At 44.0% G+C, this 57,671-nt stretch carries 54 protein-coding genes and 2 pseudogenes (1 of these 56 running past the window's edge); 27 read left to right on the forward strand and 29 right to left on the reverse strand.

Going from position 1 to position 57,671, the window contains the following annotated elements; genetic code table 11:
* Positions 1-72: 72 nt before the first annotated feature.
* From R7E78_RS11510 to malK, 5 genes and pseudogenes are all read right to left on the reverse strand, one after another.
* A pseudogene (locus tag R7E78_RS11510) lies at positions 73-441 on the reverse strand (Wzz/FepE/Etk N-terminal domain-containing protein); the annotation flags it as partial.
* Positions 442-456: 15 nt separating this feature from the next.
* Positions 457-990 (reverse strand): polysaccharide biosynthesis/export family protein, encoded by a 534-nt coding sequence (locus R7E78_RS11515; protein ID WP_005375265.1) that lies wholly within the window; start codon positions 988-990, stop codon positions 457-459.
* A 12-nt stretch (positions 991-1,002) separates the two neighbouring features.
* A complete protein-coding gene (locus R7E78_RS11520) occupies positions 1,003-2,208 on the reverse strand; it encodes an outer membrane beta-barrel protein (RefSeq protein ID WP_053307882.1) in 1,206 nt (401 codons plus the stop codon).
* Between the two features lie 10 nt (positions 2,209-2,218).
* Positions 2,219-3,619 (reverse strand): undecaprenyl-phosphate glucose phosphotransferase, encoded by a 1,401-nt coding sequence (locus tag R7E78_RS11525; protein ID WP_033906767.1) that lies wholly within the window; start codon positions 3,617-3,619, stop codon positions 2,219-2,221.
* A 422-nt stretch (positions 3,620-4,041) separates the two neighbouring features.
* Positions 4,042-5,160, reverse strand: coding sequence for a maltose/maltodextrin ABC transporter ATP-binding protein MalK (gene malK, locus R7E78_RS11530; protein WP_318057883.1), 1,119 nt, complete (start codon positions 5,158-5,160; stop codon positions 4,042-4,044).
* A gap of 672 nt (positions 5,161-5,832) precedes the next feature.
* On the opposite strand from malK, the gene malE reads away from it, so the two are divergent.
* The 3 genes from malE to malG all read left to right on the forward strand — a co-directional run bounded on the left by malE (position 5,833) and on the right by malG (position 9,568).
* Complete coding sequence (gene malE / locus R7E78_RS11535) at positions 5,833-7,011, forward strand: maltose/maltodextrin ABC transporter substrate-binding protein MalE (protein ID WP_005375272.1); 1,179 nt, start codon at positions 5,833-5,835, stop codon at positions 7,009-7,011.
* A 79-nt stretch (positions 7,012-7,090) separates the two neighbouring features.
* Complete coding sequence (malF, locus tag R7E78_RS11540) at positions 7,091-8,665, forward strand: maltose ABC transporter permease MalF (RefSeq protein WP_005375273.1); 1,575 nt, start codon at positions 7,091-7,093, stop codon at positions 8,663-8,665.
* A gap of 12 nt (positions 8,666-8,677) precedes the next feature.
* A complete protein-coding gene (gene malG / locus R7E78_RS11545; protein ID WP_005375275.1) occupies positions 8,678-9,568 on the forward strand; it encodes a maltose ABC transporter permease MalG in 891 nt (296 codons plus the stop codon).
* A gap of 367 nt (positions 9,569-9,935) precedes the next feature.
* Here malG and R7E78_RS11550 read toward each other — a convergent pair whose 3' ends face one another.
* From R7E78_RS11550 to R7E78_RS11560, 3 genes are all read right to left on the reverse strand, one after another.
* Complete coding sequence (locus tag R7E78_RS11550) at positions 9,936-10,181, reverse strand: hypothetical protein (RefSeq protein WP_005375277.1); 246 nt, start codon at positions 10,179-10,181, stop codon at positions 9,936-9,938.
* A gap of 171 nt (positions 10,182-10,352) precedes the next feature.
* Positions 10,353-10,838, reverse strand: a complete 486-nt coding sequence (locus tag R7E78_RS11555) for an acyl-CoA thioesterase (protein ID WP_005375279.1) — start codon at positions 10,836-10,838, stop codon at positions 10,353-10,355.
* 145 nt (positions 10,839-10,983) lie between these two features.
* Entirely contained in the window at positions 10,984-11,889 is a 906-nt protein-coding gene (locus R7E78_RS11560; RefSeq protein ID WP_017821248.1) for a DMT family transporter, read from the reverse strand.
* A 98-nt stretch (positions 11,890-11,987) separates the two neighbouring features.
* Here R7E78_RS11560 and R7E78_RS11565 point away from each other — a divergent pair, with 98 nt between their 5' ends.
* On the forward strand, positions 11,988-12,776 hold the full coding sequence (locus R7E78_RS11565; RefSeq protein ID WP_005385013.1) for an AraC family transcriptional regulator: 789 nt from the start codon (positions 11,988-11,990) through the stop codon (positions 12,774-12,776).
* 203 nt (positions 12,777-12,979) lie between these two features.
* Here R7E78_RS11565 and R7E78_RS11570 read toward each other — a convergent pair whose 3' ends face one another.
* The 7 genes from R7E78_RS11570 to R7E78_RS11600 form a co-directional block, all read right to left on the reverse strand.
* Positions 12,980-14,671 carry an ABC transporter ATP-binding protein gene (locus R7E78_RS11570; RefSeq protein WP_017821247.1) on the reverse strand — a complete coding sequence of 564 codons (1,692 nt, stop codon included), beginning with the start codon at positions 14,669-14,671 and terminating at the stop codon, positions 12,980-12,982.
* Entirely contained in the window at positions 14,668-16,278 is a 1,611-nt protein-coding gene (locus R7E78_RS11575; protein WP_318057884.1) for an ABC transporter ATP-binding protein, read from the reverse strand. The genes R7E78_RS11570 and R7E78_RS11575 overlap by 4 nt, the downstream gene beginning before the upstream one ends.
* A gap of 264 nt (positions 16,279-16,542) precedes the next feature.
* Positions 16,543-18,723, reverse strand: a complete 2,181-nt coding sequence (locus tag R7E78_RS11580) for a TonB-dependent receptor (protein WP_318057885.1) — start codon at positions 18,721-18,723, stop codon at positions 16,543-16,545.
* Between the two features lie 94 nt (positions 18,724-18,817).
* Complete coding sequence (locus R7E78_RS11585; RefSeq protein ID WP_031778891.1) at positions 18,818-19,786, reverse strand: siderophore ABC transporter substrate-binding protein; 969 nt, start codon at positions 19,784-19,786, stop codon at positions 18,818-18,820.
* Positions 19,787-19,839: 53 nt separating this feature from the next.
* Positions 19,840-20,793, reverse strand: coding sequence for an iron chelate uptake ABC transporter family permease subunit (locus R7E78_RS11590; protein ID WP_318057886.1), 954 nt, complete (start codon positions 20,791-20,793; stop codon positions 19,840-19,842).
* Positions 20,790-21,734, reverse strand: coding sequence for an ABC transporter permease (locus R7E78_RS11595; RefSeq protein ID WP_033906772.1), 945 nt, complete (start codon positions 21,732-21,734; stop codon positions 20,790-20,792). The genes R7E78_RS11590 and R7E78_RS11595 overlap by 4 nt, the downstream gene beginning before the upstream one ends.
* A 761-nt stretch (positions 21,735-22,495) precedes the next feature.
* The gene (locus tag R7E78_RS11600) at positions 22,496-23,416 is read right to left on the reverse strand and encodes a M14 family metallocarboxypeptidase (protein ID WP_005375292.1); all 921 of its coding nucleotides are present in this window, start codon (positions 23,414-23,416) and stop codon (positions 22,496-22,498) included.
* A gap of 173 nt (positions 23,417-23,589) precedes the next feature.
* Between R7E78_RS11600 and R7E78_RS11605 the strand changes: the two genes are divergently transcribed.
* Positions 23,590-24,495 (forward strand): DUF808 domain-containing protein, encoded by a 906-nt coding sequence (locus R7E78_RS11605; protein WP_318057887.1) that lies wholly within the window; start codon positions 23,590-23,592, stop codon positions 24,493-24,495.
* A gap of 95 nt (positions 24,496-24,590) precedes the next feature.
* Here R7E78_RS11605 and pyrC read toward each other — a convergent pair whose 3' ends face one another.
* Entirely contained in the window at positions 24,591-25,619 is a 1,029-nt protein-coding gene (gene pyrC / locus R7E78_RS11610) for a dihydroorotase (protein ID WP_318057888.1), read from the reverse strand.
* A gap of 155 nt (positions 25,620-25,774) precedes the next feature.
* Positions 25,775-25,939: a YqaE/Pmp3 family membrane protein gene (locus R7E78_RS11615; protein ID WP_005375297.1), complete on the reverse strand. Its 165-nt coding sequence runs from the start codon at positions 25,937-25,939 to the stop codon at positions 25,775-25,777.
* Between the two features lie 267 nt (positions 25,940-26,206).
* On the opposite strand from R7E78_RS11615, the gene R7E78_RS11620 reads away from it, so the two are divergent.
* Positions 26,207-28,024 carry a hybrid-cluster NAD(P)-dependent oxidoreductase gene (locus R7E78_RS11620; RefSeq protein WP_318057889.1) on the forward strand — a complete coding sequence of 606 codons (1,818 nt, stop codon included), beginning with the start codon at positions 26,207-26,209 and terminating at the stop codon, positions 28,022-28,024.
* A gap of 100 nt (positions 28,025-28,124) precedes the next feature.
* Here the strand turns inward: R7E78_RS11620 and nadE are convergent, their stop codons facing one another.
* Positions 28,125-28,955: an ammonia-dependent NAD(+) synthetase gene (gene nadE / locus R7E78_RS11625; RefSeq protein ID WP_005375299.1), complete on the reverse strand. Its 831-nt coding sequence runs from the start codon at positions 28,953-28,955 to the stop codon at positions 28,125-28,127.
* A 178-nt stretch (positions 28,956-29,133) separates the two neighbouring features.
* Between nadE and R7E78_RS11630 the strand changes: the two genes are divergently transcribed.
* Together R7E78_RS11630 and R7E78_RS11635 are read left to right on the forward strand one after the other, a co-directional pair.
* A complete protein-coding gene (locus tag R7E78_RS11630; RefSeq protein WP_065275432.1) occupies positions 29,134-29,667 on the forward strand; it encodes a nicotinate-nicotinamide nucleotide adenylyltransferase in 534 nt (177 codons plus the stop codon).
* 14 nt (positions 29,668-29,681) lie between these two features.
* Positions 29,682-30,164, forward strand: a complete 483-nt coding sequence (locus R7E78_RS11635) for a hypothetical protein (RefSeq protein WP_017635276.1) — start codon at positions 29,682-29,684, stop codon at positions 30,162-30,164.
* A gap of 127 nt (positions 30,165-30,291) precedes the next feature.
* On the opposite strand, the gene R7E78_RS11640 is transcribed toward R7E78_RS11635, so the two are convergent.
* A complete protein-coding gene (locus R7E78_RS11640) occupies positions 30,292-30,900 on the reverse strand; it encodes a hypothetical protein (protein ID WP_005375302.1) in 609 nt (202 codons plus the stop codon).
* Between the two features lie 191 nt (positions 30,901-31,091).
* Between R7E78_RS11640 and R7E78_RS11645 the strand changes: the two genes are divergently transcribed.
* Positions 31,092-32,201 carry a 1-acyl-sn-glycerol-3-phosphate acyltransferase gene (locus tag R7E78_RS11645; protein ID WP_005385027.1) on the forward strand — a complete coding sequence of 370 codons (1,110 nt, stop codon included), beginning with the start codon at positions 31,092-31,094 and terminating at the stop codon, positions 32,199-32,201.
* Positions 32,202-32,274: 73 nt separating this feature from the next.
* On the opposite strand, the gene R7E78_RS11650 is transcribed toward R7E78_RS11645, so the two are convergent.
* Positions 32,275-32,874: a hypothetical protein gene (locus R7E78_RS11650; RefSeq protein WP_047101745.1), complete on the reverse strand. Its 600-nt coding sequence runs from the start codon at positions 32,872-32,874 to the stop codon at positions 32,275-32,277.
* A 319-nt stretch (positions 32,875-33,193) separates the two neighbouring features.
* On the opposite strand from R7E78_RS11650, the gene R7E78_RS11655 reads away from it, so the two are divergent.
* Positions 33,194-33,466, forward strand: coding sequence for a YnjH family protein (locus tag R7E78_RS11655; protein WP_213872610.1), 273 nt, complete (start codon positions 33,194-33,196; stop codon positions 33,464-33,466).
* 88 nt (positions 33,467-33,554) lie between these two features.
* On the opposite strand, the gene R7E78_RS11660 is transcribed toward R7E78_RS11655, so the two are convergent.
* Entirely contained in the window at positions 33,555-33,854 is a 300-nt protein-coding gene (locus R7E78_RS11660) for a YfcZ/YiiS family protein (protein ID WP_005375307.1), read from the reverse strand.
* A gap of 607 nt (positions 33,855-34,461) precedes the next feature.
* Between R7E78_RS11660 and R7E78_RS11665 the strand changes: the two genes are divergently transcribed.
* Complete coding sequence (locus tag R7E78_RS11665) at positions 34,462-34,923, forward strand: TetR/AcrR family transcriptional regulator (RefSeq protein ID WP_005385033.1); 462 nt, start codon at positions 34,462-34,464, stop codon at positions 34,921-34,923.
* A 112-nt stretch (positions 34,924-35,035) separates the two neighbouring features.
* Here the strand turns inward: R7E78_RS11665 and R7E78_RS11670 are convergent, their stop codons facing one another.
* The 6 genes from R7E78_RS11670 to R7E78_RS11695 are packed head-to-tail and all read right to left on the reverse strand — an operon-like array spanning position 35,036 to position 39,614.
* The gene (locus R7E78_RS11670) at positions 35,036-35,818 is read right to left on the reverse strand and encodes a heme ABC transporter ATP-binding protein (protein ID WP_318057890.1); all 783 of its coding nucleotides are present in this window, start codon (positions 35,816-35,818) and stop codon (positions 35,036-35,038) included.
* Positions 35,818-36,855, reverse strand: a complete 1,038-nt coding sequence (locus R7E78_RS11675; protein WP_053350537.1) for a FecCD family ABC transporter permease — start codon at positions 36,853-36,855, stop codon at positions 35,818-35,820. The genes R7E78_RS11670 and R7E78_RS11675 overlap by 1 nt, the downstream gene beginning before the upstream one ends.
* A gap of 9 nt (positions 36,856-36,864) precedes the next feature.
* Positions 36,865-37,734: a hemin ABC transporter substrate-binding protein gene (locus tag R7E78_RS11680; RefSeq protein ID WP_053303820.1), complete on the reverse strand. Its 870-nt coding sequence runs from the start codon at positions 37,732-37,734 to the stop codon at positions 36,865-36,867.
* Between the two features lie 28 nt (positions 37,735-37,762).
* A complete protein-coding gene (locus tag R7E78_RS11685; RefSeq protein ID WP_005375322.1) occupies positions 37,763-38,176 on the reverse strand; it encodes an ExbD/TolR family protein in 414 nt (137 codons plus the stop codon).
* Complete coding sequence (locus R7E78_RS11690; protein WP_017821236.1) at positions 38,173-38,871, reverse strand: MotA/TolQ/ExbB proton channel family protein; 699 nt, start codon at positions 38,869-38,871, stop codon at positions 38,173-38,175. Before R7E78_RS11690 ends, R7E78_RS11685 begins: the two co-directional genes overlap by 4 nt.
* Positions 38,871-39,614 (reverse strand): energy transducer TonB, encoded by a 744-nt coding sequence (locus R7E78_RS11695; RefSeq protein WP_021707650.1) that lies wholly within the window; start codon positions 39,612-39,614, stop codon positions 38,871-38,873. Before R7E78_RS11695 ends, R7E78_RS11690 begins: the two co-directional genes overlap by 1 nt.
* Positions 39,615-39,774: 160 nt before the next feature.
* Here R7E78_RS11695 and hutW point away from each other — a divergent pair, with 160 nt between their 5' ends.
* From hutW to R7E78_RS11715, 4 genes are all read left to right on the forward strand, one after another.
* Entirely contained in the window at positions 39,775-41,145 is a 1,371-nt protein-coding gene (gene hutW, locus R7E78_RS11700; protein WP_318057891.1) for a heme anaerobic degradation radical SAM methyltransferase ChuW/HutW, read from the forward strand.
* 32 nt (positions 41,146-41,177) lie between these two features.
* Positions 41,178-41,681: a heme utilization cystosolic carrier protein HutX gene (gene hutX / locus R7E78_RS11705; RefSeq protein WP_269334217.1), complete on the forward strand. Its 504-nt coding sequence runs from the start codon at positions 41,178-41,180 to the stop codon at positions 41,679-41,681.
* Positions 41,682-41,737: 56 nt separating this feature from the next.
* A complete protein-coding gene (gene hutZ / locus R7E78_RS11710; protein WP_017635270.1) occupies positions 41,738-42,268 on the forward strand; it encodes a heme utilization protein HutZ in 531 nt (176 codons plus the stop codon).
* Between the two features lie 97 nt (positions 42,269-42,365).
* Positions 42,366-42,902, forward strand: a complete 537-nt coding sequence (locus tag R7E78_RS11715; RefSeq protein ID WP_005375333.1) for an ATP:cob(I)alamin adenosyltransferase — start codon at positions 42,366-42,368, stop codon at positions 42,900-42,902.
* Between the two features lie 80 nt (positions 42,903-42,982).
* Here the strand turns inward: R7E78_RS11715 and R7E78_RS11720 are convergent, their stop codons facing one another.
* Positions 42,983-43,897, reverse strand: a complete 915-nt coding sequence (locus R7E78_RS11720) for a chemotaxis protein (protein WP_318057892.1) — start codon at positions 43,895-43,897, stop codon at positions 42,983-42,985.
* 214 nt (positions 43,898-44,111) lie between these two features.
* Here R7E78_RS11720 and ppiC point away from each other — a divergent pair, with 214 nt between their 5' ends.
* From ppiC to R7E78_RS11750, 6 genes and pseudogenes are all read left to right on the forward strand, one after another.
* On the forward strand, positions 44,112-44,453 hold the full coding sequence (ppiC, locus tag R7E78_RS11725; protein ID WP_081007916.1) for a peptidylprolyl isomerase PpiC: 342 nt from the start codon (positions 44,112-44,114) through the stop codon (positions 44,451-44,453).
* Positions 44,454-44,796: 343 nt separating this feature from the next.
* A complete protein-coding gene (locus R7E78_RS11730) occupies positions 44,797-46,101 on the forward strand; it encodes an MATE family efflux transporter (RefSeq protein ID WP_161441156.1) in 1,305 nt (434 codons plus the stop codon).
* 171 nt (positions 46,102-46,272) lie between these two features.
* Positions 46,273-47,034, forward strand: a complete 762-nt coding sequence (locus tag R7E78_RS11735; protein WP_104976471.1) for an ATP-binding cassette domain-containing protein — start codon at positions 46,273-46,275, stop codon at positions 47,032-47,034.
* A 20-nt stretch (positions 47,035-47,054) separates the two neighbouring features.
* Complete coding sequence (locus tag R7E78_RS11740; protein WP_213869067.1) at positions 47,055-47,903, forward strand: ABC transporter ATP-binding protein; 849 nt, start codon at positions 47,055-47,057, stop codon at positions 47,901-47,903.
* Positions 47,893-49,407 (forward strand): annotated as a pseudogene (locus R7E78_RS11745) (ABC transporter substrate-binding protein). The gene R7E78_RS11740 and the pseudogene R7E78_RS11745 overlap by 11 nt, the downstream one beginning before the upstream one ends.
* A gap of 4 nt (positions 49,408-49,411) precedes the next feature.
* Entirely contained in the window at positions 49,412-51,166 is a 1,755-nt protein-coding gene (locus tag R7E78_RS11750; protein ID WP_411913755.1) for an ABC transporter permease subunit, read from the forward strand.
* 177 nt (positions 51,167-51,343) lie between these two features.
* Here R7E78_RS11750 and R7E78_RS11755 read toward each other — a convergent pair whose 3' ends face one another.
* Complete coding sequence (locus tag R7E78_RS11755; protein WP_005375354.1) at positions 51,344-52,102, reverse strand: DeoR/GlpR family DNA-binding transcription regulator; 759 nt, start codon at positions 52,100-52,102, stop codon at positions 51,344-51,346.
* 274 nt (positions 52,103-52,376) lie between these two features.
* Between R7E78_RS11755 and ltnD the strand changes: the two genes are divergently transcribed.
* From ltnD to R7E78_RS11785, 6 genes are all read left to right on the forward strand, one after another.
* Complete coding sequence (ltnD, locus tag R7E78_RS11760; RefSeq protein ID WP_005375356.1) at positions 52,377-53,285, forward strand: L-threonate dehydrogenase; 909 nt, start codon at positions 52,377-52,379, stop codon at positions 53,283-53,285.
* Between the two features lie 25 nt (positions 53,286-53,310).
* On the forward strand, positions 53,311-54,567 hold the full coding sequence (gene otnK / locus R7E78_RS11765) for a 3-oxo-tetronate kinase (RefSeq protein WP_031777204.1): 1,257 nt from the start codon (positions 53,311-53,313) through the stop codon (positions 54,565-54,567).
* 11 nt (positions 54,568-54,578) lie between these two features.
* Complete coding sequence (locus R7E78_RS11770; RefSeq protein WP_005385078.1) at positions 54,579-55,226, forward strand: aldolase; 648 nt, start codon at positions 54,579-54,581, stop codon at positions 55,224-55,226.
* Complete coding sequence (gene otnI, locus R7E78_RS11775; RefSeq protein ID WP_047101720.1) at positions 55,226-56,002, forward strand: 2-oxo-tetronate isomerase; 777 nt, start codon at positions 55,226-55,228, stop codon at positions 56,000-56,002. Before R7E78_RS11770 ends, otnI begins: the two co-directional genes overlap by 1 nt.
* Before the next feature lie 61 nt (positions 56,003-56,063).
* A complete protein-coding gene (gene denD, locus R7E78_RS11780) occupies positions 56,064-57,023 on the forward strand; it encodes a D-erythronate dehydrogenase (RefSeq protein WP_064369125.1) in 960 nt (319 codons plus the stop codon).
* Positions 57,023-57,671 carry the 5' portion of a GntP family permease gene (locus tag R7E78_RS11785; RefSeq protein WP_005375369.1) on the forward strand. It continues 845 nt past the right edge of the window, so only the first 649 of its 1,494 coding nucleotides appear in the window; its start codon is at positions 57,023-57,025; the stop codon falls past the right edge of the window. The genes denD and R7E78_RS11785 overlap by 1 nt, the downstream gene beginning before the upstream one ends.

The following is a 57,671-nucleotide window of genomic DNA, read 5'->3' on the forward strand; positions in this document are numbered from 1 at the left end:
ATTGGCGCTGGACTAAACAAAGGCCCCCTTTTAGGGGGCTCACACAAAGCCACCTTCTTTAGAAGGTGGTAATTTACTTAACCCCCCTGAGCTTGTGAATTCAGGTAATTGGGTGAGGTTCAGCTCTCTAATGACCTTATCTGCAATATGATTCGATTTTAAAATGGCGATTTGCGTTTGAAAGTACTCTTTTTTTGTCGTGTCGACGCCATATACTTCCTCGATTGAAAGGGCGCTTTTTTGCTCCTCTTGGATGAGTAGCGTAGCTGTAGCTTGGTATATCGATGCTTTGGAGTAGATATACCAAGTACAAGTTAATGAGAACAGAAGCGTGAATGCTGCGATGCTTAGCCAATTCTTTTTAATCGCTTTGAAGTGATGGCCAAAACGAATCAGTTCTACTTTGTTCATCTGGAGATTATTTGGATGAGTCCCGTTCATTTGATTCCCTGTCACTTAAAAGAAGCTCTGGTCAATAAATACAATGTCACCAGGTTCAACGTTGCGGTGCATACTGACTCCTTCCATCGTTTGACCTGTTTTATGCTTGGTGAGGTTAATGCCTTTGCGTGAGGCTCTGTCGGTCAAGCCACCTGCTAGAGCGATGGCCTTCTCTATGGTTAACCCTGGACGGTACTCAAATCCACCAGGTTTCCTGACTTCGCCATTAACGTAAAACAGACGAAAGTTATTGATGGTGACCATCACTTTTGGATTGATGAGATAATCGCCTTTTAAGCCCGTTTCTATTTCGTACTTGAGTTGTTTTGGTGTTTTTTTGATTGCTTTAATTCGGCCAAGGTAGGGGTAATCAAAGTAGCCATCTGACGTTATTAGAATATTTTTAATCGTAAGATCTTCTTCACCATAGACCTGCACGGAAATGGTATCGCCAGTATCGAGTAAGTAATCTTCCTCGTTTGAGTCAGCGTTGACCAAAGTGCTAAATAGCAACAACGCTACACTCATGAATTTGATGAATGCCTTCATTAATAATCCTTTTTACAGAGAAAACTGTGCGCTTAAAGTCCAAATATTTTGTTCGAAGCTATAATCCGATCGGCTAGAGTTTTTATCTTGGTATTGCCAATCGGCTTGCAGCTGTATCCAACGTTTGATCTGATAATCGATACCAAAAGATAGAGTGTACCGATCGTCGTTTCTGGAGATTCCCGTGTAATCATCTTGTTGATAAACAGCACCTAAGCGAGTTGCAAGGTAACTATTCCAATCGTGCTTCAGGTTCAGTCGGTAACGAGTTTGTAGGTTGTAATCGCCATCTTGATCGGGGTTAACCGCCGCTTGAGTGGTTTTCACGCTGACTAGAGTTTGTTCTTGAGGCAACCATTCAAAGCCGATATCCCAACTAAAGCCTTTAAATGTCTCTCGTTGAGCGCTGTCAAAATCTTTGATTTGATAACCGAGTCGAGCGATGCCTTTGGTTTTTCCTGTGACTTCCCATTCGGCACCGGTGTAATAGAAACTGGTGTTGTTATCTTTCGATGGCTGCGCAGAATTTCGGTGCTGATAATCGGTTACGATTTGGTTTGTTCCGACTAACCAATAGGTTCTTGGCGTCGCTCTTAAATAGAACTCCAAATGTGCATTGGGAGCTCGAAAATCGTTGTATTTAGTTTTAGCGTTTGGGCGCCCAGGCAAGCCTTCACGATAGTTTTGATAGGTTTTATCACTATAGCCTAAACCGAATTCGAGTCTGCCTTTGGCACCGTTAGATCCAAAGACATAATTGGTTTTTACATCGTTACGGTTGAACTCTATTGGTGAGTCGATTGCGCTACCATTACCTTCGGTAATATCTTCTCCTCGAACTTCATGCTGGGCGCGAAAACGGTAATCAACCACTAAACGATGACGATGATTAAATTCGAAAAAGTTGGAAAACTGAAAAGTGTGGTCGTCGAAGTCGTTGCGATCGTCAGATGAAAAGCCAGCTTTTAACTTATATAAAATATCTGCGCGATAGCGATTCCGTTCTATACGTGCTAATAAGCTTGGTTCTATACCCCAAATATTGACCGATTCTACATTGCCGGATTTTTCCGCTTTATTGATGTTGTCATCTCCCTCGTAGAAAGTTTTTACGAGGGGAATCAACTCTATACCAGACTCGGTTTGGTAAGCCATCGGTTCTGCGAGCAAGTCAGTAGAAAACAGACTCAATGCTATTGCCATTGTCAGTTTCTTCATAATCTCAACCTTAGTAAGCGTTAGCACCAGTGAAGCCTTTGAAAACGGTCATAAAGATGATTTTGATGTCCATCCAAACCGACCAGTGGTGGATGTAATCCAAATCAAATTCGACTCTCTTTTCCATTTTTTCTAAGGTGTCGGTTTCGCCGCGATAACCATTAATCTGCGCCCAGCCAGTAATGCCTGGTTTTACTTTGTGACGTAGCATGTATCGGTCAACAATCTGGCGATACTCTTCATTGTGCGCCACGGCATGAGGGCGTGGACCAACAATAGACATGGTCCCTTGCAGTACATTGATAAATTGAGGCAGTTCGTCCAAAGAGGTGCGACGTAGAAATCCGCCAAAAGGCGTAATACGAGGATCGTTCTTTGTCGCCTGTTTCACGTTGGAACCTTGATCCATGGTTGTCATTGAACGGAACTTCCAGACTTCAATCTTGCGTCCATCAAGACCGTAACGATGTTGTTTAAAGATGACAGGGCCTTTAGAAGTTGCCTTAATGCCAATCGCAATGACGAATAGAATAGGGGCGATTAAGACCAAAATAATGCTCGAAAACAAGATGTCTTCAAACCGTTTTACCCAAGAAGAAATTCCAGCAAAAGGTGTATCAAAGACACTTAGTGTTTGAACTTGGCCGATCTGCGCCCAACGAGAATGTAAAAGGTTATAAGTGAAGAAGTCGGGAATCAGATACGTATTTGCGGTGGTATCTGAGAATTGGTTAAGAAGTGACGCAATGCGCTCTTTTGCGTGCATTGGCATCGCGATATAGACGTAATCTACTTCCCCTTTTTTAGCTCGCTCAAGGGCGTGGTCAACAGCTCCTTTAATAGGATAATCAGAATTTGGCAGTCTGTCGGAAGATCGTTCGTCGTAAAAGCCATCAAAAAGCACGCCGTGTTCTGTGTGGTTTTGAATTTCGTTAGCTAGGGTAATGCCGTGAGGAGTTTGGCCGATGATGATCGCAGTGCGAGTGTTGAATCCTTTTTTTCTCAAATAGGCTAATCCGGTACGGAATGTTACTCGCCATGCTAAAAGCAGAGCGGGCGTAATCGCAAACCACAGCGCTAAAATTGTGTTATCAAATAAGGTATGGACTTCAGAAAAATACAGCACAATAAAGATAAGTGCAGAAGTCACCGCCCAAGCAACACAGACAATAAACATCTGCTCTTTAAACGAACTGGTTCGCCAAGAGCGATAAAGATTGCCGCTTTCTGCCATAAATAGAAAGGAGATGCCTCCAACGAAAGCCAATATGACGTAATCTTTCCCCATCGCAGTATTCATGTCTTTGAACACTAAAAGCAGCATAAAAGAGACGATGACAGCAAGATCTGAGATGCGATATAAAAAAGCGAACTCCATCTCATGAGAGCGGATAAGTCCTTTTTGTTTCATGACTCAGTTTCCCTTCTGACACGCTACCGCCCTTGGGTGTCTTCCCCAATTGCCGTGTCGTGAACGTTATTAGTAGTTAGTGCACAGAGCATTCTGTGGAATGCTGCTGAGTTTTTTGTCACGTGTAATTTCGTTGATAAGTGTAAAAATTTGCTTTGTTGAGGTAAGTGGAAATAAGAATGATATTTAGCCCTTTGGCTAAGTTTGGCGGGTTAGGAAAAAGCTGGTACTTACTTATGAGGAATGAGGAAAAGTATTAAAAATGAAGTATCAGTACAAAGACAATGGTTTATGTGAGGGTAGAAGAAACGGGTGATTTGATTCGTTCACGATTAATGATTTAGTATCGAATTGCTGATATTTATTAAGATAAAAAAATCCCTCTCACTTGAGAGGGATTTTTTTGAGTAAGGACGAATGAACTATTCGACTTCTACGCCGTTTTCTTTGTATAGGCGGCGGCATGCGCGACCATCACTGTGGAACAGGTGACAACGATGAGCTGGAATACCGATCTCGATTTTATCGCCAGTGTCGACTGCAAGCGTGTCCGGCTGACGGAAAATAACGTCGGCGTCCGCGCCTTCTAGATTTAGGTATACTTGAGTTTCGTTACCTAGCTTCTCAACAATCATCACTTCACCGTGAATACTTGCATCAGCTTCAGAAGCGGATAATAGGTGCTCAGGGCGAATGCCTAAAGACATTCGGTCGCCGCGGTTAACGGTTGTACCATCCACCGGAATCCAGAAAGATACGCCGTTAGATAGTTGAACTTTGACGCGCTCTGCTTCTACTTCATCAATGAATACGCTCATGAAGTTCATTTTCGGAGAACCGATAAAGCCAGCTACAAAGCGGTTTTGTGGGTAATGGTAAAGCTCAAGCGGCTTACCAACTTGCGATACATAACCTCCGTCTAGTACAACGATTTTATCTGCCATTGTCATCGCTTCTACCTGATCGTGCGTTACGTAGATCATGGTACAACCAAGTTGGCGCTGAAGTTTCGTGATTTGTGCACGCATGTTTACACGCAGTGCCGCATCCAAGTTTGATAGTGGCTCGTCTAGAAGGAATACATTTGGCTGCGATACCAATGTTCGGCCAATCGCCACACGTTGACGCTGTCCACCAGAAAGTGCTTTTGGTTGGCGCTCAAGCAAGTGGCCTAGTTGTAGGATTTCTGCTGCTTGTTCAACACGCTTGTCGATTTCTGCTTTGTCTGCTTTTGCTAGTTTCAAGCCAAATGACATGTTGTCATATAAGTTAAGGTGCGGGTAAAGAGCGTAAGACTGGAATACCATACCAACACCACGTTTGGATGGTTCGACGTCATTCATGCGCTGGTCACCAATATACAAATCACCTGAAGTAATGTCTTCAAGACCGGCAATACAACGTAAAAGGGTAGATTTACCACAACCTGATGGACCTACGAAAACAACAAATTCACCTTCGTTGATTGTTAGGTTTACGTTCTTAGAAATCAGTACGTCGCCATACGCTTTACAAACATTTTTTAACGTGACACTCGCCATGTAGCTCGTCCTCGATCAATTTTTTATTATTCACCGCTCATCATTATATGAATTATCTAGCGAGCAGTAACAGTAGGAATCGGTAAGTTCTTGCGGTTGGTAAGAAAAGTAGGGTAGCACTTCAATAAAATGTCCTGAATAGAAGTGCTACCCATCATAGCCAAGTACGAGTTTCTCTCCCCCACATTATTCGTATTGTCTCCCCCGTGAAATAATTACCACAAACAACACTAATAATGACATTCCACTCGTCTGGCAATGCAAAACCAGCAAATCTTTTTCCTAATACGTAGGCACTGCTGGGAAAGGGTTCTTACCATCCACTCTTGGATGACTGCAGTTTCTAAGATTGTGCGTAGTGCGACATCCTCCTAATAGAAATAATTGTAGGGGGAGTAGAAAGGGAGGAGTAAAAAAGGAGGAGGAAGAAAGCAGTTGGTCGGAAATCACATTATTGCACCACCTAAAGTTGAAACCGATCACAGGAACTATCCATTTTGTGATTTGAGTCTCTTACCCTTGGCGATTTAGATCACGAAAATACGTCATAATTGTAAGGGCGTAGGGATTAGGAGGATGAGACATATTGGATTATTTCAGATGATATATGTCGAAATACGGCTGAACCTCAATGGACTAGCCCTACATCAAAAATATAAAAAGGATACGAACATGAAAAAGTTAAGCGCTGTAGCACTAGGTACTCTTGTTGCTTTGGGTTCTTTTGGTGCTAATGCTGCCATCGAAGAAGGACAACTTACTATCTGGATCAACGGTGATAAAGGCTACAACGGCCTTGCTGAAGTTGGTAAGAAATTTGAAGAAGACACAGGCATTAAAGTGACTGTGGCTCACCCAGATGGCCTTCAAGACAAATTCCCTCAAACTGCAGCGACTGGCGACGGTCCTGATATCGTATTCTGGGCTCACGACCGTTTCGGTGGTTACGCAGAAGCTGGCCTGCTAGCAGAAATTAAACCTTCTAAGAATATTCAAGAAGGTATCGTTGATTTCGCTTGGGATGCAGTACGTTACGACGGCAAATTGATCGGCTATCCAGTTGCGGTTGAGTCTCTATCTCTAATCTACAACAAAGACCTAGTTCCAAACCCACCAAAGTCTTGGGAAGAGGTTGCAGCATTAGATGCAAAACTTAAAAAAGACGGCAAGTCTGCAATCATGTGGAACCTAAAAGAACCGTACTTCACTTGGCCACTAATGGCGGCTGATGGCGGCTACGCGTTCAAATACACTTCTGAAGGTTACGATGTTAAAGACGCTGGTATCGCGAAAGAAGGCGTTAAAGACGCAATGAGCTTCGTAAAAGGCTTAGTTGATAAAGGCGTAATCTCTGCGGATATGGATTACTCAGTGTCTGAGTCTGCGTTCAACCAAGGCAAAACAGCGATGACGATCAACGGTCCATGGTCTTGGGGCAACATTGAGAAGTCAGGCGTTAACTACGGCGTGACTACGCTACCTAAGTTCCAAGGTCAATCTTCTAAGCCATTCGTTGGTGTTCTAACAGCTGGTATCAGCACTGCGTCTCCAAACAAAGACCTAGCGGTTGAGTTCATTGAGAACTACCTACTAACAAACGATGGCCTACGTATGGTTAACAACGATAAGCCTCTAGGTGCGGTAGCGCTTAACTCGTTCCAACGTGAACTAGATTCAGATACTCGTATCGCTGCGACTATGGATAACGCGATGAACGGCGAAATCATGCCAAATATCCCTCAAATGAACGCATTCTGGGGTGCGGCTAAGAACGCAATCATCAACGTAGTTGACGGTCGTCAAACTGTCGATGCAGCTCTTGCAGATGCAGAAAAACAAATGACTAAATAATTAAGTAAGACCTTTTTAAGGAGGAGGCAACTCCTCCTTACTTTTCTATATTTATTCTATATTCGCTAGCAGGTTCCCTATGCAGTCAGTTCAAGGTACAAATGCTATGACAGCACCAGAAGCCAGCCTTCCGAGCAGCAAAAAAGTGTTCATGAAATGGTCACTTTTAGGCACAGTCGGCATCATCAATGGCTACGCAACAATCCTTATGTATTCTCGCGGTGAGATTGCGTTTGCACTACTTACGCTCATTCTTACCGCTTTAGCGTTGTTCATCTTTGGTAGTAAAAAGACGTACGCACACCGTTACATCTACCCTGGTATAGCAGGGATGATCCTTTTCATTCTTTTCCCTTTGGCGTACACCATAGGTTTGGCGTTTACCAACTATAGCGCGAAGAACCAACTCTCTTTTGATCGCGCTCAGAACGTACTTTTGGACCGAACTTACCAAAGTGGTGATAGCTACCCGTTCACTTTGTATAAAACGGAGCAAGGCCATCAACTTGTGGTTGAAAAAGATGGTGAGCTACTTGCAAGCCCGACTTTTCAGCTTGATAACCTTTCAGCATCGGAGTTTGATCTTTCACCAATTGAAGAAGTAACGGGTGAAAAAGAATCAATCAAGGCGATTGTTAAGAACCGCAGTGCGTTGAGCAGTGTCGATTTACATTTGCCAAGTGGTGATGATATCCGCATGAGTGGGCTGCGCAAATTTGCTGCAGTTGTACCTTTGTACACATTACAAGAAGATGGTGAAACGCTTTACAACAACCGGACTGAAGAAACGCTACGTCCAAATATGGAAGTAGGTTACTACCAGCCTGTCGATGAAAACGGTCAATTTGTTGGTAGCACAGTGTCACCAGGTTTCGTGGTGAACATTGGTACCCACAACTTTGAGCGTGTTTGGAAAGATGATGGTATCAAAGAGCCGTTTATCAGTATCTTTATCTGGACCATTGTTTTCTCTGCGCTAACCGTATTATTTACGCTTGTTATTGGTCTTGTCCTTGCCAGTGTGGTTCAGTGGGAAGCACTTAAAGGTCGCTCAGTTTACCGTTTGTTGCTAATCCTGCCTTATGCAGTTCCGGCGTTTATTTCTATCTTGATCTTTAAAGGTTTGTTTAACCAAAGCTTTGGTGAGATCAACATGTTGTTGGAAGGCTTATTCGGCATTAGCCCGGCTTGGTTTTCTGATCCGTTCATGGCGAAAACCATGATCTTAATTGTTAACACTTGGCTTGGTTTCCCTTACATGATGATTTTGTGTATGGGCTTACTAAAAGCGATTCCAGACGATTTATATGAAGCATCAGCAATTGATGGTGCGAACTTTGTCACGAACTTCACACGTATCACACTACCAATGATGTTGAAGCCGTTAACACCATTGTTGATCGCGAGTTTTGCATTTAACTTCAACAACTTCGTACTTATCCAGTTGTTGACTGGCGGTGGTCCAAACATGATTGGTACATCAGAGCCTGCGGGTTACACCGACCTGCTAGTAAGTTACACCTACCGAATCGCATTCGAAGGTGCTGGTGGTCAAGACTTCGGTCTAGCAAGTGCAGTAGCAACGCTTATCTTCCTATTGGTTGGCGCATTGGCACTTATCAACCTACGCGTAACTAAAGTAGCTCAGGACTAAGGAGAAATTACAATGGCAATGGTACAAGGTAAGTCATTAAAGTATCGTGTTTGGGCTACTCATATTGCAATGTGGGCATTCTTGGCACTGATTATTTTCCCTTTACTGATGATCATCGCGATTTCATTCCGTGAAGGTAACTTTGCAACGGGTAGCCTGATCCCAGACAACCCAACACTTGATCACTGGAAATTGGCATTAGGTTTCTCGGTGACTAATCCAGACGGTACAGTTACACCGCCACCATTCCCAGTAATGACATGGTTGTGGAACTCGGTAAAAGTGGGTGGTATTTCTGCAATCCTAATCGTGGCGCTATCAACCACATCGGCTTACGCGTTTGCTCGTATGAAGTTCAAAGGTAAGAACACCATTCTTAAAGCGATGATGATCTTCCAGATGTTCCCTGCGGTGTTGGCACTGGTTGCTCTGTACGCGTTGTTCGACAAACTGGGTCAGTACATTCCTTTCCTTGGTCTGAACACGCATGGCGGTCTGATCTTCGCTTACTTAGGCGGTATCGCACTGCACGTTTGGACCATTAAAGGCTACTTCGAAAGTATTGACTCGTCTCTAGAAGAAGCAGCGGCTCTTGATGGTGCTACACCATGGCAAGCATTCCGTTTGGTATTGCTGCCACTGTCTGTGCCAATCCTAGCGGTAGTCTTCATCTTGTCGTTCATCATGGTAATTGGTGAAGTTCCTGTAGCGTCACTACTGCTTTCTGATGTAGACTCGTACACACTTGCAGTGGGTATGCAGCAATACCTATATCCACAAAACTACTTGTGGGGTGACTTTGCCGCAGCTGCTGTACTTTCAGCAGTGCCAATCACTGCCGTATTCTTACTTGCGCAGCGCTGGTTGGTTGGTGGTCTAACCGCTGGTGGTGTGAAAGGATAATCTCTTGTGGTCTGAGATTGATAAGAATAACTAGAAAAGGGCGACCACATGGTCGCCCTTATACTTAGCACGGATATTACAATTTTGGTTTGGCCGCCGATCAGTAATATCTTGGCTTTTATTGGCGTTACGCATAGCTGGCTGTTAGCTTAGTTCCTTACGATTCAATCACTAACAGTTTTTGTAACCATAACCTGAGTTTAGACTCAGGTTTTTTTATGCCTGTTAAAGGCAATTGTGCAATAAGTAGATAGAGATTAGCGGCTTTGCAATGGATTACACAGGGCTTGAATAATGCCCTGCGTAGCACTTCACATAAATAACTAGAGCTTAGTAAAAAGCTAAATTGAGGTAGGGAAGGAAGAGATTAAAACTCTCGGCTGGAAGGTGCGCATCCAACGTATTGAAGCAGCGTGTACAAACTTTCTTGCTGCAGTGCGACGCGACGAAATAGATTAGCAAAGGTAACGTCACCGCCAAAGCAAGTTTGAATGTAATGATTAATTTCTGTTTCGTTATACCCCTCGACGTACATGGTTCTCACCCACTGGTACTCGACCGCTTTTAAATTGGTCAACGTCTCTTCACTTAAGGTCGTTTCTTTTAGTCTCAAGATCCAAACTCTATCCAACTCTAAAATAATGGATGGATTTAAGCAAAGCTAGGTGAAGGATTTATGACAGAGAAGGGCGAGCGTGAAACAAATGGCAAAACCATGATGTTGCTCCACACTCTGGGTCTAGGTAACGTTGAGGTACTTAATAGCGTTCTTAACGGATGCCAGTTACTTGAGATATTTAACGTGTGCTTCCATTTCTTCCCCAATCTCTTTACGCATGTTCATAAGACGGATAGCGGATTGCTCTAAGGCTTTGTCTTCATCTGACTCTGGAATCCATTTCGGTACATCGGTTGGTTTTCCGTTTTCATCTACAGCAACCATGATAACGATACAGTGAGTGGTGAGTCTGTTTTTCATTTGCTTTGGATCACTAGCTTGCACGTCAATCGCAATGTGCATTGAGCTTCGTCCGGTATAAATGACTTTCGCGCTAACTTCGACTAAGTTGCCGACATGAATCGGCGCAACAAACCGAATGCCGCCAGCATATGCGGTAATGCAATATTTACCACTCCACGCTGCAGAACAGGCGTACGCTGCCAAGTCGATCCATTTCATTACGGCGCCGCCGTGCACTTTTCCGCCAAAATTTACGTCGCTGGGTTCTGCTAAAAAGCGAAGGGTAATGTCTCTTTGACCACTGCTCATCTGTCTTTCCTTGATGGGTTATTGTTTTCCCAATTTAGCAGCAAGATGAATTTTCGGGAATAGCGAATGAAACAAAACATTAACTTTTATTCGAACGCTGGAAGTGACAAGCCACAGCGTAGTTCTATGGCTTGAGGTGTAGATGTTAATTGGCGGTAGAGGCAATCTCAGAATTGGACAATGGTTTTCTCTGTCTTACTTTTATTTGCGACAGGATAACGCCAGAGATGACTAACAACCCACCAATAATGTGGTAAGCGTAAATTTTCTCACCAATTAGTGTTGAAGCAAGTATGACGGAAACCACAGGCATTAGGTTCATGAACATAGCACTTGAATCAGCACCAATTGAATCAATCGCTTTGACCCACATCAGCGGCGCGAAAATGGAAGCAGCAATACCAGCATAAGCGATTAATGGTAGCGCGTCTTGGCTTGGTAACAGTTGCTCACTAGAGAGCCAAAGTGGTGTGAGCATCAAAACAGAAAAGAAGCCCTGCATGTAAACCAGAGTCAAACTACTGAATGGCATTTTCCAGCGTTTTAGCAGAACACAATAAGCCGCGTATACCATGGCAGCAACGAGCATTAAGCTGTCACCTTGCGTTAAGTCTTGATGTAAAAAGTAAGTGATATCACCGTGACCAAGCATAAATGCCAAGCCGCCGAGCGAAATGACACCACCGACGATACTTAACATTGATATAGATTTACCGAGCAATGGGACACTTAAAAACACACTGATCAAAGGAACTAAAGAGGTGATCAGGGCCATATTAGAGGCCGTTGTTGTTAAACCGGCATAGTATCCAAGTGACTGGTTGAGAACCATACCAAGTAACGCAAGAAACGCCAACTTAGCTAAGTAAGGTCGAATAATGTGTCGTTGTTTGATGATTGCAGGCAGGCAAAATGGCGTTAGGAGTACCATTGCGACAAACCAACGGTAGAAACTCATCGCACTTGGTTCAATGGCGCTCGCAGCCATCTTGTTCACAATTGAGTTACCACCCCAAATCATAACGGTGAAAAACGGAAGTAAATAAATCATGAGAACCCTATAGCACAATTATTGATGGCGCTAGTCTGGCAGGTCTTTATAATAAAAAGTATCTCTTAAAAGACATCGTAAGCGATAGGAAGACAATTTTGAAAAAGAGCGCCAGAAATCTTCACCCCTCCTTATCAATCGATCGTGCGCCATCAGATGTATTTATGAATTTCGAAGCGTTTCTCTCTAATACAGAAACACGAATTCATAGCCACCCTTGGGGGCAAGTGCAACTGATCAGCGGTGGGATTCTGGAGATGGATGCAGAAGACACAAGATTTCTAGCACCTCCACATCTTGCTATTTGGGTTCCCGCCGGAATTCGTCACACTAGCTACAACCGTAAGCCAATCGAATATTGTTCTTTGAATATTGCCCCTGAATTGACAGCGCATTTTCCTACCAAAACGAGCTTGATCAAAGTGACTCCAATCGTGTCATCTATTATTGAGGACTTTCGTCAGCGAGACATTAACGTGGCGCAAACTGATGAAGACAAGCGCTTGGTACAAGTGTTATTGGACCAGCTTGCAAAGCAAGAAGTCGAACATCACTTTTTACCGACTACCGACAATAAGTATCTTGAACCGATTTTAAAAGCAGTAGAAGAATCGCCGACGGATGAGATCAGTTTGGCGGAGTGGGCGGCAAAAGTGCATACCACAGAACGCACGTTAGCGAGACATTGCCAGAGTGAGTTGGGCATGAGCTTTACTGAGTGGCGCTTACGTGTGCGATATTTACATTCTATGGAGTTGCTGCGTAAAGGGCAGACCGTAAAAGAAGTCGCTCTGACGTTAGGTTATAACCAAGCCAGCCCTTTTATCGCGATGTTCAAGAAATACTCCGGCATGACACCGGAGCAATACAAGAATCGATTGTTGTAAAAGTGTAGAGTCTATTTTAAAAAAATTGACAATGCGCTGTATGATGACCGACTCGAAAAGCTGATGGTATTGGAAAGACCTACGTCTATCTTGTGTCAGATTGAGTCAGAATTATAACCTTGAGAATTCGCTTTATTATCATTGCTTTACAACATGCCTGTAAGATTCTTTAGATGATACAATGTGCTAAAGTGACAAAAAACTCAATTGACACCGCTTAGATTTAAGTATTGATTGTTATTAGTTTCTTCAGCCGCCAATTTGTCCCTACTTTTCAAGGAAGTAGAGTTGTACTGTGCAACTATAACTCTTCTACCCTCAATCGTGAGTTCCAATGTGGGTGACCATATATTCTGATCGCGATGCGTCACAATAATCACGGTCGAGTTCAATGTTTGAATATGTTGAGCAATACTTTTTTCGGTTGCTTCGTCTAATGCTGCCGTCGCTTCGTCGAAAATGAGGATTGGCGCCTTTTTAATGAGAGCTCGCGCAATTGCAACTCTCTGTCTTTCACCTCCTGACAACCCTGAGCCTCTTTGTCCTACTGTTTGATGTATTCCTTTAGGAGATGAGTCAATAAGTTTGTCCAATTGTGCGTGTCTTGCAAAGCTCTCAACTTCATAATCACTTGCATTGGGATTACCTAACCGAATGTTATCCGCCAATGTGCCAGTAAAAATGACCGGTTCCTGAGCAACATAGGCTATATGCTGGGTGAGCACGTCATAAGGGATATTCTTTAGATCTATCCCTCCGAGCGAAATAAGACCTTGGTCAGGATCATCAAACCTTAGAAACAGGCCCAGTAAAGTGCTTTTCCCACTGCCACTGACTCCATTGATGACGACGGTATCACCTTGTTTGATCTCCGTGCTAGCATCTTCAAAGAGATCTAAATGGCCCACAAGGTTCAGTTCGAACTTATGGTTTTTGGGGGAGGTTGCAAATTGAGGATTAGGCTCAGGCAGAACAGGGACATTCGTTAACTGAGCGTAATTTTTAATTGAGGATTTTACGTCGTTAATCGCAAAGCCTGCCAACGCGAGTTCACCCAAAGGTGCAGCTGCACGGGTAATCAATATCAATAAAGCCAAGGCTAATAAGGGTTGAGTAATCGGCTCTAAGACGAGATAGATGGCGATACCTGCAAGGGGTAAAATCGTTGCCAATCCTGATACTAAGGTTGCGATAGAAGCGTTACGATTAATAGTTGAATGAGCTTCTTCTTGTGCGTGCCAACTCTGTTCAATACGCTCGATTGAGCGCTCAGGCCCCGCTGTTGAGCGAAGTAACTCAAGGTGATCTATGAGCTCAAGTGTTGATTTAGTCGCTTGAAGCTCTGCGTCATGTCGGTCGCTATCTGAGCGACTTAGGTATCTTTGCGCCTTGTACTGAACGAGCAGTGCAACTAGTAACAATACGGCACTGAGTAGTGCAATTTCACCTCCTCCAACGACCCCAATACCGATAATTAAAAATATGGGTAACATTGGAGCGTGCAAAAATGTTTGTAGCTGATGAGCAGGAATGGCCATAAAGCCAGGTATTCCTCGTTCTGCTAGTTGAGTGAGCTGAGTTCTATGCTGATCATTAAACCAAGCTAACTTTGCTTTACTGAGCGAATGACCTACTGATGAATAAAGATCCCCAGCCAGTTTCGCACCAGAGAGAAATCCAGAACGAGTTACAATAACGGTAACTATCACAGTTAGAACAGCAGCTATTATGACGTTCAATGGTGAAGCTTGTTCGACAATAGATATTGCAAGAAATGTGTAAGCCGTTGCCTCAAATAATGCAACTAGTCCCCAACCTATAGCGACTCGATATAGACGGTGCTTTGCACTTTGTGGAATTGTCGAATTGGAATAGAGGGTATTGTGAGCCGTCATACTTCTTCATCCTGTCGTTGAGCCTTTCTGTTGAGCATCAATGTAGTGTCTGCAAGTTTCGCGAGTTCTGAGTCGTGAGTAATTATGATCAATATCTTGTCTTGTGTTTTCGCAAACTTCGCGAGATTTCTGATCACAGTGAAGGCCGTATTTTTATCGAGAGCACTGGTTGGTTCATCCAGTAATAGAACGTTGGCTTGAGTTAGAAATGTGTTAGCTATTGCGACACGTTGTTGCTCGCCTCCTGAAAGCACGCTTGCATCAGAATTGAGGTCAATCTTTAATTGAGCTTGTTGCAAAGCTTGGTTCAGCTCGTCGTCACTTGAACTTGGCGTTGATAGTTTCAAATTCTGCCTAATGGTAGTTTTGAGTACACCGATATCTTGGGGTACATAGCGTATGGCGGAGTATCGGGATATCTCAGAGAGTTTAGACAGTTGATTGCCTCCTAAGGTAACGAAGCCTGAAAGAGGTGTTTCTTGACCTGCTAATAGACGTAGTAACGTACTTTTGCCTGCTCCGCTAGGCCCCATGATGGCTGTAAATGAACCCCGTGGGAAGTAGTGGGAGAAGTTATCAATAATATTAACGGTTCCATTAGCCACTACGATATTTGATGCTTGTAGTGATAGCGGTTTTTCTCCCGCGCTCAAACTGCCACTTTCTATTTGTGGTTGCTGTAAAAAGTCGCTGATGTTCTTTGCAGCATTCTTTCCTGCGTTAACGTAGTCCAATCCATGGCCAAGCTTCAGTGCGGGTGATACGACGGCCAAACCAAAAAAGAATAGCGACGCCATTGCCACGGGACTTAATTCATAGCCAATGGTATAGGCCATTGCGAAAGTCGAAACCGCTTGAAGTAATGCGGTAGCAATTGCTGCTGGAAGGGCAACGCTACCAACCCATTTCACTATGCCGTGAGTAAAGCGTCTTGTGGCATCATTATAGCTGTCGAGTGCTCCTGCTTGCGTGCCGTAAATTCGATTTACTCGGATACCTCTTGTGTAGTCGTTTACTGCGGTAACGATATCACCCATTATTGTCATGCGCTCTTTGCCATGTTTAGCGGCGAACCTAGGTAAAAAGAGTAGGTAGTACAATGATGCAATTAGACCAGGGAGCAGAGTAAGCATCGCTACCGGACCTGTGAGATTCAACATGATAAAAATAGAAGTTGCGGGTACGACAATGAATGTCACGAGTTCTGAAGGCAAATGCGCAACCATGTGGTGAAGCGTGCTGATGTCTTCGGAAACTATGCGACGCAGTTGATTATCACCATATTGAGAGATGGTCTTGCTTGGCAAGCGCGTCAAGTGCTGGCCAACTTGGCGACGTAATCGAGTGGAAAACTGCGACTCGGCATCATGAACTAACCACGAGCCCACTGATGAGGCAAGTGCGCTAGCCGCCCAAAGTCCTATGGCACCGTAAATCCATTGGTTTGCAAATTTATCGATAAGGTTTATCAAGCATAGCAGTGCACCAACTTTTGCCACAGCGGCAAGTGCTTCACAAAACGTTCCCAAAGCAAGCTTCTTAATCGATGGCTTTAAGGCTGGCATGAAGCTAGGCGTAACGTAATGTTGGCTGATTTTACTTATCATATTGTCACCTTATCTAGCCTATCAAGCGAAAATAAGGAGAACGTGGTAGAGCATATTGAGCTCTTATCGTTTTTCATATAAAGCCTATGGAAGTGGACGTTGATGGATTATGTTTTGAATTAACTTTGGCCGTAGGTGTTGCGAGCTCTTTGTCTGCTTGAATGTTGAAGATGAGTACTTCCTTTGATTTGTTGTGAATTTTCATGAACAGCCAAATGGGAGTAAGTCCCCCTTAGAAGGCAGGCTAAAGGGGAGGTGGAGGGATTAGAAATCCGCAGTAGCTGACAGCATCACTGTACGTGGTGCGCCAAGAGCTAGGTCCGCATAGTGGGTGGTTGTCCAGTAATCTTCATCCAGTACATTGTTTACGCTAAGGCGCCAAACCACGCTTGTTTCAGCAATATTTGAGTTGTAGCGTGCGCCAAGATCAAGAATAGTCTGTGCAGGTAATACCTGAGTGTTTTGTGCATCAATGTACTGTTCAGACATATAGTTCGCTTGGCCGATAAGCGTGAGATCACGCATCGCAGGGAGGTTCCATTCTAATGCGAGTTTAGCTTGTAAATCGGGTAGCTTAGTTGCTTGTTTCCCCTCCTCTGTCACATCTGTTGCTTTTGTAATCTCTGCATCTGTATAGGCGATACCACCGATGAGCGTATAGTCCTTTGATAGTGTGCCGTAGAACCCCCATTCAATACCGCGATTGCGCTGTTCACCACCGAAAGAAAAAATGTTGGTATCCGGATCTTGGTACCCATTTGGCTTTTTAATCTCAAATAAACTGAACGTATGAGCAAAGCCGTCCAGGTCAAGCTTCACGCCTGCTTCAGTCTGTTTGGTTTTTTGGGGTTCAAAAGCCTCTCCTGCGTTTGCAGCGCTAGAGCCTGCTGTTTTCCCATTCGTTAAGCCTTCGGTGTAGTTACCATAAAGCGAAACTGAGCTCGAAACTTTGTATAATGCTGCAAGTGCGGGAGTGTAAGTACTTTCCTTAAACTTGGTGGTAGGAAGCGACATTCCGTTCATTATTATTCCAGATTCATAATCAATGCTCTGGTAACGCAAGCCGAGCGTGATTTGATATTTCCCATCAACAAAAGATAACGTATCGGCAATGCCATAGCTGACCTGAGTTGAATCGACAGGTAAACCATAGTAGTTGTCGTAAACTGAATTTTCTGGTCCCCAAACAGGATCATAAATATTCGAGTTCCAAGGGGCTGGATTATTATTACCTGTTGGAGAATCATTTTTATCTTCTCTAAAGTAAGTACTATTCAGTACAAGGTGGTGTTCTACTGGGCCAATGTCAAAGTTGCTACGAACACCTATCTCACCTGAAGTTCGTTTGTTCTCAAGCTTAACTGATCCGAGAGATACCTCTAGGTTACCCTCGTTATCGATGATTTTGATTCGTTGCGGTACATTTGAATGAAAATCTGTACGGCTACCACCCAATGCGCTGTATACAGTTACAGAGTCACTAACGTTTAGCTCCCCGCGAATCATCATCCCTTTATCTTCGCTATTATTGTAGGCCCAACTTGGCGTCAATAATGTGTCAGATGGAGGAGGTGATGGGATTTTGAGACCAGAAGCGATGCTTAACCCACGGTTTGCACCTTCAACTAGCTCTGTACTGTAGTAAAAATCTGCTTCAAGGAAAGCAATGTCATTACGCCAATCAAGGCTTAATGATGCAAGTTGAGTTTTGTTGCTTTGGTTGTTTATCGCGGTGTCTCCATCTTTAAATGCACCGTTGAAACGAATACCAAATTCTTCATTTGTACCAAAGCGACGTCCAATATCGATATGTCCTCCGAATTGAGTGTCCGATAAGTAGCTGCCGGTGAAAGATGTGATTGGTGTTTCTTGTGCTCTTTTTGTCACTAAGTTGATGGTGCCACCAACAGATCCATTCGGTGGCATACCGTTGAGCAAAGAAGCAGGACCTTTAAGTACATCAATACGTTGATACATTTCAGGAGAGGTTCGGTAATAAGGAGCGATACCATACAATCCATTAAACATAACGTCGCTAATGTCTGAGTTGAAACCTCTTACTTTGAAACTTTCTTTGTTTAAGCCGGTTTCACCGCTGGTGAAAACAGAGGGATCAGAAGCTGAGATTACATCTGAGATATCGCGTGCTTGTTGGTCTTGAATGTGTTTTTCTGTGTATCCAATCGTATTGAAAGGCGTTTCCATGAAGTTTTTGTCGCCAAGCATTCCCATATTACTCGCGTGAGAAACTTTGCCAGCGGCATAAACTCTGTTTGCTTCACCATAAACTGTCATTGATTCATCTACGACTTCTTCAGCTTGAGCGATACTAATTGGTACGACAAAAGTACTAAATTGAAGTGAAATAAAGAGGGCGATATGACACGGGCTTGGTTTGTTTTTCTGTGAAGAGTCCATCGCTATCTGATGATAGTCATGAGTCATTATAGATTCCTTTTCTTTGTTTGGGCTAGCTCACATCCGTTCTGACGTCGGTTGAGTGTTGAATTACTTAAGATCCAACTCATTGTTATTAGATTTAGCTTTGGTAACCTTTTAGGATGTCATCAATTATGATTTTCAGAGATGTGATGCTTGCTGAAGTGATGTACCAAGCATCGGCATCAACAAAAACGACGTTGTCGTTTTTCCATGCTTTGGTTTGACGGAGTAGCGGGTTTGCTAAGTGTTCCGCATCAATGACAGGCTTTCCTTCCATTACTGCTGTTCGATCAATGATGTAAAGAATGTCTGGATCAGCTTGGCTAATGAACTCGCTAGAAATTGGCTGACCATGCAAACCTGTCTCCACTTTTTCACTCGCTGCTTTTACCCCCAGAACATCGAAAACGAAGCCATAACGAGACTCAACGCCAAATGAGCTGAAAGCACCATTGTTATGCATGACAACCAAAGCTTTTTCTGAACGCTCTTTCGTAACAGCGCGCACTTCTGCGACTTTTGCATCGATTTCGGCAACTTTCTGTTGGGCTAGCTCTTGCTTTTCAAAGATCTCACCAAGCTCTACAAGGTGTTTCTTAATGGTATCGACGTGATGGTCACGACTATTACGGTAGCTGATGTCAAAATGTAAAGTCGGAGCGAGTTGAGAGAGTTCTTCATACTGATTAGCATGTAGCGGAGTCATCAATACGAGATCTGGTTTTAGGGCATAGATCTTTTCCATATTAGGCTGAACTATCGCACCAAGATCCGCTATCTCAGGTGTGTCTTTGTATTTCGCTAGAAAGTGAGGAACAAAGTCTTTCACCATTCCTGAGATTGGAACATTTAGCTGATCTAAAAAGTCCACTTCGTTCATATCTAATGCTGCCACTCGTTGAGGGCGATGAGAAATAGTAGTTGCTCCGAGATTGTGTTCAATCACGATGAGCTTTTCTAATGGCTGAGTATCTTCAATTTTAGTTATTTCCGGCTCGCAACCTGATAAGGTTCCTAGAGCGCAGCAAGCAAGCACGATACTCAAACGTAGGGGGCTCTTAAACATGGGGTATTTCCTTTTTGTCAGTGAGTTGCCTTTAAACAGGCGAGTAACAGTTTTCATATTTGGCTTCTTGCTCTTATCGTGATGGCTAGGAAATATCCCCCACAAAGGACATTCACCAAAATAGAGACGGTGGTTTTAAAGTTAAATAAGTGCTCTACCAGAAGTTGACCAGACAAGAACATGACAATTGCAATAGCACAAGCAACGAGCAATATGTGTCTGTAGTTCGGTGCGCTAGTAATGGAATAAGCAATATTGGCAATAAAAATTCCCATAAAAGCCGTTGGGCCAATCAAGCTCGTCGAAATTGCTACCAAAATGGCGATTACAGCAAAGAACTTTGGTACATATTGCTTATCATTTAGTCCTAATGACATCGCTTGGTCTCGACCTAGACCTATCACATCTAGCTCGCGTGACCATCTGTTAGCAAAGAGTGCCAAAACGCTTAACGCAATACTGGAAAAAAGTAACGTAGAAGGTTTCGCTCGCTCAAACGAGGTATAGCTGAATCCTTGAAGGATAGAGAATTCTCCAGGGCTTATTCTGAGCTGGATAAATTGAGCAAGAGTTGTCAGCACCATTGTCAAAACAAAGCCAATCAGCAGAACTTGGTGCATGTCATGTTTAAATCTATTGAGTACCCAAGATTGAATCGCTAAGGAATACAACAGAATGAGTATTGCAGAGACAGCGAAATTACCGACAACACCTAATGTAGCAATGCCAGAAGTGCCCCCTAGTAATAAGAGTAGGGTTTGCCAAACCAGATAAACCGACTCATATCCCATAATGGATGGCGTAAGAATACGATTACCAGCTAAAGCTTGGAAAATAACAGCAGAGATGGCCACGCAGCTGCCCCCAATAACTATGGCACCAAGTTTAATCAGCCTCTTAGGGATGACGTAATCAAAATCCCACCCAGAGCTTGTAAAGATAAAGGCGATAGATAGTATGCAAACGAGTATAATGCTCACTCGCATGTTTGAGTAATGTGATCTCATACTCGTGCTCCTTTCAAAAGAAACACAAGAAACATGACTCCCCCGATAGCACTGGCTGTTAATCCAATTGGGACTTCAAAAGGAAAGGCAACAACTCTGCCTATGACATCGCAAAAAATAAGTAACGAAGCGCCGCCTAGTGCAACGATTGGTAGGGTGTTTTTAAGGTGATCGCCATATTTTAGTGCGACTAGGTTAGGTATGACTAAACCGATAAAATGAATGGCACCTACGGTCACCACTGTTATAGCAACTGTCACGGAAACTAGCATTAGACCCAAGGCGGCAGTGAACGCAATATTAATTCCTAAGTTGGACGCAACATCTTCGCCCATTCCCATCACAGTAAACTTATGTGCATATAAGTAAGTCAGTAGGGTGATGGGTAAAATCAAGAAAATTATTTCATAGTGTTCTTGGACCACTTTGGAGAAATCTCCCATTAACCAACCGGACATACTCTGTAAGATGTTGTTTTGATAAGCATAAAACTCCGCTATAGCACTTAGTACACTACCAAACATAAGCCCAATCACAGGTATTAACGCAGAGTTGCTGAATTTAATTTTTCGTACGATGGCAATGTAGATAAGGCCAGCGGCGAAGCAAAATAGTACGGCGAAGAGCATACGTTCAAGCTTGTCTGAGGATGGAAGCATGACGATAGATACCAAAATACCGAGCTTTGCCGCATCGATACCGCCTGTGGTGCCCGGCTCAACAAAACGATTTCTAACAATATGTTGAAGAATAACACCACATATTGCGAGACCAGATCCGGTAAGAATTAGTGCGATTAGCCTTGGTAATCTGCTAGCAGTAATCGGTAGCCAAGCTTTGTCATCCATGGTCAGCAATAACGACCAATCTAGTTGGTTTGCGCCCACGAAAATTGAAGTTAAGCACAGTATAAAAAACAGGCTTACTACGTGAATACTCATACAGAATCTGCCCCAAAATAAAGTGAGTTTCTCTTAACTTATGACTTGGGGATGGAATACGAATAATGAATATCTATTCGCATATAGGTTCTAAATTCCAACAAAACATAACCAAGTTATTTTTTATAAACATTAAGGTCACAATCCAGCCCTCAAAGTATCACTAGGCCATACCTAAAAATTCAACGTGCTGATTTGGCTTTAAAACTGGATTAACTAGCAAAAGAAAAGTGCCGCTTTCAATGCAAAGAGAAAGAGGTTCTCGATTTAAAATTAAAATACAAATGATAATTATTTTCATTATATCTTTGTTTTTTCGGTTAAGCAATGAAGTTCATATGTGTTTCTCTAAAAAGATCAATCGCGTATAAAAAACAAGGCAATGGCTAATGCATGTGCTTTTGGGTAAGTGATTAAAAAATAAAGCCAAAGAGCATTAAGCTTTCTTATTGTTTAAGGATGTTTTTCGCTTCAGAAGCTCGTTGGTTGAGGTTTGATTTAAATGGTATGACGATAGTTTGTTCAGGAAGAGGAGTTAGTAGTGACGATGATGTCTAGATGTCGTTTGTATTTTAGGATTTATTAGATACCGCATTAAAATAGCGTCATAAAGTCGTGATGCTTCGCATCTTCAGTGTTAGCGATGTTAATGCGGTAATTTCTAATAAACTAGCGGATTAATGTCTCAACTTGCTTTTGGAGCAAAGTAAAGCTGATTCACAATTCAAAGACATCGTCAGTTGCTTTATTGTTAACCTGTGTTATTCGAGCTTACTTAGTACGTAATTCAAACCACCAACCACGGCTGCAACTTGCGCATCGTTGCATTCTTCGTCGGTCACCGTTGGGCTGTCTGGGTACACTTCCGTTGTCGTGCCGTAAACGCAATTTGTTACGCCGCCACACAGGCCCAGTTTTACCATTGGGTAGTTGATAACGCCAAACTGTACGACGGGTGAACCAATGATTTCGCCGTTTTCATCTGCTGGTGCAATGTGAGTCACTTTTGCAACTGACTCAATGACCGCTTTTTGGAAGTCAGGCTGAGGGTTTTCACTATCTCCCACCGTGTAAAAGCCATCTGGGATCATACCTTCAATGTACTCAATACCATCACGAGCAGCTAAGGCTGGACGGAACTCAGTTTCGTCAGAATCTGTCGTTTCATGTAGATCAATGTGCATTAACACATCGCCTAAAGTTGCAACTAGCTTTATGAGGTTAGCGGACTCTTCGGCAGGGCTATCCTTATAGAAAGAGCGGTTTGGATCAATCGCGTTTGGATTCCAGCGGTTGATCACCTCGTAACCCCAAGGGCTTACGCAGGGTGCAACGACAATATTGAAATGCTCTGCATAGCGCTCTGCTTCTGTTTCTACAAACTTTAATGCGCCATGTACACCGCTGGTTTCGTAACCGTGCACGCCGCCTGTGACCAACACAACAGGTTTAGTTGAATCCCAATTGCGTGTTTTGATACAAAACAGAGGGAAGCGTGCCTCGTTGTATGAGAGCGCCCCATATTGTTCAACATCAAAACGCTCGCGTAGGGCATCGATTTTACTGACGACTTCATCTTGGTAGCTACGTTTTACTTCTTGCGTTGCTAACCAAGCTTTACGTTCTTCTTCGTTCCAAGGTTGGCCAGGAGTACCGATCGGGTAAATGTATCCACTTTTCATCTATACTTTTTCTTTTTGACTGCTGAAAGGTATCACAAGACTAGACCTGTCTTATCTTTACGGCAATATAAAACACCATTTGGGGTGGTATTCTTTGCAAAATCATCACTTTGATGAGTGATTCATTGGTGTTACATTTTGTTACTTACTCAATTTCATATAAGAGACCAAAAATGGCTGGAGCAAGTTTACTCACACTGCTGGACGATATTGCCACGGTGCTTGATGATGTCGCCTTAATGTCAAAAATGGCGGCAAAGAAAACCGCAGGTGTGTTGGGAGATGATCTAGCGTTAAACGCTCAACAAGTGTCTGGTGTTGCATCTGAGCGAGAGATTCCAGTGGTTTGGGCGGTTGCAAAAGGCTCATTCAAAAATAAATTGATTTTAGTTCCTTCAGCTTTACTTATTAGCGCGATTATTCCATGGCTTATCATGCCATTATTGCTAATTGGCGGCTTATTTCTCTGCTTTGAAGGGGCAGAGAAAGTACTTGAGAAAGTGTTTCCTCACTCGCATCCGCACGAAGAAAAAGAGGAGCTAGTTAATACTGGCGAGTCGATAGAAGAGTATGAAAAGCGTAAAGTTTGTGGTGCGATTCGGACAGACTTTATCCTTTCAGCAGAAATCATCGTGATTGCGTTAGGTACTGTGACAGGAGCCAGTCTTGTTACGCAAATTTTAGTTGTCAGTTTAATTGCAGTGATTATGACGGTTGGAGTTTATGGACTAGTCGCTGGGATTGTGAAGCTAGATGATTTAGGCCTTTACCTTGAAGGTCGCTCAAACGGTAAAGGTTGGGTGGCGAAAGTCGGAGGGGCCTTGGTCGCTTTTGCACCAAAGTTGATGAAGTTGTTAACCATTGTAGGAACTGCTGCGATGTTTTTGGTGGGCGGGGGAATTGTGGTGCACAACGTGCCAGCCATTCATCACTTTGTAGAGCCGATTATTATGAACTTTAGTGGTCATTCGGTTGCTACAGCCATTTTGCCTATTTTATTGAACGGTATTATCGGCTTTGTGGCGGGGTTGGTTGTGGTTGCGGTATGGACGATGGTTGAAAAGCTTCGTGGTCAATAATCACATCTAAAACATGAGACGATAATAACAAGGGTCATGACTTCTTTTTACAAAAAGCATGACCCTGTTTTATAGGTGAAATGTCAGTAAAGTACTTACTTCACTTTCCACTCGATCTGTTCATTTGCTCGAATAGGCACAACGATATCATTGCCAAATGGCATCGTTTCTGGCACATCCCAAGCGGATTTTTCTAACGTTACCGTATCTGTGTTACGTGCAATGCAGTAAAAATCAGGACCGTTGAAGCTTGCGAAAGCTTCCAAGTTTTCCAACTTGCCTTCTTTTTCGAAGACTTCTGCATAAAGCTCTAGCGCAGCGTGTGCAGTGTAAGAACCAGCACAACCGCAAGCCGATTCTTTTGCCCCTTTCGCATGTGGCGCTGAGTCTGTACCTAGGAAAAACTTCTTGCTACCACTAGTTGCTGCTTCGATCAGCGCTTGCTGGTGGGTTCCGCGCTTAAGAATTGGCAAACAGTAGAAATGAGGTTTAATACCACCCACAAGCATGTGGTTACGGTTGAAAAGAAGGTGGTGGGCAGTGATGGTAGCCGCTACGTTGTCTGAGGCATTGTTAACGAAGTTTGCTGCGTCGGCGGTGGTGATATGTTCTAGTACGATTTTAAGATTAGGGAAATCATTGACGATAGGAGCGAGGACAGTATCAAGGAATTCTTTCTCTCGGTCGAAGATATCAACATCGTGATGTGTTACTTCCCCATGAACCAAAAGTAACATTCCTACTTCTTCCATCGCTTCGAGAACGTGGTAAATGTTCTTCGCATTGGTCACACCGGAATCTGAGTTTGTGGTAGCGCCTGCAGGATAGAGCTTGGCAGCAACAATGTGTCCGGTTGCTTTAGCCTTACGTATTTCGTCTGGTGTCGTGTTATCTGTAAGGTAAAGCGCCATTAAAGGCTCAAACTGTTCGCCATGTTGCTCTTTGAGAATTCGGTCACGGTAGGCTAGGGTGAGCTCAGTTGTAGTAACAGGTGGGACGGTATTTGGCATAATCAGCGCACGGCCATTGTAGCGGCTGATGTCGCGAACGGTGTCTTTAAGAACTTCCCCATCGCGTAAGTGAACGTGCCAGTCGTCAGGACGAGTGATAGTCAGTGTTGTCATTAATTGCTCCCACCATTGAAAAGTTGTCTGATTGGAGCCTAAGCGCCGTATTTGCTTTTGAGCAAACGCTTGCGCTTAGGCGACAGGATGATAGAGGAATTGCCCTCATATTTCATCCCATTTTTCAATTTTATAAAGAGTGAGAGTGTAAGTGGTTACTTCATTGTTAACCAAAGCGCGTGGATCGTACCTGGTAGAAAGAAGAAACACGTCAATATTAGATTAATCAAAAAGTCTTTATTTAGACCTTTCTCCATAAACACCGCGACAGGCGGAAGAAAGATACATAACAAAATCAGAACCAGTTTTCTTGTATCCATAATTAAGCTCCAAATCGATAAATGAGAGTAGTGATAACTTGGATGAATTATGTGTGTCGTATCACACTTTATCAAACGGTATTTGGTCAGAACGGTGTTAAAAAACGCGAATATTGAGTGTAGTAAATACTTGTCACTAAAACCAAATTTATAAGAATATGGTTTCGAGAAAGTTGCGATGGATGAAGAGGCAGTAGACTCTGCAACTTAATGTGATTTGAGTATACAATACCGCAACAAATAAAAAACACCCGTAGGAAGAAGGCCATGTCGCAACCCGTTTTATCCCAAATTAATGTTTTTCCGGTTAAGTCAGTTGGCGGATTATCGCTGTCGTCCGTATGGGTTGAGAAGCAAGGATTGAGCTTCGATCGTCGCTTTATGATTGCGAAAGCTGATGGCTCGATGATCACTGCGCGAAAGTATCCGCAAATGGTAACCATTAAGTCTGCCTTATTGTCCGATGGAGTGGTGTTTAGTAGTTTGGGTATGGAGCCACTTAAAATCCGTTACCAAGATTTCAAAATGCAGGAGACACCTGCAACGGTTTGGAAAGATACATTTACTGCCTATACCACGACAGATGATGCAGATGACTGGTTTAGTCGTGTGTTGGGGCTGCGCGTTGAGTTGTTATTTAGTGGTGAGCAATCGAATCGTGTCCGTGAAAAGCTAGGTCAAAACGTCAGTTTTGCTGATGGTTATCCGGTTTTAGTGATCAGTCAAGCTTCACTTGATGAGCTGAACCGAAGAAGTTCAGAGCTACACTCAATGGATCAGTTTCGTACTAACTTAGTTGTCTCTGATACTAAGCCATTTGAAGAAGATTCATGGAAGCGCATACGAATCGGTGAGGTAGAGTTTGAGTCTCTCAAACCTTGCGAGCGCTGTATCCTGACTACGGTGAATACCCAAAGAGGCACATTCCGTGAGAGCAAAGAGCCGCTCAAAACTTTGCAACAGTTCCGTGCAAACGATGTCGGTGGTGTGTTCTTTGGCCAGAATCTTGTCGCGCGAAATGAAGGCATTATTCGTCAAGGCGATAAAGTTGAAGTATTGGAGTACAAAGAGCCGGAGTTTTACGCAGATAACTCGCCAGTGCGCATGAAGCTTACATGTGTTGAGCGTGAAGAAATTGCCCAAGACTTTGTGACCTTATGGTTAGAGCCAAACAAAGGTTCGTTGCCTAATTACTTGCCAGGACAACACCTGCCAATAGAGGTGAATATTGATGGTAAGAAAGTGGGTCGACGCTATACCTTGTCATCCAGTCCTTCTCGCCCGGGTCGTTATGCTATTTCTGTAAAGCGTATCGCGGGTGGAAGAGTCTCTAACTCACTCTTAGACAACTTACAAGTCGGTGATGTTTTAGAGGCAGAACAACCTGACGGTCAGTTCCACCTTAAAACGCATGAAGCGCAGCCTCTGTTGTTACTCTCTGCGGGTAGTGGAGTAACACCAATGTTATCAATGGTGCGTTACTTAGCGGATCACAATCAGTTGGATAACGTGGTTTTCTACCATCAATGTCGCACCGAGAATGATATTCCTTGTCGCTCAGAGTTGGAGCAGTTAAAGCGTGAGCACCCAGCGCTAGAAGTAAAAGTCTGTTTAACGCAACCTGCTGTTGATTGGTTTGGTTTGAAAGGGCGTTTAAGTTTGTCACACATTAAGCAAATCAAAGATGTTGAACAGCGCCAAGTGTTTGTGTGTGGTCCTGATGGTTTTATGGAGAAAGCGAAAAATCTCCTGCTAAGAAAAGGGCTGCCAGAAGAAAACTACCATCAAGAAGCGTTTGGCGTATCTTCAGTCACTTCAAGACCAGAGAAGAGCATAGCGATCGATTTCAATGGGACGAAAGTTGTAGGGAATAATCAGAAAACGTTGTTAGATCAGCTTGAAGACGCAGGGAAGGTTGTTAGCAATAGCTGTCGTGCTGGCTTATGCGGCGCGTGTAAGGTTCAGCTTACGTCGGGTCAAGTACATCATCCGGACGTGCCTGCGTTGACAGATGAGGAACGTGCAATGGGAACCGTATTGGCGTGTTGTGCTGTGCCAGAGACGGACGTAACAGTAACCAACTAGGCGAGAGCAATTTTGTCCTTCGACAAAAACTGTTCCTAGACAAAAAAACGCTGCTATTTTTAGCAGCGTTTTGAGTTTTAAAGAGAGCTGAAAATATCGCTTAGTCGTAAATCGTCGGGATTGGCTGGCGTTTGTGCTGCGTTGCTTTGTAAATCGCTACCAGACGGTCACTCACTTGCTGTGGAACAGGTTTGCCCTCTAAGAAGTCGTCGATTTGCTCGTAAGTTAGGCTTAGGGCATCTTCGTCTGCTTTCTGTGGAGCAAGCTCTTCTAAGTCTGCCGTTGGCACTTTCTTCACTAGTTGCTCAGGTGCACCCAATGTAGCAGCCACTTCACGAACTTGGCGCTTACTTAATCCGAACAATGGTGCCATGTCACAAGCGCCATCACCAAATTTAGTGTAGAAACCAGTGATGTTTTCTGCTGAGTGATCAGTACCAAGAACAAGGCCGCCTACGTAGCCCGCGATCTCGTATTGAGCAACCATGCGAGCACGCGCTTTTACATTGCCTTTTACGAAGTCGACTTTTGCTGCATCAGTTGGTAGAAGGTCTGTGCCTTCTAATGCAACGTGAGAAGCCGAATGAAGCCCGTCAACACCTGCTTTGATGTTCACCGATACAGAATGGGTTGGCTGGATAAAAGACAGAGCGAGCTGAGCCTCATCTTCATCTTTTTGCTCCCCGTAAGGCAGGCGAACTGCGATAAATTGGTAGCTATTGTTGCCCGCTTCTTCGTTTAGTTGGTCTACAGCCAACTGAGCTAAACGACCACATGTCGTTGAGTCAACGCCACCGCTGATGCCAAGAACAAGAGACTTACAGCCCGCTTCTTGCAATTTACGCTTAATAAAAGCGACACGGCGTTCAATTTCAAAATGCGGATCAATTGAAGGGAGTACGCGCATTTCGTCACGGATGGATTGTTCCATTTAGGGTTCCTTTTCCTGCAAATATTTCAGACTCTAAAGCGCATTTGCTCAAATGGTGATAAACCATACAGTTGAGGCTCATTAAACGCGACTTTAGGGTCAAAAGCTGTAAAGATTAGTAGTATCATACCGAAATCATCAGATTAGAAAACTCTCTTCAACCAGGTAATCACCGGATATGAAAAAAATCGCCATTTTTGGTAGTGCATTTAACCCACCTAGTTTAGGGCATAAAAGTGTTATTGAGTCTTTGAGCCACTTTGATCTTGTGCTACTTGAGCCAAGCATTGCACACGCTTGGGGCAAGAACATGCTTGATTACCCAACTCGGTGCAAAATGGTTGATGTGTTCATCAAGGATATGGGGCTTTCTAATGTTCAGCGTTCTGATGCAGAGCAAGCTTTATACCAACCTGGACAAAGTGTGACGACCTATGCGTTGTTAGAAAAAATTCAAGAAATCTACCCAACTGCCGATATAACTTTTGTCATTGGTCCTGATAATTTCTTCAAATTTGCTAAATTTAGTAGAGCTGAAGAGATTACGGAACGTTGGACTGTTATGGCATGTCCTGAAAAAGTAAAAGTCAGAAGCACGGATATTCGCAAAGCATTGGCCGAGGGTGAAGAGATCGGCGCCTATACAACACCTTCCGTACGTGATTTATTACTTAGTAAAGGCTTATACAGAGAAACATTGTCTGGGAACTGAGAGGTCAGATTTTCATGGTCAGAGTCGTTTTATTTAGTGCATGTGCGTTGCTTGTGGTGACACAAGCTCATTCCGCGTGTAACTATTTTTCTGATCGTTCCGTGGTGTTTGAAGATAACACGCTTCCAATCTGTGAAGAAATTTTAGATTCCATCGGCGTGTTAAGTACTGAAGCATTGATTTGGTATGCAGCGGAAGCGAAGCTTGAAGGACCAACAGAAAACTATTGGGAGGAGTGGGCGATTAAGCCGGAAGACACCCCACTTCTAACTCAAAACTTAGAAAAGAATTACTTTGGTCTTGGTTTTTGGATGCCGGAAGAACTTCGAGACGAAGAGAGTAAAATGGATACAGAAGAGTGGCTTCGTAGTCACGGGTTGATGTTCAGCGTTGGTTTTGGGGATAAATCCGACGGACAGCCAAGAATGCGGTTTGATTATCGTTGGCACGAATATTATGACGCTGACTGGATGATGCAGATAGAAGTACCTTTCTAGACATCTCAAGCAAATGAAAAAAGGGCGTACATTATCAATGTACGCCCTTTTTGCTTTTACTTGAATCTCTACTTTCTGTATCCGTAACTCTACGTAATGCTGAAAACGTAGCTTGTTAAAGAGCGAGTTATAGCGCTTCTCCAAAGACTAAAAAGCAAAGCTGTTCATATTCTTCGGTGTTACCAGCAAAAAGAGAGTCAACAATTTGCTCTTCCTTCTTCCCCGACAGTTTCATTTTTCTTGCTTCACGTAGTGTTAGTACCAAGCAAAGCTCTTTAGAAATATTCATGTCACAGCCAGGAGTCCATTGATTGATGGTTCTCGTTAACGTTGAGTGCGCTAGTTTAGGAGACAGCGTCAATACTTCATGTCTTACTACTGTCAGTAGATCGGTTTGCAGATCCGAGCGTTCGGCAGTTGTTGCTAGCTTCTCGACGAGCGCTTTTAGTAGCGGTGAAGGCTTCACAAAGCCCGCTTGTTGTGAGAAGTCGTCATTTAAACGCACAGAAAAATCACAACGATATACACGAGAATTAGGTAAAAAGGTGAGGGAGCTCAAACATCCTTGAGGAATCCAAAAATATTGGCCTGGTTCAATGGCATACTCCTGCTTACCCAATTTAATGACGGCTAACCCTTCGATGACAGATAGTAGACTGTGCTTCAGTGCTTTTTTACGCGCAGCTACATCAAGAAAGGGGTATTTAGCGTCGTGAAATTCAATTGCGTAGTTCATTATGAGTACCAGTGTTTTTTGGCGCTAAGGGTAACGTTAAACCCATACGATTCCAACCAGCTGAGATAATTTTTTAGCATGATAAATGGTGGCTTAACTGGTATGACCATGTTAAAAGTATGGGTTGAAATGCTGCTTGTCAGCAAAACTATGCGTAAAATGTGCCAGCTTTTTTTGATATGTAATGAACAATGACAGCCAATACCGATCCTTATATTGAAATTCGTCCTTACAACGACGAAGAAATTCCAGCAGCGCTGGATCGTCTAATCCAAGATGATGAATTTATCACTGCTATCCTAGAACATCGCTTTGCTAATAAAGCAGCGTGGTTCAAAACGCTAATGAGCCCGATCCTGCGAATCTACCTGAAAGCTAAGTGGAGCAAGCTTGATTCTGTCGAAGCAATTCAGATTGAAGTGAAGAAGTACCTGAAAGATACATTGAATAAGACAACGGATGGCGTCACTTTTTCTGGTTTGGATAAGCTGGATAAAAACACGTCATACCTATTCGTTTCTAACCACCGTGATATTGCGATGGACCCTGCGCTCGTAAATTATGGCTTGTACCAAAGTGGGCACCGTACAGTTCGTATAGCGATTGGCGATAACCTGCTGAAGAAGCCATGTGCGACAGAATTGATGCGACTCAATAAGAGCTTCATCGTTAAGCGCTCTGCTAAAGCGCCTAGAGAAATGATGAAAGCATTGGGACAATTGTCAAGCTATATCAAACATTCGCTTGATACTGGCAATTCAATTTGGATTGCCCAAAAGGAAGGTCGTGCTAAAGATGGAAACGACTTTACTGATCCTGCGATTTTAAAAATGTTCCATGTTGAAGGTCGTAAACAAAAGATCAGCTTTGGTGAGTACACGCGTTCTCTGAAAATCGTTCCAGTCTCGATTGCCTATGAAAATGATCCATGTGACATTGCCAAAGCAAAAGAGCTGTACGAAAAAGCAGAAAATGGCCGCTATGAAAAAGGCGAATTTGAAGATATCGAAAGTATCATTCAAGGTATCGTTGGCTATAAAGGCCGTGTACATGTTGCGTTTGGTGATGTGATTGAGCAAGAGTTTGAAACGCCGGAATCTCTTGCTGGTGAAATCGACCGCCAAATTCACAACAACTACAAGTTGTACCCAATCAACTTGTTAGCTGCTGGGCATGAAGATTCGAGCATCATTACGGAAGCGGTTAAGCGTCATCTCGCGGATAAGTTGGATCAGCTACCTGAAGGCGCAAGACCTTATTTGGTGGCGAGCTATGCTAATCCTGTGAATAACCAAGAGTAATCTTCGTCACTGAACTCGTTGATTCAGAATGCCTTAAAGCCTCGGTCTGCCGGGGCTTTTGTTTATCTGCTCTTTAAGGTGCGACGGCACCACCAAGGGTTAAATTGCTGGGCCATTTTGTGATCCTGTTACCACCTAAATAGATATTCCCTTTCACCGTCATTGTGTCTGGAAATACTTTCAGCGCTGATCCTCCAATATAGAGATTACCATCAACCACCAATCCTTCAGGAAGATCAGAAATGGGAGTGCGAATAACACTTAGATCACCTTTTACTCGAAGTTTAGCTGGAAGCGATTTTAACGGTGTATCCGTCAGATTTAGGTAACCGCCTAGTTTGATACCTTTAGGCCAGTTTTCGATCTTACTACCTAGTAGGTTTGCATAGCCTTTTATCTTTGTTCCTGAGCGAATAAATTTGAGTGCGCTGTTAGTTGCTTCCAGACTGCCTTCAACATCAAGCCCTTTAGGCAAGGCTTTGATAGGGGTTTGTGAGATGTTTAAGTTGCCCTTTACCACTAGGCCAGAGGGTAGTTGGGTGTAAGGCTTGTTTCTAAGATCAAGATTGCCGTAATTATCGATGTGACCAAACTTAGAATAGTAATCTAGCTCATATGCCAAAGGAGACGAGCAGAGCAGGATTGAAGTAAGGCATAGGGAAACAAAACGCATAGTCAAAGATTTAGTTAAATACCGAGATCAACAGGTACTTATCTTATACTTAAATAAACCTATTATGCATTTTTTGCTTACAGTTTTTGATTCATAACTTAAATATTCAAATTAGAGATGCACGCTAAAAGTGTGCGCTTCTTTACTGCGCTAAGTAACTTCAAGCTTACTAAAATGAGATAAATTAAATGATTGAATGTGAAGCAGACCCAAGTGTAGAGGTGAGAAAAATATCAGTAGATATTTGAATAATATGAGATTCTTCCAAGAACTTCACAAGGGTCCTTGTTAGTATTATTGAGGTTTGAGGGAGATTGTCATGAAGTTAAAAAGTGTATCTATTTTTACCGCTAGTGTTTTTGCAGTACTGCTGTCGGGTTCCGTTTTTGCTAAATCATACAGTACACCAGAAAACAAAGCGCTAATAGTTGCTGACGGTAAGGTAGGTCAGCGTATCTGTTACTACGATGATAAAGCCTACACCACAGGGGCCGTGATTAATGTTGAAGGCGTATTACTGATGTGTACCGCTGAGAACGATTTTGAAACTAATGGCTCGTTAAAGTGGGTCGTGTTCAAAAAAGATAAATAAACGCGCCGAAGTTGTCTGTTTCATTTAGAGCGGTTTAAGATTAAGAGATTGGAAAAATAAAAAGCGAGCATCATGCTCGCTTTTTTCATTAACGCGCGAGTGAGCGAGTTTTTAATTCAAAGATAAGTTTTTCAGCACTTACTTCAAATTTGAATCGAGCCGTCGCTTGGTTCGATTCTTCGGTTATTTCTGAAACATTGTATTCAACATCAGCACATACTGATTTAGCGAGCTCGATGTATTTTTGTAGTTCAGACTCTAGCTCTGTTTTTGTCTGTGCGAAAACCGTTACGTCGGCAACTTCGTCACCTTCTTTGATGATAAAGCCAATCTCGCCAGCACAGCCGCAGGCCTCACATACTTGGTTTTTTTCTAATTCGACACTCATAACGAATCCTCTTGTAAATACTAAGGGTATTCTATCAGGTATTTGATCTGTATCTACAAAAATGACGACTTTTGCGTAAAAAAGGAACAGAATAGGCACTTGTTAAGTAAGGGTTAAAGATTGGACTACTAAATCATCAAGAACGTTAATGTGATATATATCAACATTTAAAATCAATTAACGAACATAGTGACGAGATTTTGCTCAGTCCAGTTGAACTAATGGTTAATTTATAAGACTATTTCTTGATTGATTATTTTTAATAATTATCATTCTTGGTCTTTGAATAGTTTCGATGAATAATTGGCGCAAGGTTTTGATGAGACTAACTTTTCGCCTTATTTTGAGTAGCATGTATTGACAAAAACATAACTGAAAATTACACATTACGTAGTGTAAAGACGTTATGGTTTGGAACTCGACATGATATTAAATAGTCGCAATACATATACCCAAAGCGCTTTCAAGTGCAGCGCTTAGCAACCTGATTTCTAGGTTTTCGCTAATCGAACCGCATCGGCGAGCCGGGTATAATGCTAAGAATGATTTCATTCTGGCCTCATTTAATAGTGAGTTAGATGGATTTACAAAGAGAAGAGCTTAAAATATGCCAAAGCGTAGTAAAGAAGATACCGAAATCACTATCCAAAAGATCATGGATGCCGTTATTGATCAGCTACTCAGGTTAGGTTACGACAAAATGTCGTACACGACGCTAAGCCAGCAGACAGGTATATCGCGTACCGGTATTAGCCATCACTTCCCTAAGAAAACGGACTTCACCGCCGCACTGGATGGCCGTATCTTTAAAATGTTTATTGAACACTTAGAGTTTGATAAAGGATTAAATGCATTTTCACAAAGTTGGATTAAAGCGCTGGAAGATGCTGAGTTCCTCGCGATTTTACGACTGCTATTCCATCACATTGTCACCGCTGAAAATGCGCAAGAATTTGCTGCTAATGGTATTGACCGCTTATACAAAATGGTTGAAAGCCAGTTTGGTGCGGGTGGTGACAAAGAGCTTGAGTGGTTGATTGGTCGTTCATTGATCCAAATGAGCAAGTAATAGCTTTTAAAGCAACAAATTCTGCCAATATAAAAGCAAAGGCCCGCAACTCTCATATTGCGGGCCTTTGTCGTATCAAAGTGTTTTCGAGACGGCTTAGAGGAGATACGCTTTATGCTGCGGCATGCACTTGAGGGAAGTCTAGCGTCGGATGTTTTGTCACAATAGAGCGATAGCCATAAACTTGCTCAATGAGCTCTGACGTTAGTGCATTCCATGGCGTGTCATCACAAACTAGTTTCCCGTTATGCAAGAGTACAAGGCGGTCTGCGTACTGAGAGGCTTGATTCAAGTCATGTAACACCACAACCACCGCAGCGTTCTGTGCTTTTGCCGTTTCACGAGCAATTTTTAACGTGTTGTGTTGATGGGCGAGATCCAACGCTGAGGTAGGTTCATCAAGCATTAAGATTCGTTTTTCGCCAGATTGATGTAGTTGTGTCATCACTCGTGCTAGATGCAGTCGTTGCTTTTCTCCACCAGATAAAGACGGGTACAGGCTTTCTGCTAAATGCAATACGTCGGTTTGTTCCATGTAATGTAAAGCCAGTTTAGTGGTTTCTTTATTGGACAGTGATAGCGGTATTGCCCCCAGCTCTACTACTTCTCTGGCTAGAAATGGGAAGGTTAAGGTGCTGTGCTGCGGGAGCATTGCAATATGTTTGGCGCTTTTTTCAGGCTCCCAATCATGCTTTTGTTTACCGAAGTAGGTGATGTGATGATTCGAAGAGATCTCACCGCATAGAAGCTTGAGTAAAGTACTTTTACCTGCGCCATTGGGGCCGAGTAGGGCGGTCACTTCACCAGCTCGGATATCAATGTTGATGTCATCGAGCACCACACGGTTGCCATACGTCATCGAAATGTTTTTCCCCGATAAAACGATCTGGTTCATTACAAAATCTTCCCTTTTTGCTGGAACAATAAGTAGATGAAAAAGGGCGCGCCAATCAATGCGGTCACGATTCCAACTGGTAATTCAGCTGGTGCCACGGCAACACGAGCAAACATATCTGCGGCAGTAAGAAGCAGTGCTCCCATTAAGGCAGATATTGGTAATAGCGTTCGATGGTCAGGCCCAGCGAGCATGCGCCCTAAGTGAGGAATCACGAGCCCAATAAAGCCAATTGCACCACTGATGCTCACCGTAATACCAACACCCAGTGCAGAAAGTAAAATAAGCTGACGTTTGAGTTTTTGAACCGGAACTCCTAAGTGTCTTGCTTCTGATTCCCCTAACAACAGAGCATTCAGCGCCATCGACTTCTTCTGAAACCAGAGCAATAGGATGACGAGTGTTATAGCAGATAGAGCAATCCCTGACCAATTTGCACCAGCTAATGAGCCCATCGACCAAAGCGTCAAATCTCGCAGCATCTGATCATCTGCGATAAAGTTCATGTAGCCAATCGCAGCCCCCGAGAGCGCGCTGATGGCAACGCCGGCTAACAACATAATTGTAACTGAGGTACCAAACTTACTTGTGCCGAGTTTATAAACGAGAATAGTCGTTAGTGCACCGCCAAGGAAAGCAAAAAGAGGCAGAGCCGCTAAGTTCATTAGTTGCGGATAGTTTTGGCTAAATTCAGCAAATACAACAATAGCGAATGCACCACCAAGAGCAGCGCCAGCAGACACACCAATGATACCAGGCTCGGCTAATGGGTTACGGAACAAGCCCTGCATAACCACACCACAAATTGCTAAAATGGCGCCGATGAACATACACAAAATGGTGCGAGGCAATCGGATTTCGTTAATGACCAACTGAATGTGAGGAGCGAGATCAGAACTGCCTCCCGTTAGGCTACGCAAACTGTCAGCAAAGCTAATGTTCATTGGTCCAACGGTAATAGAGGCGATAGCAATAAATGCTAAAAATCCACTAAGCACTGATAACGTCGTTGAAAGGGGGATGCGTCTTAACAACATGTCATGTCTCTATGGGTAAAGCAGTGCATTCAAGCGTTTAGCTTCTGCAAGGCTTTTAAGGCCCAAACCACCTACCAGAGCATGGCCATCAATCGTTATGATGTCTTTGTTCTTTCCAGCGGGTGTTGCAGCAAGAAGCGGCATTGCTTTTAAAATTGCATCGGCACCACCCAACGTTTCATAGCTGCGACCACTAACAAGAATCACGTCAGGCTGCATCTCTACCATCGCTTCTGTGGATAGAGGCTTGTAAGACGAGAGTTGTGTAGCGGCTGGGTTTTGTCCGCCGGCGAGTTGAATAATTGCATCGGGTGTCGTTTGTGAGCCCGCAACATTTGCAGGTCGCCCTTCATGGATCAGCAGAAAGAGCACTTTCTTTTTCTTCGCTTGATCAGGTTGGTTTGCATTGAGTGCTTGTACTTGCGCCTGGACATCTTGCTTTAAGCTTTCAGCTTGAGCTTTGCGATCCATAAGGTTCGCAATTTGATCAATACGTTGATAAAGGCCCTCGACATTTGCATCAGTATTAACGATTTCTACATCTACGCCAGCCGATTTCAATTGGTTCAATGTTGTTTTCGGCCCCATCTCATCAGAACCAATGACTTTTGTCGGACGTAAGGCGAGCAACCCCTCCGCTGAAAGACGACGATGGTAGCCCACTTTAGGCAGTTCCATTTCTTTTGGTAATTGACTGGTGACGTCGATAGCAACCAAGCTATCTTTAGCGTCGAGTTCAAGCAAGAGTTCAGTGACGGCGCTGCCTGCGCTAACAACGCGCTCTGAGGATGGCGTTTCATTGGCAAAAAGTTGACTACTCGCAAGTAGGGAAATAGCTGCCGTGACAACAGCATGAATAGTGATGCGTGTGTTCTTCATTTTGAAAGGATCTCTATCTTACTTATTTTTATGATGGCTCTTCAGTGAGTAACTGAGTTGCTTGAATTCCGTTTTCTTGTAAAAAGCCGAGAAGTTGTACTAGCGACTGAATATTCGCGGTTTTTTCTGCTCCAATTACAATCGGTTTATCGCTTGACTTACTCTCTTCTAACAGCGCGAGGGTAAAGTTGTCCCAATCGATATATGTCTTGCCGTTAATAGCCCAGTAAGGCTCGTCTTTAAGAATATTTACCGTGATGGATTGCTTATCGACATCTGCAACAGCCTGAGATTCTGTGCTCGGTAAATTGACGTCTAATGAATCGAGTTTGACCGCTGCGGTTAACATCAGGAAAACCATGACGATAAAAATAATGTCTAACAGCGGTGTTAAATCGGGGGTTAAACCGTTACGACTATTTTCTTGTGGTGTTTTAATCATTGACTTGCGGCCTCAATCTTCCCAGAAGAGCGCAGTGTTACTTTTGAGTGGTCTGGCGAGACATGCTGTAACGATATACCTTCAAGCCATAAGTTGACGTAGTTTAAAGTGTGCTCAAGCTTGGCGATTACACGATCCGCCCACAAACCAATGATCTGCGCTCCTGAAATAGCAGGAAGTGCGATAATGAGACCCGCGGCAGTGGTGCGCATAGCAAGACCTAGGCCGTCAGCCAAATCATTCGGAGTGATATTCCCCGTTGAAACCGCGATGCCTTTGAACATGTCAATTAGGCCAAGTACCGTACCAAGCAAGCCAATTAAAGGACTGATGACACCAATCAGCGTCAGCAAACGAAGGCCGGAATGCAGCTGATGGCGTTTTTCTTGCAGCCAAATACCCGCGGCATCTTCTCTTAAAGATTTCGAGAAAGAATGATGAGCAAGCAACATCGCAACACCACGGTACAGAAGCGGCCTCTTATTCGACAACTCTTCAGCAAGTGCTTCAAGCTCGCTCCCATTTGTTGGGTCTAATCCTGTGAGCTTTTGGCGAATGGCTCGCTTTCCTACACCAAGGCTAATTAACACATGGAATAATCGCTCGGCGATGATCATCACGGTTAGAGCTGAGCAAATGATCAAAGGCCATGTCATCAGCCCAAATTGAGTTTGTAATTCTTGTAGTTGTTCCATTATCCATCCAACTTAAAACGAACAGGTACTTGTACTCGGTGAGCGACTTTTAGCCCACCTGAAATATGTGGTGTAAATTGCCACTGTTTGATCGCACGAAGTGCTGAGGCATCTAGCGACTCTGTGCCGGAAGACTCAATCAAAACCTGTTTAATCTGGTTACCATTCTCATCTAGCCATATCTCATACAAGGCTACACCTTCAATACCGCGTCTTTGTGCAGACCTTGGGTAACGGGGTTGTGTTGGTTGACTCACAAACGTTGGTTTGTCGACCAAGACAGGCTGAGATGTTGCCCCTTTGGATTGGCTCGCAGGTGCGGATTGTTGAGCTACCGTCTCTTTCTTCACCGGTTCCGTTTTTTTCTTTGGTTTCGCTTCGGGCTGAACCTTTTGCTTTGTTACGGTTTTGGTGGGCTCGACCGTTTTAGGTTTAGATTGTTTAACCGGTTCTGGTTTTTTCTCTACTACCTTCTTCTTAACAGCGTCTTTCTTGACGACCTGTTTTTTTACAATCTTCTTTTCTGGTTCAGGTTGGTCTTGAGGCTGCTCTTTTGGTGGCGCTACATTTTCTGGTGTAGATTTTTCGACAGCGGGAGGAGCAGACACAAGATTTAGACTTACCGAACTTGCTGGGTTTCCAGCCGGCATCGCGAACACCTTTGTCTCTTGAGAAACAAAAAGAAGTGCGGCATGGATGGCAAGGGAAGCACCTCCTGCAATGACATATCTTTGTACGTTCACGGAATATCTCGGGAAACTATGAAAACTTGGGCAGATTATTACTTACAATGGAAATAAGATCAATTATCAATTGCATTATCATTACGCTCAAATTATGATTCTTGCAGAATTTTTAAGATCAGCTTCCATCCCTTACATGATGGGAGTTAAGCGAGTATATATGAGCGTCGATATCGATAAGTTTGATGAATCAGTGTTGGGCAGTGATAGTCCTGATCCATTGCGATTTGCTTTTGTTAAGAAGCATTCTGCACATGCCGGGGGAGCGAGCGTACCTGTGCCCTCGTCTCAACAACAGGCGATTTTTTCGAGTATTACGGCTAACTCAATTAAAGCGACCAATAAGCGCTGTCTTTATATTCATGTTCCGTTTTGTCGCGTTCGTTGCACTTTTTGTAACTTCTTTCAAAATGCTGCAAGTCGCACACTGGTTGATGAGTACTTTGAAGCATTAATGCAGGAGCTTAGAGAGAAAGCGGCATTACCTTGGACACAAAATGGTATTTTTCACGCCGTATATATCGGGGGCGGAACGCCAACGGATTTATCTCCAATACAGGTTCGTGTGTTAGGCCAGGCTATCCGAGACCACTTTCCTTTGGCCGCAGACTGCGAAATCACCTTAGAAGGTCGCATCAATCGTTTTTCTGATGAGTTGTATCAAGGCGCTTTAGACGGTGGGTTTAATCGTTTCTCTTTTGGTGTGCAAAGTTTTAATACACAAGTGCGCCGCAGCGCAAAACGTTTAGATGATAGAGAAGATGTCCTCAAACGGGTGAGCGAGATCGCCAAAGAAGACAAAATTCCGGTCATTATTGATTTACTCTATGGCTTACCTTATCAAACCAAAGAAGTGTTAGAGCAAGATTTAAATGATTTCCTCTCGACTGGCGCACACGGACTGGACTTGTATCAGTTAGTGGTTGGTGGGTCAGCTCCCATGCTCAACCTCGTAGAAAAGGGAAAAATCCCGCCACCTGCGACCACACCAGAAAAAGCGGGAATGTATGAGCTCGGTGTGAACTTTATGGCCAAACACCATATGAAGCAACTGAGTGTGAACCATTGGGCAATCGATAACCGCGAGCGTAGTTTATACAATAGTTTAGCCAAGACTTATGCAGAGGTATTGCCAATTGGCTGTGGTGCTGGAGGTAATATCGGTGGCTACGGGATGATGCAACACCGCACACTAGAGACCTATATTAAAGCGGTCAAAGAAGGTCAAAGCACCATCGCGATGATGATGAAGCAAAGCCCTCTAGAACCACTTTTTTCTGCACTCAAATCTGCGTTTGACCGTGGCATTGTTCAAGCAAATCAACTTCCATCATTTATGGGAGAGGACGCGTTCGGGTTTTTATTGCCTCTATTTAAAGTGTGGCAAGCGAAAGGCTTAGTACAACTACATGAACGTAGCGCAGTCCTTACTCTTGCAGGCAGCTTCTGGGCTGTGTCATTGGCTCAAAGTTGTATTCAGGTACTCACGTCAGAGATGAACGAAACCGTACCGAAAGCATCCAATAATTAATGAAAACAAATTGAACAAAAACGGAAGACACAATGGAATCAATCAAGCAACAAGTTGAAGTATTACTAGAGCAAGAACCACAATTATTGCCAGCTGCGATGGCAGAGCGTCTTGGCATTTCCGAGTTTGAGGTTGTTGCGGCTCTACCTCAGGAAATGGTGGCTATTGCACCAGGAGAGCAAGCGCAAAGCATCCTAGAAAGTTTGGTTGGTTTTGGCCCGGTGACGACCATCGTCCACTCTTTTGGTTCTATCTTTGAAGTTAAAGCGCCGTTTCCAAAAGGAAAAGTGGCGCGTGGCTATTACAATTTAATGGGTAGAGAAGGTGAACTGCACGGCCACCTTAAATTAGATAACGTTAAAAATGTCGCATTAGTCAGTAAACCGTTTATGGGTAGAGAGAGTCACTATTTTGGTTTTTTCTCAGAGTGCGGAAGCAATATTTTCAAGGTTTATTTAGGCCGTAACGAAAAGCGCGAGTTGATTGTAGAGCAAGTAACCGCATTTCGCGCCCTACAAGCCGAATTAAAAAAGTAATCACAAACATAATCGAGGCTTAACTCGAATACTAATTAGTAAAGTCAGGTATCAATATGGATCAACAAGTTAAACAAGAGCGTTTGCAAGGTCGTTTAGGGCCAGAGATCAAAGAGTTTCGTCAGGAGCGCCGTACACTTCAGCTTGCAACTGTCGATGCAGAAGGTCGCCCGAATGTAAGCTACGCGCCTTATGTCCAAAACCAGGAAGGTTATTTCGTTCTCATTTCTAAAATCGCTCGTCATGCCCGTAACCTTTTAGAAAATCCAAATGTTTCATTGATGATGATCGAAGATGAAGAGTCTTCAAAGCAGCTGTTTGCTCGTAAGCGCTTAACTTTTGATGCGGTAGCAAATGTAGTTGAGCGAGACACAGAGATGTGGCAACAAGTTGTTGAACAAATGAAAGAGCGTTTTGGTGAGATTATTGATGGTCTAAGCCAGCTAGAGGATTTCGTTTTGTTTAACTTAAAGCCAGAATCGGGGCTATTTGTTAAAGGTTTTGGTCAGGCGTATCAAGTGTCTGGTGATGATTTAGTAGATTTTGTTCACCTTCAAGAAGGTCACAAGAAAGTCGAAAGTGCCTGATTGTAAACCGATCATATGAATGTCGATCATTTGGCATAATGAACGTTTAAAGGGAGTTAGGTTATACTGACTCCCTTTTTTATATTGGAACAAAAGCATGAAACCTGTAAGCAAGGAATTGAGCGAGATTTGCTATCCGTTTATTTACGAGGACAGTCCGGTTTGTGACTTTGAAATTACAGCAGATGAACTTTGTAGTCGTATTGGCCTTGTTCTCGCTATGGAGTTGGACGAGTTTAGCCGCGATATACTGACAAGAATGCAGCCTAATGTTTATCATCTAAATGGTTCGGTTCGCGGAAAATTAGCGATTACAGAGACGGAAGTCGAAGAGTTAAAGGCCGATTATGCTTTGCTCAAGCAACGTATTGATGGCGGCTTCAAAGGCTTTGTTCTACCCGGAGGGCACCCGGCAGCCAGTCAATTGCATTTGTGCCGTTGCCAAGCTAAAAAAACGGTACGAGCATTAGTTGCCGTTGAACATACAGGTAAGAAGCAGCCCGCACCTATTTTGTTTCGTTACGCGAACTTATTAGCGAATGTACTTTACAGCCTAGCTTCTTATATTAATCATGCTCACCAAGTCAAAGAGACGGAATTCGTTTCTCGTAGTTACGCGATGCCAAAGAAGTGAGCTGAGAAATTAGCGGATGTGAGCATCAGGGATAGGACCAGTACTGCATTATATTCTCAAATCAACTCGTCCAATAAGAGTTAAGAAGTCATAGCTTTGGCTTCTAGCTCTTTTGCTCCGCGAAGCATCGCTTCGATTAGTTCTCCTGCATTGAATTTCTCAAGTGCCTCATGCGCGCCAACTTGGTGAGCTCTGTCTACACAGATTTCGCTCGATAACGATGTATGTAAAATGCGGTATGAATGGTTCAGAGAGGAATTATTCTGAACTTCAAATGCTAATTCATAACCGTCTAATCCGGGCATTTCAATATCGCTGACCAGAATATCAATTGGGCGATGAGCCGCAGCGTCACTTTTCATCAGTTCCAATGCATCTAAACCATTTTTACAGATTTGATACCCAATATTGATGCTATCGAGTGCGTCACACAGCTGTTTACGAGCGATGGAAGAGTCATCCACCAATAGAATACTGAGTGCTTTTAGGCGTTCTCGCTCAATATCTGTCAGCATTGGGATCTTTGAATTCTCGTACTGCGGATAAATTTTGGAAAGTAGCAGCTCCACATCCAGCATTTGAACAGTTTTGTCCTCGTAGCGAGTAATTCCAGTCACGAAAATATTTTTTCCAGCGCTCGGAGGTGGCGTTTCAATAGCTTTCCAATCGCACTCAATGATCTTCTCTATACTACGAACCATAAACGCAACCACGGTTCGCAAGCAATCTGTCACGATCAAGTAGCAGCTTTTATATTCTTCTTCACTAATAGGACGAAAGCCAACAGCCGCTGACATATCGATCACTGGTACTGTTAAGTTACGTATCGTAACGGTTCCAATGACGTGATGATGCGAGTAAGGGATCTTTGTCGTTGGCATGTACGTGACGATTTCACGGACTTTTAGCGTACCGATAGCGAAACTCTGTTGCAGGGTGAGCTTAAACATCAACATGCCCTGAGATTGATTCGCTTTGCTAACGACTTTTGCCATGAAAATAACCTTATAAATACCACCGAATTGTGTCTAATCTAATCTTATCAGACGAAGGCTTCAACCATCGGAGAGACAAATGTGAGCTTTTTAGACAATCTTTTAGAGAATAGTGATTAACTGAGCAAAACTTGTTTGTATTTTAAACTCATTATGTAGACGATTTTATATTCCTCGTGTATTTGGGCCTTTACCGCTGAGCTATTATTAAGAAATGTTTGGTCTGTTAAAAAGGATTGGGTACACTTGCGCGACCAGAATAGTGAGAGATAGAACAATGGCAAATACAGCAGCCGCATTACATATTCTTGTGAAGCACAAAGAGCAAGCGGAAGACATAATCAAGCAACTGAAAAAAGGCGCAAAGTTTCAGACATTAGCGAAGAAGTATTCAACTTGCCCGTCAGGCAAACGCGGTGGTGACCTTGGTGAATTCCGCCGTGGTCAAATGGTACCTCAATTCGACAAAGTGTGCTTTTCTGGCGAAGTGTTAACGCCGCATCTAGTTAAAACCAAGTTCGGTTGGCATGTTGTAAAGGTGCTTTACAGAACATAAGGCTTGGTATCGACCTAAACATTGTCAGATGAAACCCACAAGCATTAAATATCATCTGTACGGTCTCTTTTCACCAATCACTACCGTTATGACATGGCAGATACATTCTGATCTGCCATGCTCAACCAAACGCTAATCTTTCCAAACTAGAAACTCATTTATATGCAGTTAACTTGGCTTTTCTCATAAGTCGTTATCCTATTTCAAGCTTTGGTATGAGAATACGTTGGCTGGTTGTATCAATTATCAATGCTATTCCTTGCTGGCGAACTTTGGTTCATGTTCGGGCGCCATTCGCATATGATAGCGACCTTATAAAAATTAACCCCGTTCATAATTTAAGATGTCCCTGACTCATAAAGACTATTTTAAAATCGCATTTCCTTTCATTGTTTCTACTGTTACCCAACCATTGTTGGGGGCGGTGGACACCGCGGTGATCGGTAAACTCGGTGTGGCTGAGATGATTGGTGGTGTGGCGATCGGCACCGTCATCATGAACACCTTGTATTGGTTGTTTGGCTTTTTCCGCGTAAGTACTACGGGGCAAAGTGCAATCGCATTAGGTAAAAATAGCCCAGAAGATCAAGCGAGCAGCTTATTTCGTCCTTTCGTACTTTCGCTTTGCCTTGGCTTGATTTTCATTGCGTTGCAGTCCGTGATTTGGATGGGGGCAGAGCTGATTATCTCCCCTGATGCAGTCGTGGCCGAAAACGCGAAGATTTACTTCGATATCATGATCTTTGGTGCACCGTTTGTACTGCTGAACTACACCGTGATTGGTTGGCTGATGGGGCAGGCGAAAGCCAAAGAAACCTTGTTCACGCAAGTGTTTGGTAACGTGCTGAACATCGTGCTGGATATCGTCTTTGTGTTGTACTTCGATATGGGCATTGCTGGTGTTGCGGTGGCGACACTTATCGCGCAAATCTCGACGTTTGTTATTGGTGCGGTGCTGGTGTTGAAAACCTGTCGCTTCCCGCTGTTTGATCACATTCAGACCGCAAAAATGACGCGTAAAGATCTCAAAGTCATTGCGTCTTCCAATATGGATCTGCTGCTTCGTACTGTGTGTCTATTGGTGTTCTTCAACATGATGGCGCGTGTAGGCTCTCAGCTTGGTTCTGATGTGCTTGCTGCGAACGCAATCATGATGCAAGTGACCTTTATCGTCAGCTACATGTTCGACGGTGTAGCGAACGCGTCGAGCGTCTTTGCAGGTAAAGCGGTAGGGCAGAAGAATCCGACATTGCTTGATAACGTGATTAAGCTAAACACGCAATGGACCGCGGCGTTCGTTGTTGTCTTGACCTTGCTGTTAGTGCTGTTCAAACACCAAGTGGTGATGTTGTTTACCACCTTGCCAAACCTTGTTGAACTGTATCTAGACATGAGCCCTTGGTTATTGGCATTCCCGTTGGTTGCTGGTTTTGGTCTTACGTTTTACGGCATCTTTACCGGTACAGGGACGACGCGACCAGTGCGTAACTCTACCTTTCTAACCATGGTGTTGTTCTTAGTGACTCAATTGATTGCGGTGCAATATTGGGGCAACCACGGTTTATGGCTGGCATTCACTTTGTTCTACGTTGGGCGCTTTGTCTTCTTGTTTCGATACCTCGGTCAAGTTAAACAAAAGTGTCTTTAATTCACACTGTCACAAACGACCTAATTTAGATGTTCTTATAACAAGGGTGGAGCCATCTGCCCTTGTTGATAAATCTGAAAAAGGTGATGAAATAACCTTTCCGACTGGTTTCCTTGCTTTAACCCGCATGATATTATTTGTGATGTTATATTATTACATTTAGTTTATGCCGTGATTTCTCAACCAATACTCTCCGTTAATAATCTCAGCCTTACAGACTCAGAGCGTACACTCTTCAAAGACATTTCTTTTGAGCTGTCTCAAGGTGAAGTTCTTGCCATTATGGGACCTTCCGGCATTGGTAAATCCATGTTGTCGAAAGCCGTCGCAGGTTTTTTGCCGTCTGATATTTGGGTAGACGGAAGTATCCAGCTTAACAGCAGTGAAGTCGCACAAACTGTCATGCTGCAACGTAGTCAATTGCAGCGTCCCGCGGTCATTTTCCAAGATGCACTTAAAGCGCTGAATCCATTGGCGTCTGTCGAACAACAACTGTGTTTGGCATTGACGGGCAAAAAAACGCGCTTGTCTTCAGCAAACCGAGACACCGTGACGACCTTGTTGTCTCAACTCGGATTTGCAGATCCAAAAGCAGCATTGGCGCAGCATCCAAGCCAGCTATCTGGTGGTCAGCGCCAGCGTATTTGTATTGCGATTGCTTTGCTTGGTAGTGCCAACTTAATCATCGCAGATGAGCCCACCAGTGCACTCGATCCAATCACCGAAGCGGAGATCCTTGAGTTGTTCCGCAGCAGTGTTCAGCAACGCAACATCAGTGGTCTGTTGATCACGCACGATCTGTCTGCGGCTTTGGCATGTGACAAAGTCTTGGTGATTGCGGACAACACCATGGTGGCTTATGGCGCACCGTGGCAAGCCATTCAGCAAAGTTCGCATCCTTTCTGCCAACAACTTGCGCAACTGCTGCCTTAACCTCATCTCTGGAGCCTATTTTGACTAAGCACAACTTGAGCGGGCACACGCAGCCTAAATCGGCGGAAGTTCGCTTTGAGCAAGCCAGTGTTCACTATTACTCCAAACCAAGTTGGTTAGGGGGCAAACCGTTCAAAGCGCTCGAACAATTGGATCTTGCCATCGACACACAAAACATTGCGATTGTTGGTCCTTCTGGTGCGGGTAAATCGACCTTGATTGAGCTTCTGTTCGGTCTTCGTAAGCCCACATCTGGTGAAGTGTATGTGTGTGGCTATCCGCTATCGCGTAGCTCGGCTAAGCAGCGCCAAGAGTTGTGTCAGCACATTCAACTGATTCCGCAAGAGCCGCAGTCTAGCTTGAATCCGTACTACACCGTTCGCCAGATCTTACTGGAACCGCTAAGCAATATTGGCTTAACGCAAGAGCTGAACGAGAAGGTGGAAAAGGTCTTGGCGGATGTCGGTTTGGATCTCACATTGCAGGATCGTAACCCGCAGCAGTTATCGGTTGGGCAAGCGCAACGTGTGGCTATCGCCAGAGCTTTAATTGTTGAGCCTTGCGTGTTGGTTGCCGATGAGCCAACCAGCAGCCTAGATCCCGTCAGTCGTAAACAGATTCTCGACTTGTTGGCAGGCATTCAAAAGAGTCGTCAGATGCGCCTGATTTTGGTGACACATGACCTCGATGCGGCACAAACCCTATGCGATGAAATCCTAGTGTTAGACAAAGGACGTGTTGTCGAGCACGGCACGGCACAAGACGTGACAAATAACCCATCGCACTTGATCACCAGAGCCTTGATGAGCGCTCAACACAAAAGTAATGAATTCACAAAAACCATTGGAGAGGTTTCTTATGCACCTTAGTACTCCCAAGTTAGCTTTGTCGCTGGCTTTAAGCGCACTGCTGACGGGTTGTTTTGATTCTGGCGAAAGCAAGCCAGAAGCGGAAAAAGCAGCTGCACCGTAAGCAACGGAAATTCGCGTTGCCATGATGCAACCGCCACGCACAGGTTTGTCGCCATTTTCAGATGACGCGTTCAAACTGTCACGTTGGAGCACAGCAGAAACGCTAGTGAACCTAAACGATCAGTCGGTAGCAGAGCCAATGCTGGCAACAGAGTGGGAACAAGTTGATCCGATGACGTGGCAATTTACGGTACGTAAGGGCGTGAAATTCCACGATGGTTCTGACCTTGATGCAAACGCGGTTGTGAACTCTCTACAAAAAGCATTAGATGCCGCACCAAAACCACGCATTTTGGATGGTATCGAATGGCAAGTTCGCGCACTGGACGACTTCACTGTTGAAATCAAAACGACCTTTAACGATCCACTGTTGCCAAGCCGTCTTTCTAGCCCACAGCTAGCGATCCTTTCTGGTGCAGCATATCAAGAAAACGGTCGTGTTGTGCCAATCAATGCGGGTACGGGGCCATTCGTTCTGACAGAAATCAACGGTACAACCAGCGCAAAACTGAAGCGTTTTGACGGTTACTGGGGTGAAAAAGCTAAAGTAGATAGCATTTTTGCGGAATACGTACCAAACGGTTTTGCTCGTGCTGCAGCGCTGCGTACCGGTGAGGCGGATGTCGTTGAAGCGGTTCCTGTTTCGCAAATCGCGATGATGGAATCTTCACAGCTGCACGAAGTTGCAATGCCACGTACCAATACGCTTTACCTAAACAACAAATCAGATGTGTTTAGCCAGTTCGGTTTGCGTAAAGCAGCGGCTCAAGCGGTTAACCGTGAGCAAATCATCAAAACGGTTTACGAGAACCACGCCGATTCAGCGAAAGGTCTGTTAGGTCCAGCATTGGCATGGGCTCAACCAATTCGTGACGCGAACCCTCGTATGGAAACCATGGAAATGCGCCACGCGAACGGTGAGAAGATCACCATCGGTACATTTACCGACCGTGCTGAGTTGCCAGAAGTAGCGGTGCTGCTAAAGCAACAACTTGAAGCGGCTGGCTTTGTGGTTGAACTAGATGTTCGTGAATACGCACAAATCGAAAACGATGCACTAGCAGGTAAGTTCGATGCATTCTTGTTGTCACGTGCAACGGTGCTGGATTCTGGTGACCCAGTGGCGTACATGCAAAGTGACTTTAGCTGTAAAGGTTCTTACAACCTAGGTCAGTTCTGCTCTGAAGAAGTGGACGCAGCATTGAAACACGCTGATCGTCAGCCTTTGGGTGAGAAACGCCAACAAGCGATCATCGAAGCAGAAAGCAAAATCCTTGAGCAATACGCTGTGATTCCACTGCTTCACGAGCGTGTAATCCAAGGTGAGAGTGACCGCGTGAAGAATGCACAACGTGACCCACGTGAGCGTCGCCTGATCGACCAGTTTACTGAGGTGAACTAACTCGATGTCGTCTGTTGCCAACATGCGCTCTCGTTGGAGCGCTTGTATGCCTGAGTGGTTTACGCGTTTTTTGTCGCGCTTCCTGTCACTCGGGGTAGTGGTTGTGCTGGTGGGTTTGATGCCGGATATTGCCGGTATCGATCCAAGCCAATCAATCCTCCGTGCCCGTGCGGGTGCTCAACAATTGCTGACGGCAGAAGCTCTGCAAGCCATTCGAGAAGATCTTCAACTTGACCGCAGCGCTGCTGAGCGACTGTGTGATTGGTTGACGCTTGCCATGCAAGGTGACTTAGGTGTCTCTTGGGTGAGTGGCGCATCCGTGATGGAGAGCGTTCAACAAACTGCAAAAACGTCGCTACTACTGATGCTTACAGCGTTAGGCATGGCATTTGTAATGTGCATGGCGAGCGTACTTTACACTGTGCGTCGTTGGCAACAGAATCGTTTAGACAAACATCATGACACGCTCAGTTCGGTGTTGGTTTCACTGCCTGAGTACGTGATTGCTTCGTTGCTGATCATGGTGTTTTCCATCTGGTTGGGCTGGTTCCCACCTTATGGTTGGCAAGGCGTGCAAAACCTCTGGCTACCCAGTTTGGCAATGGCATTACCTGCTGCTGGCTTGTTCGGGCGTTTGCTCAATGACAGCCTCAAGCGTGTACTAGGTGAACCTTGGGTGATCACTTGGCTATCGGCGAACGTCAGTAAGTTTCAAATCTTACGCTTTGCCTTGTGGCGTGCCGTTAGTAACTTGATCCCTCAAATCGCAATGACGGTAATTGGTTTAACCGGCGGCGCGGTTGCTGTGGAACAGGTGTTCTCCATTCCGGGTATCGGACGACTAATATTAGGCGCGGCGAAGTCACAAGATTTGCCGATGCTGCAAGGTGGCTTGTTGGTGTTGCTGGTGTTCTCGATGTTGATCAGCAGTGCGAGCATCTTATTGCAACGTTGGTTACTCGGGCACAGTGTCACAAGTGGCAAGTTGATCAGCAGTCACAGCACGTTCCGTTTTACCCAAAGCACCACCAAACGTATTGTCAGTGCGACAATCTTTGCCTTGCTGATTGGTTGTGCGGGATGGGCCTTAATGCGCGATCCTTACACTATCCAATTTACCCGCCTTGAATCGCCAAGCTTAGCAGCACCGTTTGGTGCCGATGCGGTCGGGCGAGATCTGCTTGCTCGTGTTGGCGGCGGTATGATGTCGACAATCAAAATGGGCATCATCGCAACGTTCCTAAGTTTGGTGATTGGTTTGTTGCTCGGCTTCGTGACTCGTTATAGCCAAGGCTTAATTGAGATCACCAAAGGTGTGCCATACATTGTGGCGGGTCTGCTGATTGCTGGTCTAACGGGGATGAACCCAAACAGTGCCTTGATTGCGATTGTTATGGTGTCATGGGCACCATTAGCGGCGCACTGTGCAAGTTTGTTGATGGAAGCCAAAGCGCAGCCTTACACGCATCTTGCGCCCATTTGGGGAACCAGTCAGTGGCGAGTACTTCGTTACTACTTGTTGCCTTATGTGCTGCCGCCATTGATTCGTCACGCGTTTCTGCGTTTGCCTTACATTACGCTTAGCCTGACTTCTCTGAGTTTTATCGGACTTGGCGTTAAGCCGCCAGAACCTGAGTGGGGTTTATTGATTGCAGAGAATCTGCCTTACATCGAGCGCTCACCATTGGGTGTCTTGCTGCCAATTTCAGGCTTAGTTTTGATGGCAATTGCGGTGAATTTGATTTTTGATGACAAGTGACGAGCAGCGATAAAGCGAAGTGAGCTTCCATATCCAGATGTAATCAGTAATTTGGTAATTTAGAAAACAAAAGGATGTGTTTTCTGCCAGAAAGTACACAGCACGGTCTACGTATATTGGAAGCACCTATAAATTAACGAGTATAAAAGTTACGCGAACTCAGATGTTTAGGTAGTATTACTCTTTATACACACGTAATCCTTTATCCGTTAATTCTTGAGTGACCACTTCGGATAGGTTTCGATCGGTAATAATTCCGTCCAATTGCTCGATGTCTAATGCATGAAAGCTCGCTATCTGACCGTATTTAGTTGAGTCTGAGATCAGATAATTGGTTTGTGCCGCCTTGATGATTGCTTTTTTAACGAGAACTTTATTTTCATTAGGTGTTGATAAGCCTTTCAAGCTCCAAGATGAAGTCGAAATAAAGGCGATATCAATATTTAGCCCATTCAAGAACTCTGCGACTTTTCCACCAATGGTGGATTGGTTCTCGCGGTCAATTTTTCCCCCTGTGTGGTAAAGCTCACATTCACTGTGCGTCATAAGGAAAGCAGCAATAGAGAAGTCATTGGTGATCACTAAAAGATCATTACGATTTGCTATTTGATGGGCGATTTCTAGAGAGGTTGTTCCCGCATCCAAGTAAATCGTAGCGTCTTGACCAATTAACGTAGCCGCCAGCTTACCAATTTGAATTTTTTCATCCGCTTGTTGCTCGACCTTCGCATCATGGGAAAGTTCGGAATGTAGAGCTTGAGCGAGTTGCACTCCACCAGAAACAGAAACGACTTTACCTGAGGATTCAAGCTTCACGATATCACGACGAATGGTCATATGTGATACGCCAAGGTGGTCGGTTAAATCTGAAATGCTTAACACTTCTTGATGTGATAACAGGGATAATATGGTTCTTTGACGTTCTGCTGGGATCATAGTTTCACTTCTATATTCTTGTTTTTCAGTATCCTACCAATCTTTTCATTTGTTGTGAATATCTGTGAATTATGTTCTCAACGTTGTAAGAACAGCCTTCGCTTGTGTTAACTGCTCGGATTATCTCTGCCCATAAAGAGGTATATATCACGACATTGTTAATTTGTGTGAAAAAATGTGATTCAAAGCGAGGTCTTAGTATTAATCTTCACATATAATCACATCAACCAAACAAGAATTAACAAAGTTTAATAGACCAGAAGGCATTGTTTTTATGAGTGAAGTTCAATCTGTAGGTGTTATCGGTTTAGGCTCTATGGGAATGGGCGCCGCAAAGTCATGTGTGCGTGCAGGCCTAGATGTCTATGGTTTCGATTTAAATTCTCAAGCGCTTGAAGAGTTAGGTTCATTCGGTGCAAAAGCTGTTTCTACAAATGCAGTTGAGTTTGCAGATAAGCTTGATTCGGTTCTAGTTCTTGTTGTGAACGCAGCTCAAGTTAACACGGTCTTGTTCAAAACCGGTCTTGCTACAGCGCTTAAGCCGAATACGCCAGTAATGGTTTCAGCAACCATCTCAGCAGAAGACGCAAAACAAATTGAAGCGAAATTGGCAGAACACAATCTTGTGATGCTTGATGCACCGGTATCTGGTGGTGCTGCAAAAGCCGAATTAGGTGAGATGACTATTATGGCGTCGGGAGCGCAAAGCACATTTGATGCACTTGAACCAGTACTCAACGCAACGGCAGCTAAAGTCTACAACATCGGTGAAGCGATTGGCCTAGGCGCAACTGTGAAGATTATCCACCAATTGCTAGCAGGTGTTCATATCGCAGCTGGTGCTGAAGCAATGGCATTAGCGGCACGTGCAAACATTCCTCTTGACCTGATGTACGACGTGGTGACGAATGCAGCGGGTAACTCTTGGATGTTTGAGAACCGCATGAAGCATGTGGTTGATGGTGATTACTCCCCTAAATCTATGGTCGACATCTTTGTGAAAGATTTAAACCTCGTATCGGACACAGCAAAAGATCTCAAATTTCCACTTCCTCTATCAAGCACAGCACTAAACATGTTTTTGAGTGCAAGCAATGCTGGTTTTGGCCAGGAGGACGACAGTGCCGTTATCAAGATTTTTGATGGTATTGAGCTTCCAGGTGTAGAAAACAAACAGAAATAAGCGCACGTAAAACGGAGAAAAAATGATGTTATTAGGCGTTATCGCAGACGACTTTACTGGCGCAACAGACATCGCAGGTTTTCTTGTAGAAAACGGCATGCGCACAGTTCAGCTTAACGGTATTCCAAAAGAAGAGATTGATGTAAACGCAGATGCGGTCGTGATCAGTCTTAAATCTCGCTCTTGTCCTGTAGATGAGGCAATCGAGGATTCAGTAGCGGCGCTTAAGTGGCTGCAAGCAAATGGCTGTCAGCAGTTTTACTTCAAGTACTGCTCAACGTTTGACAGCACAGCAGAAGGTAACATTGGTCCTGTAACGGATGCACTGCTTGCAGAGCTAGGTGAAGCGTTCACCATTGTCTGCCCATCATTACCAGTGAATGGTCGCACAGTTTTCAACGGCCATCTATTTGTATTCCAAGACTTGCTAAGCGACTCAGGTATGCGTAATCACCCTGTGACACCAATGACTGATTCAAGCCTAGTTCGTATGATGGATGCTCAATCTCAAGGCAAATCTGGCCTGGTGAACTTCCAAATAATTGAACAAGGTCCAAAAGCGGTAATTGAGCGCTTTGAAGAGCTAAAAGTACAAGGCAACCGCTACGCAGTGGTTGATGCATTCAATGCAGAGCATCTTGTCACACTTGGCCAAGCGGCGAAGTCTCTAAAACTGGTAACTGGTGGTTCTGGTTTGGCTGCGGGTATTGCTAAGAACTGGATAGAGAGCCTTGAAGATCAAAGTGATGCGAAGCAAGAGGGGAACCCTAAAAAAGCACCAACCGTTGTGTTATCTGGATCTTGTTCTGTCATGACCAACCAACAGGTCGCTGTTTACAAAGAAAAAGCGCCACACTTTGCTATTGATGTGAAGGCGTGTCTGACGGAAGAAGACTACTCAAATCAAGTGTTTGATTGGGTCATGACCAACATCGAAAGCGAGTTCGCACCACTGGTTTACGCAACCGCAGATGCAGCGGCGTTAAAAGCGATTCAACAAGAGTTTGGCGCGCATGCTTCAAGCCACGCGGTTGAACAATTCTTTAGCCAACTTGCAATCAAACTTCAGCAGCACGGTGTGAAAAATTTCATCGTTGCGGGTGGGGAAACCTCAGGGGTTGTAACCCAAAGCCTAGCCGTAAAAGGTTTTCATATCGGTCCTCAAATCGCACCAGGTGTACCTTGGGTGAAGTCACTTGAAGGCGAGCTTTCTTTGGCTCTGAAATCGGGCAACTTCGGCGATGAACACTTCTTTGCCAAAGCACAGTCGTTTTTTGAATAGGTGAGGTTGTGATGAATAAAGAATTGATGACAGAACAACAACTGCGAGAGCAAATGGTCACTATGGCGCGCTCTATGTTTGAACGTGGCTATGCGACTGGCGGCGCTGGCAACCTTTCTCTAAAACTGCCTAATGGACACTTTCTGGCAACGCCAACTGGTTCTTCGTTCGGCCGCTTGATTGCTGAAGAGCTTTCGGTTGTGGATATTGATGGCAACCATATCTCTGGTGAAAAGCCATCAAAAGAAGTGGCTTTTCATCTGGCGATTTATCGAAATAACTCAAAGTGTAATGCGATTGTGCATCTGCATTCTACTTACTTGACGGCGCTTTCTTGTCTTGAAGGTCTAGATCGCGAGAATGCCATCAAAGCTTTTACACCTTACTTTGTAATGCGCATTGGCGAACTGCCAGTGATTCCGTACCTGCGCCCGGGCGACCCTCAGATTGCTGAAGAACTTGCGCAGCGGGCTAGTGACTACCGAGCTTTCCTCCTGGCGAACCATGGTCCAGTGATCACGGGTACGGACTTTGAAGATGCAGTGGATAACGCAGAAGAGCTAGAAGAGACAGCGAAGCTAGCGTTCATTCTTAAAGATAGCAACATCCGCTACTTAACGGATACTGAGATTCAAGACCTAAAAGGGAGAGGTAAGTAATGGCTAAATTCGCGGCAAATCTGACAATGTTATTCACAGAAGTTCCTTTTCTAGATCGTTTCGAAAAAGCACACCAAGCGGGCTTCAAAGCGGTGGAATACCTTTTTCCATACGCATTCGAAGCGCAAGAACTAGCAAGCAAGATACAGCAGTTTGGTTTTGAGCAAGCGTTATTCAACATGCCTCCAGGTGATTGGGATGCAGGTGAACGAGGTTTTGCAGCTATTCCGGGGCGTGAGGATGAATTTAAAACGAGCGTCGAGACTGCGCTGATGTACGCCAAGGCACTGAACTGTAAAAAGGTTCACGCTATGTCTGGCATTGTTGATTCACGCTTCACTCGTGATCAGCATATTGAAACCTTTATCTCAAACATTCGTTATGCAGCGGATAAGTTTGCCGAACAAGGTGTTGAGCTGATGATTGAGCCACTCAACAATCGCGATGTACCGAACTACTTTGTTGCACATCAACGTGAAGCGGTGGAACTCATCAAACAAGTGGCTCGTCCAAACGTGAAATTGCAGCTCGATCTCTATCACGCACAAATTATGGACGGTGATCTGAGTACGTTGATTCGCGATGTGGCGCCATACACAGGCCATATTCAAATTGCTTCTGTGCCTGAAAGGCACGAACCATCGGAAGGCGAACTGAATTACCCACACCTATTCAATGTTTTGGATGACTCTGGTTACCAAGGCTGGATCGGTTGTGAATACAACCCAAGGCATAGCACGCAGCTGGGCCTTAGTTGGGTTAAACCATACCTATAACAATTTTAATTTCTATCCATAAATAACTTGAAACCAATTACAAAAACAAAGGGTCGTGACTATGAATATTATCATAACTGGAGGGGCGGGTTTTCTCGGAACCCTACTTGCCAAATCACTACTAAAAGAAAACAAAGCTGAAAGTATTACTATTGTCGACATTCAAAAATCGCGCTTAGAGGGCATTGATGACCGAGTCGTTTCTTTAGTCATGGATATGACAAAGCGAGAAAATATAGACCAAGTTATTACTGCCGAAACGACACACATTTTTCATTTAGCGGCAATTGTATCGAGCCATGCTGAGCAAGATTTTGATTTAGGCGTAGCTGTAAACCTGACGACCACACAGTTATTGCTTGAGCGTTGCCGTAAAGTAAACCCTAATATTCGTTTTACGTTTGCTTCATCTTTAGCTGTCTTTGGTGGTGATCTTCCGGAAACGATTACACCAATAACAGCACTTCATCCTCAGTCATCCTACGGGACGCAAAAAGCCATAGGTGAGTTATTGGTTAACGACTATGCCCGTAAAGGCTTTGTTAAAGCTGTATCCGTACGTTTACCGACTATTTGTATTCGCCCTGGGAAACCAAACCTTGCCGCTAGCTCTTTCGTAAGCGGAATTATTCGTGAGCCTTTGAATGCTCAAGAATCAAATTGTCCTGTAGACCCTACGCTAAAACTTTGGATATCGAGCCCGTCTAGAGTGGTGGACAATATTCAATATGCAGGGCTAATGCCTTATGAGCAGTTAAATAATCTGTCCTATAGAACGCTTAATTTACCTGGTATTCAAACTACACCAGCTGAGATGATTCAAACAATGGACACTCTAACGGGTAAACAACTTTCTAATTATATTACCTATGAGCATGATGCGGGTATTGATCGTATTGTGAGTAGTTGGCCACAAAAAATTGATTGTACTAAAGAACTGGAGCTTGGATTTAAAGCAGACAGTAATTTCAAGGATGTATTACAACAATTTATTTCTGTTAACAATATGGAGATTGTCTAATGTTACCAACCTCAGTAATTGGACTAATAGTAGCCGTATCAGTCCTTGTTTTTCTTGTGTTACGTACAAAAGTACATGTGTTAATTGCGATGTTAATTGCGGCATGTATCGCAGGTATTATTGGTGGGTTAAGTGTTGACGACACGATTGCGACCGTTAGCAAAGGATTTGGTGGAACATTAGGCGGTATAGGGATTGTCATCGGTCTCGGCGTTATGATGGGGGCTATTTTAGAGGCTTCTGGAGCAGGAGAAAGTATTGCCTATAATTTTATAAAGTGGTTAGGAAAAAAGAAAGAAGAGGCCGCTCTTGCTGTAACTGGCTATATTGTTAGCATCCCAATCTTTGTGGATAGCGCGCTTATCATTCTTTATCCAATAGCGAAGTCTTTGTCAAAAACGTCCAATCGCTCGATTTTAACGCTTACGGTTGCTCTGGCGGGCGGCTTGGTCGTAGCGCATCACGCTATTCCGCCGACTCCAGGGCCTTTGGGCGTTGCTGGTATCTTTGGTGTCGATCTTGCCAGCATGTTAGGTTTTGGTTTGATGATCGCAGCGCCTTGTGTCATGGGTATTGTTTGGTATGCAAGATGGTTAGAAAAGCAGTTTCCTGAATTCATTCCAACCGAACATTTCTCGAAGTCTAGTG

Source organism: Vibrio sp. YT-19(2023) (genome assembly GCF_033337395.1).

Coding starts and splice junctions, on each gene's coding strand:
- otnI (WP_047101720.1), top strand. CDS start 55,226: ATGGCTAAATTCGCGGCAAATCTGACAATGTTATTCACAGAAGTTCCT.
- R7E78_RS11590 (WP_318057886.1), bottom strand. CDS start 20,793: ATGAGATCACATTACTCAAACATGCGAGTGAGCATTATACTCGTTTGC.
- R7E78_RS11635 (WP_017635276.1), top strand. CDS start 29,682: ATGGTCAGAGTCGTTTTATTTAGTGCATGTGCGTTGCTTGTGGTGACA.
- R7E78_RS11600 (WP_005375292.1), bottom strand. CDS start 23,416: ATGAAAAGTGGATACATTTACCCGATCGGTACTCCTGGCCAACCTTGG.
- R7E78_RS11665 (WP_005385033.1), top strand. CDS start 34,462: ATGCCAAAGCGTAGTAAAGAAGATACCGAAATCACTATCCAAAAGATC.
- R7E78_RS11655 (WP_213872610.1), top strand. CDS start 33,194: ATGAAGTTAAAAAGTGTATCTATTTTTACCGCTAGTGTTTTTGCAGTA.
- R7E78_RS11690 (WP_017821236.1), bottom strand. CDS start 38,871: ATGGAACAACTACAAGAATTACAAACTCAATTTGGGCTGATGACATGG.
- R7E78_RS11605 (WP_318057887.1), top strand. CDS start 23,590: ATGGCTGGAGCAAGTTTACTCACACTGCTGGACGATATTGCCACGGTG.
- malG (WP_005375275.1), top strand. CDS start 8,678: ATGGCAATGGTACAAGGTAAGTCATTAAAGTATCGTGTTTGGGCTACT.
- R7E78_RS11575 (WP_318057884.1), bottom strand. CDS start 16,278: ATGATAAGTAAAATCAGCCAACATTACGTTACGCCTAGCTTCATGCCA.
- R7E78_RS11750 (WP_411913755.1), top strand. CDS start 49,412: ATGTCGTCTGTTGCCAACATGCGCTCTCGTTGGAGCGCTTGTATGCCT.
- R7E78_RS11645 (WP_005385027.1), top strand. CDS start 31,092: ATGACAGCCAATACCGATCCTTATATTGAAATTCGTCCTTACAACGAC.
- malK (WP_318057883.1), bottom strand. CDS start 5,160: ATGGCGAGTGTCACGTTAAAAAATGTTTGTAAAGCGTATGGCGACGTA.
- R7E78_RS11720 (WP_318057892.1), bottom strand. CDS start 43,897: ATGGCAAAAGTCGTTAGCAAAGCGAATCAATCTCAGGGCATGTTGATG.
- otnK (WP_031777204.1), top strand. CDS start 53,311: ATGTTATTAGGCGTTATCGCAGACGACTTTACTGGCGCAACAGACATC.
- R7E78_RS11570 (WP_017821247.1), bottom strand. CDS start 14,671: ATGACGGCTCACAATACCCTCTATTCCAATTCGACAATTCCACAAAGT.
- hutX (WP_269334217.1), top strand. CDS start 41,178: ATGGAATCAATCAAGCAACAAGTTGAAGTATTACTAGAGCAAGAACCA.
- hutW (WP_318057891.1), top strand. CDS start 39,775: ATGAGCGTCGATATCGATAAGTTTGATGAATCAGTGTTGGGCAGTGAT.
- nadE (WP_005375299.1), bottom strand. CDS start 28,955: ATGGAACAATCCATCCGTGACGAAATGCGCGTACTCCCTTCAATTGAT.
- R7E78_RS11585 (WP_031778891.1), bottom strand. CDS start 19,786: ATGTTTAAGAGCCCCCTACGTTTGAGTATCGTGCTTGCTTGCTGCGCT.
- pyrC (WP_318057888.1), bottom strand. CDS start 25,619: ATGACAACACTGACTATCACTCGTCCTGACGACTGGCACGTTCACTTA.
- hutZ (WP_017635270.1), top strand. CDS start 41,738: ATGGATCAACAAGTTAAACAAGAGCGTTTGCAAGGTCGTTTAGGGCCA.
- R7E78_RS11630 (WP_065275432.1), top strand. CDS start 29,134: ATGAAAAAAATCGCCATTTTTGGTAGTGCATTTAACCCACCTAGTTTA.
- R7E78_RS11555 (WP_005375279.1), bottom strand. CDS start 10,838: ATGAGCAGTGGTCAAAGAGACATTACCCTTCGCTTTTTAGCAGAACCC.
- R7E78_RS11560 (WP_017821248.1), bottom strand. CDS start 11,889: ATGATTTATTTACTTCCGTTTTTCACCGTTATGATTTGGGGTGGTAAC.
- R7E78_RS11525 (WP_033906767.1), bottom strand. CDS start 3,619: ATGAAACAAAAAGGACTTATCCGCTCTCATGAGATGGAGTTCGCTTTT.
- R7E78_RS11730 (WP_161441156.1), top strand. CDS start 44,797: ATGTCCCTGACTCATAAAGACTATTTTAAAATCGCATTTCCTTTCATT.
- malE (WP_005375272.1), top strand. CDS start 5,833: ATGAAAAAGTTAAGCGCTGTAGCACTAGGTACTCTTGTTGCTTTGGGT.
- R7E78_RS11755 (WP_005375354.1), bottom strand. CDS start 52,102: ATGATCCCAGCAGAACGTCAAAGAACCATATTATCCCTGTTATCACAT.
- R7E78_RS11515 (WP_005375265.1), bottom strand. CDS start 990: ATGAAGGCATTCATCAAATTCATGAGTGTAGCGTTGTTGCTATTTAGC.
- R7E78_RS11670 (WP_318057890.1), bottom strand. CDS start 35,818: ATGAACCAGATCGTTTTATCGGGGAAAAACATTTCGATGACGTATGGC.
- R7E78_RS11620 (WP_318057889.1), top strand. CDS start 26,207: ATGTCGCAACCCGTTTTATCCCAAATTAATGTTTTTCCGGTTAAGTCA.
- R7E78_RS11685 (WP_005375322.1), bottom strand. CDS start 38,176: ATGATTAAAACACCACAAGAAAATAGTCGTAACGGTTTAACCCCCGAT.
- ppiC (WP_081007916.1), top strand. CDS start 44,112: ATGTTTGGTCTGTTAAAAAGGATTGGGTACACTTGCGCGACCAGAATA.
- R7E78_RS11770 (WP_005385078.1), top strand. CDS start 54,579: ATGAATAAAGAATTGATGACAGAACAACAACTGCGAGAGCAAATGGTC.
- malF (WP_005375273.1), top strand. CDS start 7,091: ATGCAGTCAGTTCAAGGTACAAATGCTATGACAGCACCAGAAGCCAGC.
- R7E78_RS11640 (WP_005375302.1), bottom strand. CDS start 30,900: ATGAACTACGCAATTGAATTTCACGACGCTAAATACCCCTTTCTTGAT.
- R7E78_RS11595 (WP_033906772.1), bottom strand. CDS start 21,734: ATGAGTATTCACGTAGTAAGCCTGTTTTTTATACTGTGCTTAACTTCA.
- R7E78_RS11675 (WP_053350537.1), bottom strand. CDS start 36,855: ATGTTGTTAAGACGCATCCCCCTTTCAACGACGTTATCAGTGCTTAGT.
- R7E78_RS11615 (WP_005375297.1), bottom strand. CDS start 25,939: ATGGATACAAGAAAACTGGTTCTGATTTTGTTATGTATCTTTCTTCCG.
- denD (WP_064369125.1), top strand. CDS start 56,064: ATGAATATTATCATAACTGGAGGGGCGGGTTTTCTCGGAACCCTACTT.
- R7E78_RS11715 (WP_005375333.1), top strand. CDS start 42,366: ATGAAACCTGTAAGCAAGGAATTGAGCGAGATTTGCTATCCGTTTATT.
- R7E78_RS11580 (WP_318057885.1), bottom strand. CDS start 18,723: ATGACTCATGACTATCATCAGATAGCGATGGACTCTTCACAGAAAAAC.
- R7E78_RS11680 (WP_053303820.1), bottom strand. CDS start 37,734: ATGAAGAACACACGCATCACTATTCATGCTGTTGTCACGGCAGCTATT.
- ltnD (WP_005375356.1), top strand. CDS start 52,377: ATGAGTGAAGTTCAATCTGTAGGTGTTATCGGTTTAGGCTCTATGGGA.
- R7E78_RS11650 (WP_047101745.1), bottom strand. CDS start 32,874: ATGCGTTTTGTTTCCCTATGCCTTACTTCAATCCTGCTCTGCTCGTCT.
- R7E78_RS11520 (WP_053307882.1), bottom strand. CDS start 2,208: ATGAAGAAACTGACAATGGCAATAGCATTGAGTCTGTTTTCTACTGAC.
- R7E78_RS11660 (WP_005375307.1), bottom strand. CDS start 33,854: ATGAGTGTCGAATTAGAAAAAAACCAAGTATGTGAGGCCTGCGGCTGT.